54 protein-coding genes (2 of these 54 running past the window's edge) are annotated in these 56199 nt (G+C 73.2%); 27 read left to right on the plus strand and 27 right to left on the minus strand.

Features of this window, described 5'->3' with window-relative positions; all coding sequences use genetic code 11:
• Positions 1 to 75: the 3' end of a peptide ligase PGM1-related protein gene (locus tag IEZ06_RS02100; RefSeq protein WP_229797722.1), read on the plus strand. The gene continues 1302 nt to the left of window position 1, outside the view; 75 of the gene's 1377 nt are visible here — the last part of the coding sequence; the start codon falls outside the window, past its left edge; the stop codon is at positions 73 to 75.
• Here IEZ06_RS02100 and IEZ06_RS02105 read toward each other — a convergent pair.
• The gene (locus IEZ06_RS02105; protein WP_229797723.1) at positions 34 to 300 is read right to left on the minus strand and encodes an SCO4848 family membrane protein; all 267 of its coding nucleotides are present in this window, start codon (positions 298 to 300) and stop codon (positions 34 to 36) included. The two genes, IEZ06_RS02100 and IEZ06_RS02105, sit on opposite strands and share 42 nt — an antisense overlap.
• Before the next feature lie 109 nt (positions 301 to 409).
• On the opposite strand from IEZ06_RS02105, the gene IEZ06_RS02110 reads away from it, so the two are divergent.
• Positions 410 to 1681 carry a D-alanyl-D-alanine carboxypeptidase family protein gene (locus IEZ06_RS02110; protein ID WP_229797724.1) on the plus strand — a complete coding sequence of 424 codons (1272 nt, stop codon included), beginning with the start codon at positions 410 to 412 and terminating at the stop codon, positions 1679 to 1681.
• 236 nt (positions 1682 to 1917) lie between these two features.
• Here IEZ06_RS02110 and IEZ06_RS02115 read toward each other — a convergent pair whose 3' ends face one another.
• The 3 genes from IEZ06_RS02115 to IEZ06_RS02125 are packed head-to-tail and all read right to left on the minus strand — an operon-like array spanning position 1918 to position 5305.
• Positions 1918 to 2859, minus strand: coding sequence for a YihY/virulence factor BrkB family protein (locus IEZ06_RS02115; protein ID WP_189234949.1), 942 nt, complete (start codon positions 2857 to 2859; stop codon positions 1918 to 1920).
• A 35-nt stretch (positions 2860 to 2894) separates the two neighbouring features.
• Positions 2895 to 3899, minus strand: coding sequence for a tryptophan--tRNA ligase (gene trpS / locus IEZ06_RS02120; RefSeq protein WP_189234950.1), 1005 nt, complete (start codon positions 3897 to 3899; stop codon positions 2895 to 2897).
• A 14-nt stretch (positions 3900 to 3913) separates the two neighbouring features.
• Positions 3914 to 5305, minus strand: coding sequence for a hemolysin family protein (locus IEZ06_RS02125; protein ID WP_229797725.1), 1392 nt, complete (start codon positions 5303 to 5305; stop codon positions 3914 to 3916).
• A 122-nt stretch (positions 5306 to 5427) separates the two neighbouring features.
• On the opposite strand from IEZ06_RS02125, the gene galE reads away from it, so the two are divergent.
• On the plus strand, positions 5428 to 6387 hold the full coding sequence (gene galE / locus IEZ06_RS02130) for a UDP-glucose 4-epimerase GalE (RefSeq protein ID WP_189234952.1): 960 nt from the start codon (positions 5428 to 5430) through the stop codon (positions 6385 to 6387).
• Here the strand turns inward: galE and IEZ06_RS02135 are convergent.
• The 3 genes from IEZ06_RS02135 to IEZ06_RS02145 form a co-directional block, all read right to left on the minus strand.
• Positions 6356 to 6940 carry a DUF11 domain-containing protein gene (locus IEZ06_RS02135; protein ID WP_229797743.1) on the minus strand — a complete coding sequence of 195 codons (585 nt, stop codon included), beginning with the start codon at positions 6938 to 6940 and terminating at the stop codon, positions 6356 to 6358. The genes galE and IEZ06_RS02135 overlap by 32 nt on opposite strands.
• Positions 6941 to 7392: 452 nt before the next feature.
• On the minus strand, positions 7393 to 8370 hold the full coding sequence (locus IEZ06_RS02140; protein ID WP_189234954.1) for a malate dehydrogenase: 978 nt from the start codon (positions 8368 to 8370) through the stop codon (positions 7393 to 7395).
• 42 nt (positions 8371 to 8412) lie between these two features.
• Positions 8413 to 9870, minus strand: coding sequence for an MDR family MFS transporter (locus tag IEZ06_RS02145; RefSeq protein WP_189234955.1), 1458 nt, complete (start codon positions 9868 to 9870; stop codon positions 8413 to 8415).
• Between the two features lie 56 nt (positions 9871 to 9926).
• Here IEZ06_RS02145 and IEZ06_RS02150 point away from each other — a divergent pair, with 56 nt between their 5' ends.
• On the plus strand, positions 9927 to 10451 hold the full coding sequence (locus IEZ06_RS02150; protein WP_189234956.1) for a PadR family transcriptional regulator: 525 nt from the start codon (positions 9927 to 9929) through the stop codon (positions 10449 to 10451).
• Here IEZ06_RS02150 and IEZ06_RS02155 read toward each other — a convergent pair.
• Complete coding sequence (locus tag IEZ06_RS02155; RefSeq protein ID WP_189234957.1) at positions 10448 to 12775, minus strand: serine/threonine-protein kinase; 2328 nt, start codon at positions 12773 to 12775, stop codon at positions 10448 to 10450. The two genes, IEZ06_RS02150 and IEZ06_RS02155, sit on opposite strands and share 4 nt — an antisense overlap.
• Before the next feature lie 277 nt (positions 12776 to 13052).
• Between IEZ06_RS02155 and IEZ06_RS02160 the strand changes: the two genes are divergently transcribed.
• The gene (locus IEZ06_RS02160) at positions 13053 to 14660 is read left to right on the plus strand and encodes a hypothetical protein (RefSeq protein WP_189234958.1); all 1608 of its coding nucleotides are present in this window, start codon (positions 13053 to 13055) and stop codon (positions 14658 to 14660) included.
• 33 nt (positions 14661 to 14693) lie between these two features.
• Here IEZ06_RS02160 and IEZ06_RS02165 read toward each other — a convergent pair whose 3' ends face one another.
• The gene (locus tag IEZ06_RS02165; protein ID WP_189234959.1) at positions 14694 to 15242 is read right to left on the minus strand and encodes a hypothetical protein; all 549 of its coding nucleotides are present in this window, start codon (positions 15240 to 15242) and stop codon (positions 14694 to 14696) included.
• A 64-nt stretch (positions 15243 to 15306) separates the two neighbouring features.
• Between IEZ06_RS02165 and IEZ06_RS02170 the strand changes: the two genes are divergently transcribed.
• Both IEZ06_RS02170 and IEZ06_RS02175 read left to right on the plus strand, forming a co-directional pair.
• Positions 15307 to 17106 carry a hypothetical protein gene (locus IEZ06_RS02170; protein WP_189234960.1) on the plus strand — a complete coding sequence of 600 codons (1800 nt, stop codon included), beginning with the start codon at positions 15307 to 15309 and terminating at the stop codon, positions 17104 to 17106.
• Positions 17103 to 19067 carry a WD40 repeat domain-containing protein gene (locus IEZ06_RS02175; protein WP_189234961.1) on the plus strand — a complete coding sequence of 655 codons (1965 nt, stop codon included), beginning with the start codon at positions 17103 to 17105 and terminating at the stop codon, positions 19065 to 19067. The genes IEZ06_RS02170 and IEZ06_RS02175 overlap by 4 nt, the downstream gene beginning before the upstream one ends.
• 152 nt (positions 19068 to 19219) lie before the next feature.
• On the opposite strand, the gene IEZ06_RS02180 is transcribed toward IEZ06_RS02175, so the two are convergent.
• The 3 genes from IEZ06_RS02180 to IEZ06_RS02190 all read right to left on the minus strand — a co-directional run bounded on the left by IEZ06_RS02180 (position 19220) and on the right by IEZ06_RS02190 (position 21944).
• Positions 19220 to 20434, minus strand: a complete 1215-nt coding sequence (locus IEZ06_RS02180; protein ID WP_189234962.1) for an NADP-dependent isocitrate dehydrogenase — start codon at positions 20432 to 20434, stop codon at positions 19220 to 19222.
• 116 nt (positions 20435 to 20550) lie between these two features.
• Positions 20551 to 20826 (minus strand): DUF3017 domain-containing protein, encoded by a 276-nt coding sequence (locus tag IEZ06_RS02185; RefSeq protein WP_189234963.1) that lies wholly within the window; start codon positions 20824 to 20826, stop codon positions 20551 to 20553.
• Positions 20823 to 21944 (minus strand): citrate/2-methylcitrate synthase, encoded by a 1122-nt coding sequence (locus IEZ06_RS02190; RefSeq protein WP_189234964.1) that lies wholly within the window; start codon positions 21942 to 21944, stop codon positions 20823 to 20825. Before IEZ06_RS02190 ends, IEZ06_RS02185 begins: the two co-directional genes overlap by 4 nt.
• Before the next feature lie 181 nt (positions 21945 to 22125).
• Between IEZ06_RS02190 and IEZ06_RS02195 the strand changes: the two genes are divergently transcribed.
• Positions 22126 to 22779: an FHA domain-containing protein gene (locus IEZ06_RS02195; RefSeq protein WP_189234965.1), complete on the plus strand. Its 654-nt coding sequence runs from the start codon at positions 22126 to 22128 to the stop codon at positions 22777 to 22779.
• 114 nt (positions 22780 to 22893) lie between these two features.
• On the opposite strand, the gene IEZ06_RS02200 is transcribed toward IEZ06_RS02195, so the two are convergent.
• The 4 genes from IEZ06_RS02200 to purN form a co-directional block, all read right to left on the minus strand.
• Entirely contained in the window at positions 22894 to 23751 is an 858-nt protein-coding gene (locus tag IEZ06_RS02200) for a bifunctional methylenetetrahydrofolate dehydrogenase/methenyltetrahydrofolate cyclohydrolase (RefSeq protein WP_189234966.1), read from the minus strand.
• Positions 23752 to 23895: 144 nt separating this feature from the next.
• Complete coding sequence (locus IEZ06_RS02205) at positions 23896 to 24078, minus strand: hypothetical protein (protein WP_068896650.1); 183 nt, start codon at positions 24076 to 24078, stop codon at positions 23896 to 23898.
• Positions 24079 to 24619: 541 nt separating this feature from the next.
• Positions 24620 to 26164: a bifunctional phosphoribosylaminoimidazolecarboxamide formyltransferase/IMP cyclohydrolase gene (gene purH / locus IEZ06_RS02210; protein WP_189234967.1), complete on the minus strand. Its 1545-nt coding sequence runs from the start codon at positions 26162 to 26164 to the stop codon at positions 24620 to 24622.
• A 94-nt stretch (positions 26165 to 26258) separates the two neighbouring features.
• The gene (purN, locus tag IEZ06_RS02215; RefSeq protein WP_189234968.1) at positions 26259 to 26885 is read right to left on the minus strand and encodes a phosphoribosylglycinamide formyltransferase; all 627 of its coding nucleotides are present in this window, start codon (positions 26883 to 26885) and stop codon (positions 26259 to 26261) included.
• An 83-nt stretch (positions 26886 to 26968) separates the two neighbouring features.
• Between purN and IEZ06_RS02220 the strand changes: the two genes are divergently transcribed.
• Positions 26969 to 27379 carry a hypothetical protein gene (locus tag IEZ06_RS02220; protein WP_189234969.1) on the plus strand — a complete coding sequence of 137 codons (411 nt, stop codon included), beginning with the start codon at positions 26969 to 26971 and terminating at the stop codon, positions 27377 to 27379.
• A 13-nt stretch (positions 27380 to 27392) separates the two neighbouring features.
• Here the strand turns inward: IEZ06_RS02220 and IEZ06_RS02225 are convergent, their stop codons facing one another.
• The 4 genes from IEZ06_RS02225 to icmB form a co-directional block, all read right to left on the minus strand.
• Positions 27393 to 29051, minus strand: a complete 1659-nt coding sequence (locus IEZ06_RS02225; RefSeq protein WP_189234970.1) for a cell division protein PerM — start codon at positions 29049 to 29051, stop codon at positions 27393 to 27395.
• A gap of 275 nt (positions 29052 to 29326) precedes the next feature.
• Positions 29327 to 30202 carry a succinate--CoA ligase subunit alpha gene (gene sucD / locus IEZ06_RS02230; protein WP_189234971.1) on the minus strand — a complete coding sequence of 292 codons (876 nt, stop codon included), beginning with the start codon at positions 30200 to 30202 and terminating at the stop codon, positions 29327 to 29329.
• On the minus strand, positions 30202 to 31383 hold the full coding sequence (sucC, locus tag IEZ06_RS02235) for an ADP-forming succinate--CoA ligase subunit beta (protein ID WP_189234972.1): 1182 nt from the start codon (positions 31381 to 31383) through the stop codon (positions 30202 to 30204). Before sucC ends, sucD begins: the two co-directional genes overlap by 1 nt.
• Before the next feature lie 273 nt (positions 31384 to 31656).
• Positions 31657 to 32064 (minus strand): coenzyme B12-dependent isobutyryl CoA mutase small subunit, encoded by a 408-nt coding sequence (gene icmB / locus IEZ06_RS02240; protein WP_189234973.1) that lies wholly within the window; start codon positions 32062 to 32064, stop codon positions 31657 to 31659.
• A 222-nt stretch (positions 32065 to 32286) separates the two neighbouring features.
• Between icmB and IEZ06_RS02245 the strand changes: the two genes are divergently transcribed.
• The 3 genes from IEZ06_RS02245 (at position 32287) to IEZ06_RS02255 (ending at position 35646) form a co-directional block, all read left to right on the plus strand.
• Positions 32287 to 33141, plus strand: coding sequence for a hypothetical protein (locus tag IEZ06_RS02245; protein WP_189234974.1), 855 nt, complete (start codon positions 32287 to 32289; stop codon positions 33139 to 33141).
• Positions 33142 to 33606: 465 nt separating this feature from the next.
• The gene (locus IEZ06_RS02250; protein ID WP_189234975.1) at positions 33607 to 34626 is read left to right on the plus strand and encodes a hypothetical protein; all 1020 of its coding nucleotides are present in this window, start codon (positions 33607 to 33609) and stop codon (positions 34624 to 34626) included.
• Between the two features lie 141 nt (positions 34627 to 34767).
• Positions 34768 to 35646: a hypothetical protein gene (locus IEZ06_RS02255; RefSeq protein WP_189234976.1), complete on the plus strand. Its 879-nt coding sequence runs from the start codon at positions 34768 to 34770 to the stop codon at positions 35644 to 35646.
• A 115-nt stretch (positions 35647 to 35761) separates the two neighbouring features.
• Here IEZ06_RS02255 and pcrA read toward each other — a convergent pair whose 3' ends face one another.
• On the minus strand, positions 35762 to 38008 hold the full coding sequence (pcrA, locus tag IEZ06_RS02260; RefSeq protein ID WP_444980702.1) for a DNA helicase PcrA: 2247 nt from the start codon (positions 38006 to 38008) through the stop codon (positions 35762 to 35764).
• A gap of 227 nt (positions 38009 to 38235) precedes the next feature.
• Here pcrA and IEZ06_RS02265 point away from each other — a divergent pair, with 227 nt between their 5' ends.
• Both IEZ06_RS02265 and IEZ06_RS02270 read left to right on the plus strand, forming a co-directional pair.
• The gene (locus tag IEZ06_RS02265) at positions 38236 to 38955 is read left to right on the plus strand and encodes a PIG-L deacetylase family protein (protein WP_189234977.1); all 720 of its coding nucleotides are present in this window, start codon (positions 38236 to 38238) and stop codon (positions 38953 to 38955) included.
• 192 nt (positions 38956 to 39147) lie between these two features.
• Positions 39148 to 39891, plus strand: a complete 744-nt coding sequence (locus IEZ06_RS02270) for an ABC transporter permease (RefSeq protein WP_203871788.1) — start codon at positions 39148 to 39150, stop codon at positions 39889 to 39891.
• 181 nt (positions 39892 to 40072) lie between these two features.
• Here the strand turns inward: IEZ06_RS02270 and IEZ06_RS02275 are convergent, their stop codons facing one another.
• Positions 40073 to 40993 (minus strand): CPBP family intramembrane glutamic endopeptidase, encoded by a 921-nt coding sequence (locus IEZ06_RS02275; protein WP_229797726.1) that lies wholly within the window; start codon positions 40991 to 40993, stop codon positions 40073 to 40075.
• A 122-nt stretch (positions 40994 to 41115) separates the two neighbouring features.
• A complete protein-coding gene (locus IEZ06_RS02280; protein ID WP_189234980.1) occupies positions 41116 to 41376 on the minus strand; it encodes a WhiB family transcriptional regulator in 261 nt (86 codons plus the stop codon).
• A gap of 264 nt (positions 41377 to 41640) precedes the next feature.
• Between IEZ06_RS02280 and IEZ06_RS02285 the strand changes: the two genes are divergently transcribed.
• Positions 41641 to 42186, plus strand: a complete 546-nt coding sequence (locus tag IEZ06_RS02285; RefSeq protein WP_189234981.1) for a PAS domain-containing protein — start codon at positions 41641 to 41643, stop codon at positions 42184 to 42186.
• Positions 42183 to 43217, plus strand: a complete 1035-nt coding sequence (locus IEZ06_RS02290; RefSeq protein WP_189234982.1) for a methyl-accepting chemotaxis protein — start codon at positions 42183 to 42185, stop codon at positions 43215 to 43217. Before IEZ06_RS02285 ends, IEZ06_RS02290 begins: the two co-directional genes overlap by 4 nt.
• 63 nt (positions 43218 to 43280) lie before the next feature.
• On the opposite strand, the gene IEZ06_RS02295 is transcribed toward IEZ06_RS02290, so the two are convergent.
• Both IEZ06_RS02295 and IEZ06_RS02300 read right to left on the minus strand, forming a co-directional pair.
• On the minus strand, positions 43281 to 43919 hold the full coding sequence (locus tag IEZ06_RS02295; protein ID WP_068896635.1) for a response regulator: 639 nt from the start codon (positions 43917 to 43919) through the stop codon (positions 43281 to 43283).
• Between the two features lie 76 nt (positions 43920 to 43995).
• Positions 43996 to 45276 carry an ATP-binding protein gene (locus IEZ06_RS02300; protein WP_189234983.1) on the minus strand — a complete coding sequence of 427 codons (1281 nt, stop codon included), beginning with the start codon at positions 45274 to 45276 and terminating at the stop codon, positions 43996 to 43998.
• Between the two features lie 299 nt (positions 45277 to 45575).
• Here IEZ06_RS02300 and IEZ06_RS02305 point away from each other — a divergent pair, with 299 nt between their 5' ends.
• From IEZ06_RS02305 to IEZ06_RS02350, 10 genes are all read left to right on the plus strand, one after another.
• Positions 45576 to 47450, plus strand: a complete 1875-nt coding sequence (locus IEZ06_RS02305; RefSeq protein ID WP_189234984.1) for a PspC domain-containing protein — start codon at positions 45576 to 45578, stop codon at positions 47448 to 47450.
• Between the two features lie 73 nt (positions 47451 to 47523).
• Positions 47524 to 47676, plus strand: a complete 153-nt coding sequence (locus IEZ06_RS02310; RefSeq protein WP_189234985.1) for a hypothetical protein — start codon at positions 47524 to 47526, stop codon at positions 47674 to 47676.
• Between the two features lie 180 nt (positions 47677 to 47856).
• Positions 47857 to 48432 carry a CGNR zinc finger domain-containing protein gene (locus IEZ06_RS02315; RefSeq protein ID WP_189234986.1) on the plus strand — a complete coding sequence of 192 codons (576 nt, stop codon included), beginning with the start codon at positions 47857 to 47859 and terminating at the stop codon, positions 48430 to 48432.
• A 179-nt stretch (positions 48433 to 48611) separates the two neighbouring features.
• Complete coding sequence (locus IEZ06_RS02320) at positions 48612 to 48803, plus strand: type 1 glutamine amidotransferase family protein (RefSeq protein ID WP_189234987.1); 192 nt, start codon at positions 48612 to 48614, stop codon at positions 48801 to 48803.
• A 92-nt stretch (positions 48804 to 48895) separates the two neighbouring features.
• Positions 48896 to 49339, plus strand: a complete 444-nt coding sequence (locus IEZ06_RS02325; protein ID WP_189234988.1) for a VOC family protein — start codon at positions 48896 to 48898, stop codon at positions 49337 to 49339.
• A 34-nt stretch (positions 49340 to 49373) separates the two neighbouring features.
• On the plus strand, positions 49374 to 50297 hold the full coding sequence (locus IEZ06_RS02330) for a pyridoxamine 5'-phosphate oxidase family protein (protein ID WP_189234989.1): 924 nt from the start codon (positions 49374 to 49376) through the stop codon (positions 50295 to 50297).
• Positions 50298 to 50377: 80 nt separating this feature from the next.
• Positions 50378 to 50911, plus strand: a complete 534-nt coding sequence (locus tag IEZ06_RS02335; protein WP_189234990.1) for a (2Fe-2S)-binding protein — start codon at positions 50378 to 50380, stop codon at positions 50909 to 50911.
• Between the two features lie 35 nt (positions 50912 to 50946).
• A complete protein-coding gene (locus IEZ06_RS02340) occupies positions 50947 to 53346 on the plus strand; it encodes a xanthine dehydrogenase family protein molybdopterin-binding subunit (protein ID WP_373293782.1) in 2400 nt (799 codons plus the stop codon).
• A complete protein-coding gene (locus tag IEZ06_RS02345; protein ID WP_189234992.1) occupies positions 53343 to 54233 on the plus strand; it encodes an FAD binding domain-containing protein in 891 nt (296 codons plus the stop codon). The genes IEZ06_RS02340 and IEZ06_RS02345 overlap by 4 nt, the downstream gene beginning before the upstream one ends.
• A 147-nt stretch (positions 54234 to 54380) precedes the next feature.
• Positions 54381 to 55076 carry an SRPBCC family protein gene (locus tag IEZ06_RS02350; RefSeq protein ID WP_189234993.1) on the plus strand — a complete coding sequence of 232 codons (696 nt, stop codon included), beginning with the start codon at positions 54381 to 54383 and terminating at the stop codon, positions 55074 to 55076.
• Positions 55077 to 55116: 40 nt separating this feature from the next.
• On the opposite strand, the gene IEZ06_RS02355 is transcribed toward IEZ06_RS02350, so the two are convergent.
• Both IEZ06_RS02355 and IEZ06_RS02360 read right to left on the minus strand, forming a co-directional pair.
• Positions 55117 to 55395, minus strand: coding sequence for a ribbon-helix-helix protein, CopG family (locus tag IEZ06_RS02355; RefSeq protein WP_189234994.1), 279 nt, complete (start codon positions 55393 to 55395; stop codon positions 55117 to 55119).
• A gap of 11 nt (positions 55396 to 55406) precedes the next feature.
• The gene (locus IEZ06_RS02360) at positions 55407 to 55730 is read right to left on the minus strand and encodes a hypothetical protein (protein ID WP_203871787.1); all 324 of its coding nucleotides are present in this window, start codon (positions 55728 to 55730) and stop codon (positions 55407 to 55409) included.
• 111 nt (positions 55731 to 55841) lie between these two features.
• Between IEZ06_RS02360 and IEZ06_RS02365 the strand changes: the two genes are divergently transcribed.
• Positions 55842 to 56199 carry the start of a bifunctional glycosyltransferase/CDP-glycerol:glycerophosphate glycerophosphotransferase gene (locus IEZ06_RS02365; protein ID WP_203871786.1) on the plus strand. Its footprint extends 2420 nt past the window's final position, so the window shows 358 of its 2778 coding nt (coding positions 1-358); the start codon lies at positions 55842 to 55844; its stop codon lies off the right edge, out of view.

Raw genomic sequence — 56199 nt, forward strand, 5'->3', positions numbered from 1 at the left:
AGCATCGGCAACTCCGCGGAGGAGGCCGCCGAACTACACCGGCGGACCCTGCGGGCGCTTCACCCCGCCGCGTAGGCCCCGGAAACCCAGGAGGCCCAACAGGCCCCGCAGGCCGCCCAGCCCGCGCAGGCCGACGAACCCGAGCACGAGCCCGAGCGCGACGTTGACCGCGACCAGGACCCCGTGGACCACGTAGAACGCCGTGGGGTGGCCGTCCTGCAGGTTGAACCCAAGGTTGATCCACTCGACGATCATGAAAGCGGCAAGCGCGACCAGAAATCCGGCGATCTTTCGCGACATTTGCATTATGTCCGTATCCCGCAGCGTGGCCCGTCCCGAGGCCGGGGATGAGCCCCCGCATGCGAACGCAGGCGAATCACCACAAAGCTACCCTGAGATCACTATGGGGATGAAACACGTCGCACCCGCAGGGGTGCTGCTCGCGACGGTCACCTTCCTGGGCGCGCCCGCACAGGCCGTACAGGCCGCACCGCCCGCACAGGCCGTACAGGCCGCACCGCCCGCACAGGCCGTACAGGCCGCACCGCCCGCGCAGAGCGTACAGGCCGCACCGCCCGCGCAGGCCCGGACCGCGCAGGCCGCGCCGCCCGCGTACGGCGCGCCGGCCGGGGCATGGGACCCCAGCGGCCGTGAACCCGTCGGCGGCGCGCGCCTGGGCGAGCGGGGCATCGTCTTCCCCGCCGGGATGAAGGCCCCGCCCAAGACCTCGGCGAAGTCCTACGTGATCGCGGACGCCGACACCGGCGAGGTGCTCGCCGCCAAGAACGCGCACGGCCGCTACCTGCCGGCGAGCACGCTCAAGGCGCTGACCGCCCTGGCCCTCATCCCCAAGCTCGACAAGGCGAAGAAGGTCAGGCCGAGCAGGAACGCCGTCAACGTGGAGGGCAGCGCGGTCGGGCTGGTGCCCAAACCGCTCTACACCGTCGAGGACCTGTTCAAGGCCCTGCTGCTGGTCTCCGGCAACGACGCCGCGGTGGCGCTGGCCGAGGCCAACGGCGGCCTGGACAGGACGCTCGCCGACATGAACGCCGAGGCCCGGCGGCTGCAGGCGTTCGACACGGTGGCCAAGACGCCCAACGGGCTCGACAAGCCCGGCCAGAGCAGCTCCGCCTACGACCTGGCGCTGATCGCCCGCGCCGGCCTGGCCAACCCCGACTTCCGGCGGTACGTCAGCCTGAAGACGGACAGGTTCCCGGCGCCCAAGGGCTACTACGAGATCGGCAACCACAACAAGCTGCTCTGGCGCTACAAGGGCATGATCGGCGTCAAGAACGGCTGGACCTCCAAGGCCCTGGCCAGCTTCGTCGGCGCGGCCAAGCGGAACGGCCACACGGTCATCGTGACGATCATGCGGCACGACGGCTACATGTGGGAGGACATCGCCGACCTGCTCGACTGGGGCTTCGCCGCCCGCGGCAGGGCCGTCCCGGTCGGCCGCCTGGTCGAGCCCGTCCCCGAACCGGCTCCGCTGCCGACCGCCCAGGCCCAGGCCGCGAACCCGCCCGCCCAGGGCCCGGCCGCGGCGCAGAAACCCGCCGGGGCCGCCCGCCCCGCGGAGGAGGAGTCCGGTTCCGCACTCCCCTACGCGGCCGCGGCCGCCGTCGCGGCCCTGCTCGGCGGCGCCGCCTGGCTGGTGTACGGCCGCCGCCGCCGCTCGTAGCCTGTGGGGCTCGGGCTAAAGAACCGCGTCCATACGGCCCGCACGCCGTACGGCGCGGCACGAGGAGCGCGGCGCGGGCCGGTGGTCCAGGCGGCGTATGAAGCACCGAACCCCGCGCGCCCGCCAGGCCGGAGGCCTGACCCCACCAGACGGCCACTGCGACGGCCGCCTGGACCACCGGCCCGCAGAGCGCGACCATGCCCGAAACGAAAAACCCCACCCAAGCCCGAAGCCCTTCAGCCCTGGCTGAAAAGCCTGTCCCCGCCGGGCACGGGAGTCGGATCGGGCGGCGGGCCGAGGGAGGCGGTGGCCGTCCAGGCCGCGGTGTACATCACCACCCGGGCGGAGAAGTTGATCCAGATCAGCAGGCCGACCATCACCGCGAACACCCCGTAGACCGGGTTGTTCAGGGTGAACGAGAGCAGGAACGCCGCCAGCTGCTTGAGCAGGGCGAAGGCGACCGCCCCCAGCAGCGCGCCGCGCAGCACCACCCGGAAGGGCTGGGTGGAACGGCCCAGCCAGCCCAGAACGACGAGGAAGACCACGGTGTCGGCGGCCACGCCGACCGCGAGGCCCGCCAGCCAGACGGTGGCGGTCCCGGCGAACGACTCCGACAGGCCCAGCCACCCGGCCACCATCCCGCTGGCCTGCGTGGCGACGCCGCCGACCACGACCGAGAGGAGCATCGTGAAGCCGACCAGGACCAGGGCCGCCAGGTCGCGGAGCTTGCCGGGCAGGAAGCCGAGCGGCGGCTCGGTGGTCATGGAGATCTCGCGCAGCGCCCCGCGCAGGGCGTCGATCGCGCCCAGACCGGCGTAGAGCAGGCCGAGCAGGCCGATGATCCCGGCTCCGGTCCGGGCCTCGGCGATCTGGTCGATCGGGAGCTTGGCGGCCAGGCCGGGGAGGTACTCGTCGATGGCCTTGCGCAGGGTCTCCTCGGCGTTCGGCCGTTCCGACAGCAGGAAGCCCGCGACGGCGAAGGCCAGCGCGATGATCGGGAAGAAGGACAGGAAGGCGAAGTAGGTCACCGCGCCGGCCAGCCGGTCGCCCGACTGGACCTGGTAGCGCTGCACCGTCCGGATCAGGTGGTCCAGCCAGGGCCACCTGATCCGGTCGGTCTCGACCTCGCGCCCGCCCCACTCGCGCAGCGCGCCGATCCGCTCCTTCAGACCCGTCACGCCGTCTCCCCTACCCCGGCGGCGGAGGGAATCGCTCAGGGGGCGGGAAGGAACCCCGCCCGGTCGCGGACCTTCGCCATGGTCTCGGCGGCCACCGCCCGGGCCCGTGCGGCGCCGGCGGCGAGCATCTTGTCGAGCTCGTCCTCGTCGGCGAGCAGCTTCTCGGTGCGCTCGCGGATCGGCGTGAAGGTCTCCACGACGGCCTCGGCGACGTCCTTCTTGAAGGTGCCGTAGCCCTGCCCGGCGTAGCGGGCCTCCAGGTCGGGGATCGGCGTGGCGGTCAGCGCCGACAGGATGCGCAGCAGGTTGGCGATGCCGGGCTTGTTCTCCTCGTCGAAGGCGATCTCGGTGCCGGTGTCGGTGACGGCCCGCATGACCTTCTTGCGGAGCGGCCCCGGCTGCTCCAGCAGGTCCAGGATGCCCGCGGGAGAGGAGGACGACTTCGACATCTTGGCCGTCGGCTCCTGCAGATCGGTGATCTTCTCGACGCCCTTGACGATGTACGGCTCGGGCAGCGTGAAGGTCTCGCCGAAGCGGTGGTTGAAACGCTGCGCCAGGTCGCGGGTGAGCTCCAGGTGCTGCTTCTGGTCGGCCCCGACCGGGACCTTGTTCGCCCCGTAGAGCAGGATGTCGGCCGCCTGCAGGATCGGGTAGGTGAACAGGCCGACCCCGGCCGAGCTCTCGCCGTACTTGGCGGACTTGTCCTTGAACTGGGTCATCCGCCCGGCCTCGCCCATGCCGGTGAGGCACATCAGGACCCAGGCCAGCTCGGTGTGCTCGCGCACGTGGCTCTGGACGAAGACCGTGGACCGCTCGGGGTCCAGGCCGACGGCGAAGAGCTGGGCCGCGGCGATCCTGGAGCGCCGCCGCAGCGCCTCGGGCTGGTAGTCCACCGTGATCGCGTGCAGGTCGACGACGCAGTAGAAGGCGTCGTAGCCCTCCTGCAGCGCGACGTACTGCCGCACGGCACCCAGGTAGTTACCCAGGTGGAAGGAGTCGGCGGTGGGCTGGATTCCGGACAGGACACGGGGACTGGCCATAGTCGGTAATTCTGTCAGGCGCCGGGAGTGCTCGGGGACTCCGACGCGGAAGCCGTACCGGATTCCGCGGCCGCCGGTCCGGAATCCATGGAATCGGGAGGAAGATCCGGGCCGGGCGGGCCCTCCTCGGGGCGGCGTTCGATCCGCACCCGGGCCACCCTGCGCCCGTCCAGCTCCGTGACCGACAGCTCGAAGCCGGGGACCTCGACCCGCTCCCCCAGCGCGGGCAGGTGCCCGAGGGCCGCCATCACGAACCCGCCGAGGGTCTCGTAGGGCCCGTCGGGCAGCCGGATGCCGGCCTCGCCCGCCACCTCGTCGAGGTTCGCCAGCCCGTCGAGCTCGATCTGCCCGGCCGGCAGCACCGCCGGCTCCCCGGTGACGTCGTGCTCGTCGCGGATGTCGCCGATGAGCTCCTCGACCAGGTCCTCCAGCGTGACGATCCCCGCCGTGCCGCCGTACTCGTCCACCACGATCGCCAGGTGCTGCCCCTCGTCGCGCATCTCCGACAGCGTGTTCAGCACCCGTTTGCTGGCGGGCACCAGTTTGACCGGCCGGATCGGCACCAGCTCGCCGATCGGCTCGATCGACCCGGTCAGGACCGGGTCGAGCAGGTCCCTGATGTGCACGAACCCGATGACGTCGTCGTAGGAGTCCCGGTAGACGGGGAAGCGGGAGTGCGGCATGGCGGCGGCCAGGACGGCGGCCTCGGCGAGCCGGGTGTCGACGGACATGAACTCCACCTCCGTGCGGGGCAGCATCACCTCGCGGAGCTGCCGCTTGCCCGCCGCGAAGACCTCCGCGATCAGGCTGCGCTCGTCCTCGTCCAGCTCCTGGTGGCCGACCACCATGTCCCGCAGCTCCTCGGTGGACATCTCCTCCCGGTCCGCCTCGGGATCACCGCCGAGCAGCCTGACCACGCCGTCGGTGGACTTCGACAGCGCCCAGATGACCGGCCGCGACAGCGCGGCCACCCGGTCCAGGAACGGCGCCACCAGCAGGGAGAGCCCCTCGGCCCGCTGCCGGGCCAGCCTCTTGGGCGCCAGCTCGCCCAGTACCAGGGAGAAGTAGGAGATCACCAGGGTCACCAGCACCAGCGCGGCGGGTGCGGCGACGGCGGCCGGCGTGCCCCAGCCGGTCAGCACGGGCACCAGTTCCTTGGCCAGGGTGTCGGCGCCGAACGCCGCCGACAGCATGGTCGCCACGGTGACGCCGATCTGCACGGCCGACAGGAAGCGGTTGGGGTCACGGGCGAGCTCGGCGGCCCTGGCCCCCCTGCGCCCCTGCGCGCCGAGCCTGCGCACCTGGCTCTCCCGGAGGGAGACCATGGCCATCTCCGCGCCCGCGAAGAATCCGCCGATCAGGACGAAGAGCAGGACCAGCGCGATGTTGGCCAGGACACTGTTCACGAGACCGTCTCCGTCATGGCCGTCGCCCGTTCCGACTCTCGCCGATATTGGATGAGCCAGCATATGCTGACGGTAGGCTTACATAAATAAACATCTTCCAACACCATCAAACAGGAGGGCTCGTGAAACTGCTGGTCACCGGGGGAGCCGGCTACATCGGGAGCGTCGTGGCGGCCCAGCTCGCCGAGGCGGGCCACGAGGTCACCGTGCTCGACGACCTCTCCACCGGCCACGCCGACGCGGTGCCGTCCGGCGCGCGCTTCGTGCGGGGCTCCGTCACCGACGCCACCGCCGTGCTGGAGGGGATGGACGGCGTGCTGCACTTCGCCGCCAAGTCCCTGGTCGGCGAGTCCGTGGAGAACCCCGGGCTCTACTGGGCGCACAACCTGGGCGGCACCCTGGCCCTGCTGGACGCCATGCGCACCGCCGGCGTCGGCCGCATCGTGTTCTCCTCCACCGCCGCCACGTACGGCGAGCCGGAGCGCTCCCCCATCGCGGAGACCGACCCGACCCGCCCGACCAATCCCTACGGCGCCTCCAAGCTCGCGGTCGACACCGCGCTCACCGCCTTCGCCGGGATGTACGGCCTGGCCCCGGTCAGCCTGCGCTACTTCAACGTGGGCGGCGCGTACACCGCGGCCGACGGCCGGGTCTACCGCGAGCGCCACACCGTGGAGACCCACCTGATTCCCAATGTCCTCGCCGTGGCGCTGGGACAGCGCGAGTCGGTCAACGTGTTCGGCACGGACTACCCGACCCCCGACGGGACATGCGTGCGCGACTACATCCACGTGTCCGACCTGGCACGCGCCCACCTGCTCGCGCTGGACGCCTGTGCGCCGGGCGAGCACAAGGTCTACAACCTGGGCAGCGGCACCGGCTTCTCGGTCCAGGAGGTCGTGTCGGTCTGCCGCGAGGTGACCGGGCACCCGATCCCGGCGGTCGTGGGCGGACGCCGCGCCGGGGACCCGGCCGTGCTGGTGGCCTCCTCCGAGAAGATCCAGCGGGAGCTCGGCTGGAAGCCGGAGCACCCGGAGCTGCGGGACATCGTCACCGACGCCTGGGCGGCACTGCCCCGCTGAGCCCCTGCCGCCCGGTGTCCCGTCTCCTCACGGGGGTCACCGTACGGGCCGTGTTGTCGGTCGCGTCACCGTCCACGACCTGGGAGGAGAGCACGGCGGTGGCCCGCAGCGGGCCGCGCGCACCCGGCCGGACCGTCCCGATGATCGTCACCCTGCCGTCGCCTCCCGCCGGCACGTCCCGGCGGGAGGCGCAGACCACCTCGCCCGCCGCCCGGCCCGGGCGGCACTCCGCGACGTCGACGTAGCGGATCCGCACCGCCTTCGGCAGCCGGACGGTGAGCACGGGCAGCACCGCGTCACCCGGCCCCGAGTTGCGCACCCTCACCCGGTAGACCAGCCGCCGCCCCGGCCGCGCGCGCCGCGGCGACGCCTCCATCCGCACGGACAGGTCCGCCCCGCCCCAGGCGGCCCTGCCGTCCGCCGGAGCCGCCCCCGGTTTCGCGGCGCCCACCCGCGCCGTCCTCTTCTCCGCGGCCCCCGCCGTCGCCGCCTCCGGCGCTCCCGCGAGAACCAGACCCATCACTCCGGCGACGACCCGCGCCGCACCATGCACCTTCAACACCGCTCCCCCGACGATCAGTGATCATTGAACGCGTTGATCATGGTCGGCGGGCCGAACGACACGTCATGGCTCCACCATCACCGGGACATTTGACATCCTCCTCCGCCTGAAAGCGGAGGATTTCAATCTGATCCCCGAGGAGGGAACCATGTTGAGGTTCGCGGTTCACCGGCTGGGCAACCCCGAAGCCTCCCCGCGCAGCCACCCCATGCCCTGGGGCGGTCGTACTGGTGACGGCTTGGTTATCGCCGCCGAGCGAGACTTCACTAGAACGTGACGATCAAGGGTCCGGATTCCTCCCTGGCCTGAAGACCGGGGCTTCCTCCGGAGGATCTGGTGACACGAAAGAGCCCCGGACCGCGGAGGTTCGGGGCTCCTGCCGTACGCCCGTGTCCTCGCCTGGATCAGGCCGGGGCCCGGACGGCACGTGGACGGCGTCGCGGTCAGATCAGGCCGAGGGCGCGGACGGCGTCGCGCTCCTCCACCAGCTCGCGCACCGAGGCGTCGATGCGCTCGCGGGAGAAGGCGTCGATCTCCAGACCCTGGACGATCTCCCACCTGCCGCCGCGCGAGGCGACCGGGAAGGACGAGATGATGCCCTCGGGGACGCCGTAGGAGCCGTCGGACGGGATCGCCGCGGAGGTCCACTCGGTGCCGTTGACCCAGTCGAAGACGTGGTCGATCGCGGCGTTGGCGGCGGAGGCGGCCGAGGAAGCGCCCCGGGCCTCGATGATCGCGGCGCCGCGCTTGGCCACGGTCGGGATGAAGGTGTCGCGCAGCCAGGCCTCGTCCACCTGCTCTGCGGCGACCTTGCCGCCGACCTCGGCGTGGAACAGGTCGGGGTACTGGGTGGCGGAGTGGTTGCCCCAGATCGTCATCTTCTTGATCTCGGTGACCGGGACCTGGAGCTTGGCCGCGAGCTGGGAGAGCGCGCGGTTGTGGTCCAGCCGCGTCATCGCGGTGAAGCGCTCGGCCGGGACGTCCGGCGCGTGCTGCTGCGCGATCAGGGCGTTGGTGTTGGCCGGGTTGCCCACGACGAGGACGCGGATGTCGTCGGCCGCGTTGTCGTTGATGGCCTTGCCCTGCGGGCCGAAGATGCCGCCGTTGGCCTCCAGGAGGTCGCCGCGCTCCATGCCGGCCTTGCGCGGCATGGCGCCGACCAGCAGCGCGACGTTCGCCCCGGCGAAGGCGACGTTCGGGTCGTCGGTGATCTCGATGCCGCTCAGCAGCGGGAACGCGCAGTCGTCGAGCTCCATCGCGGTGCCCTCGGCGGCCTTCACCGCCTGCGGGACCTCCAGCAGGCTCAGCTTGACCGGGACGTCAGCGCCCAGCAACTGGCCCGACGCGATGCGGAAGAGCAACGCGTAGCCGATCTGACCGGCGGCGCCGGTGACGGTGACCTTTACGGGAGTCTGGGCCATGACCTTCCCCCACTCGAAGGATGAATTCTGACGCTGGGGATGTTACTCCGCGGGCCGGGGCGGCCCTCCGGCGAGTGCCCCGATTCGCCCGCCGGGCAGTGCCAGCAGCGCGGCCAGGGCGAGCACGGCCCCGCCCACCGCGAGCCAGGGGACGACGGCGGCCGTCGCGGCGGCGTGCGCCGCCTCCGGCCCGTGCGCCGCGGCCTCGTCCCGGACGACCGCGGTGTAGAGGCCGCCGGCCAGGGCCAGGGCGACGGAACCGCCGATCTGCCGGAAGAAGGTGAGGTTCGCACTCGCCGTACCGATGAGGCGCGGCGGGACCGCGAACTGGACCGCCACCGTGAGCCCGGACAGCATGGGTCCCATACCCAGGCCGAGCAGGGCCATCCAGCCGGCCAGGGCGAGGCCGGAGGTGGTGGTCGCCAGACCGGCGCAGAGCAGCCCGCCGACCGCGATCAGGAAGGGGCCGGCGACCAGCCAGGGCTTGTACCTGCCGGTCCTGGAGATGAGCGCGCCGGTGACCACGCTGCCCGCCACCATCCCGAGCATGAGCGGGTAGATCCGCAGGCCCGACTCGGTGGCGCTGAGCCCCAGCGCCTCCTGGAAGTAGCGGGGCAGGAAGACCACCCCGGCGTAGAGGCAGAAGGCGGTGAGGAACGAGGCGGCGTTGGCCAGGGCGTAGGTCCGGTCGCGGAACAGCTCCAGCGGGATGATCGGCTCCGCGGCGCGCCGCTCGACCAGGACGAACAGCACCAGCCCGGCGGCGGCCACCGCGATCGGCCAGAGCACCGGGGCGGCGGTCCACGACTGGTCGCCCCGGCCCTTCTCGGTGAGCCCGACGAGCAGCGCCCCGATCGCCCCGGTGAACACGGCGATGCCGAGGTAGTCGGGACGGGCGCCGCGGCCCTGTCCGGCCGTGTGCGGCAGCCGCGCCGCGACGATCGCGAGCACGGCCAGGCCGATCGGCAGGTTGACCAGGAACGCCCAGCGCCAGCCGGCCGTGTCGGTGAACACCCCGCCGAGGAACGGCCCGGCGATGTAGCTCAGCGCCATCACCCCGCCCAGCGCGCCCTGCACCCGGCCGCTCCGGCCGGGCGGGAACAGGTCGGCGACCAGGGCCAGCGAGAGCGGGAGCAGGGCGCCCGCGCCGAGCCCCTGCAGGCCCCGGAAGGCGATCAGCTGGGTCATGTCCTGGGCCGCGCCGCACAGCGCCGAACCGGCGAGGAACAGCCCCACGCCGATCATCAGGAGCGGCTTGCGGCCGTAGACGTCGGAGAGCCTGCCGTACAGGGGGACGGTGATCGTGGAGGTCAGCAGGTAGGCCGTGACCACCCAGGTGTAGAGGTCGGCTCCGCCCAGCTCCTGGACGATCCGGGGCAGCGCGGTGCCGACGATCGTCTGGTCCAGCATCGCCAGGAACATCCCGCCGAGAACGGCGAACAGCAGCAGCCCGTCGCCGGGGCGGGTCTCCGCGGGGGGAGTCGATATGTCAGTAGCCACATGTAGATATTGATATGTCAGTTATGACATGTCAATTCGCGGCTAGGATGGACGGCATGTCCCTGCGCATGGCGCTTCTCGGCCTGCTGACGGCGTCGGGCCCGGCGAGCGGCTACGACCTCACGAAACGCTTCGAGAGCTCGGTCAACCACGCCTGGCACGCCGGGCACAGCCAGATCTATCCGGAGCTCGCCAAGATGGCCGCCGACGGCCTGGTGACGGTCGGCGAGGAGGGGCCGCGCGGCCGGAAGACCTACACGGTCACCGAGGAGGGCTCCCGGCGGCTGCACGACTGGCTGGTGACGAAGGAGCACTTCCGCCCGGTCCGCGACGAGGGGGCGCTGCGCGCCTTCCTGCTGCCCATGCTGGAGCCGGAGGAGTCCGTGCCGCTGCTCCGCAGGGAGGCGGGGGTCTACGCCGCCAGGCTGGCCGAGCTGGAGGCGCTGGAGGCGTCCAAGCCGCGGGAGCGGGAGACCCGCTTCGGGAGATACGCCCTGGACCTGGGGATCCGCCAGATGCGGATGATGCGCGACTGGGCCGAGGAGACCGCCGACCGGATCGAGCGCGCCGCCCGGGGCTAGCCGCAGTCGGCCATGGCGGGCTGCGCGTCCTCCCGCGTGGTGAACCCGACGCCGGGGAAGTGCTCGTCGAGCATCTCCTTGATCCTGCCCTCGCGGTAGAGCCCGGCGATCACCGCCCGGACGGCCCGGCAGGCGCGCTCGTCGCCCTTCTTCAGCGCCACCGCGTAGCGCTCGTCGGTGAGCTTCAGGCCGAGCACCCTCTTGGGGGTCGCCTCCCGCGCGGGGTCGGCGTATCCGGCCAGCACCAGGTCGTCGCCCGGGACCGCGTCGACCTCGCCGGCCATCAGCTTGTCCATGCACTGGGCGTAGTTGCCGGCGGGGACCGGCCTGAGGCTGGGCACCGCGTCCCGCACCACGCCCACGGCGGAGCTCCCGGTCGGCGCGCACAGCCGCCGGTTCTCCAGCCCGGCCAGGGAGACGATCGGCGAGTCGTCCTTGACGAGCACGTCCACGTGGGCGAGGTAGTACGGCCCGGCGAACGTGACGTCGTCGTCCTCGTCGATCGGGTAGGTCGCGATGACCATGTCGACCTCTCCGCTCGCCAGCAGCCCCGGCCGGTCCTGCAGGCGGGTGGCCCGGAAGGTGACGCCGCCGGCGGGCACCCCCAGCTCCTCGGCGATCTCGGTGGCGAGGTCCACCTCGAAGCCGGTCCACCTCCCGCCGCTCTGCAGCGCGATGCCGGGCAGGAAGTCCCGCATCCCGACGGTGAGCCGCTTGGTCACGGCCGCCCGGTCCACGAGCGAGTCGCCCTTCGCCCCACCCTGCCCGCCGGTCGTCTCGGGTCCGGGTCCGGGTGCGGTCCCGGTGAGGAACGACGGGCGCCAGCCGGTGGCGTAGGCGGTCGCCGCGCCTCCGACCAGCAGCACGGCCACCACCAGGGCGATCCAGCGCGCCCGGCGCGGACGTCCGGGGGCGCTCGCGGTCCTCGGCTCCTCGAACGGGACGGGGCGGGTCGCCTCCCAGCTCGGCGGCCCGACGTCGGAGGGCGGCGGACGGTCGAACCGCCCGGGACCCGACGGACCGGACGGGTGGTACGGCACCGCCTGGCCGGGGGTGTACGACGCCGGCCGGTCGGAGGCGTACGGCACCGCCTGGTTGGGGGTGTACGGCGCCGGCCGGTCGGAGGCGTACGGAGCGGGCTGATCGGACGCGGACGGCGTGGTGTGGTCCTGCCGGACCGCCGGAGGCCGGACCGGCGGGTCCGGTGCGAAGCGCGGGTCACGGAACCCGGTCGAGGGGATCGCGGGCGGCTGCGGACGCGAACCGGGGACGCGCATGACGCTGGTGGCCTCGCCGGCCTCCCCGTCCTCGCCTCCGTCCCCGTCCGGGGTCCCGGAGGAGTCCTCCCCCGGACCGGTCCCCGCCGGCCCGGCCTCGGGGCGGGGCTCCGCATCCGGATCGGCCCCCGTACCGGGCCCCGTACCGGGCCCCTTGTCGGACCCCGCGGGGACCGGTGCCGCCGGGCTGGCGAGCTGCACGCCCCGGGTGAGCACCGCAGGGGAGGCGTCGCCCGTCTCGGGGTGGCCGAGCAGGCGCAGCAGGAGCCGGTCGGCCGACGGCCGGGCGGCGGGGTCCTTGGCCAGGGCCGCGCGGACCGTGCTCCGCAGCGGCTCCGGCATCATGCCGACATCGACCTCCTGGGTCAGGATGCGGCTCAGCACGATGGCGATGGAGTCACCGCCGAAGGTCATCTCACCGGTCGCCGCGTACGCGATGGTCGCCCCCCAGGCGAACACGTCGGTGTAGGGCCCGACGTCGTCCCCGGCGATCTGCTCCGGAGCCATGTAGGCGGGGGTGCCGACGGCCCGGCTGGTGATCGTCCCGGTGGAGTCGATGATGCGGGCGATGCCGAAGTCGACCACGCGGGGGCCGTCGGCGGCCATGAGCACGTTGTCGGGCTTGAGGTCCCGGTGCACGATCGAGGCGTGGTGGATCGCGGTGAGCGCGGTGGCCGTGCCGACCGCCAGCCGCTGCAGCGGGGCGCCGCTGAGCGGGCCGTCGGCCTCCACGACCTGCCGCAGCGACCTGCCCTCGATGTACTCGCTGGCGATGTAGGGGGTGTCGCCCTCCAGATCGACGGCGACGACGGCCGCCGTGCAGAACGAGGCGACCCGCTGCGCCGCCCGCGCCTCGCGCGCGAACCGCGACCTGGCGATCGCGTCACCGGAGAACTTCACGTGCAGCAGCTTGATCGCCACCCGTTCCCCGGCCGCGTCCGTCCCCAGGTAGACGACCCCCTGACCGCCCTCCCCGATCCGCCCGACGACGCGGAACGGGCCGAGCTGGCGCGGCTCCCCCGCTCCCAGTGGCTCGATCTGCGGCATCTTCTTCCCTACGGTCTCGCCCGGCTCCGATGGAAAAACTTTACGGCCCGGCGGAGGCCCGTCCCCCCGCGTTACCCCTAAGTGACCTCGCCGTGCCCGGTCCCGCCGCTCCGGCCCGGGGCCGTCTCCCCGGTCGGGCGGCGCCGACGGGGACGCACGGACGGGGACGCACCGGTACTCTTCGAACCGGCCGACTGTTGACAATCGTCCCGATTTGGCGCTCCGGCTACCTGGATCGCTACCGTTTGATCTCCCCAACCATGCGGAGTAAGGCCCAATGCGGCGATATATCGGTTTTCGCGACTTCGTCCAGCGCGATCAGCGTTCCCTCGTCGGCACCGGACTCCTGCTCACCGGCAGCCACGAGCAGGCCATCCGGCTGGCCCTGCGCGCCTACCGCACCGTGGGCCTGGCCTGGCCCCCCACGCCGTGGGAGAACCCCGCCACGCACGCCCACACGGCGCTCTACCGCGCCTTCCTCCGCAGGCCGACCGCCGCCGGTGCCACCGCCCTGGTACGGCTCCCGCCCCGCCGCCGCCTCATCGCCGTCGCCTGCCTCCACGACGGCAGGACGCCCGAGGAGATGGCCGACGTCCTCGGCCTGCCCGTGGAGACCGTGGAGTCGGAGCTCACCGAGGCGCTCGACACCCTCACCAAGGGGGACCGCAAGCGCCTGGTCAACCGGTTCGCCACGCAGGCGGGCGAGGCCTCCGTCCCCGACCTGTCCGACCGGTCGCTGGCGGACCTGCGCCGCCGCGGCAGGCGCAGGGCCCTGCTGACGGCCGCCGTCCTCACGCTGCTGGTCGGGTTCATCGTCACGCTGACCCCGCAGGGCCAGGTGTGGACCACCGCGCTGGCCGCGGGCGACCGCGACTCCGGCGCCTCCGCCGCGGTCCCGCAGGCCGCCAGGGCCTCCACCGGGCCGGGCGCCTCCGGATCGCCCTCCGCCGAGCCCTCCGCCGAGCCCTCCGCCGAGCCCTCCGCGGGAGGGTCCGCCCAGCCCGCCGTACCCGCCGCGTGGAAGGCGCCGCGCACGTCCTACGTGATCCGCTACGCGGTTCCCGGCGAGTGCCGGGGAGCCCGTCCCGCGACGCCGTACGCGGGAAAGGTCCTCTGCTCGGGCTGGACCCTGGCCATGGCCTCCGACCGCCCGTCGAAGGACCGGCCCGATCTCCCCAGGGCGACCTGCGAGCCGGGGGGCTGCAGGGCCACGCTCCACGTCCCCGACGCGGTCCAGGACCTGGGATACGGCAACGACCGCTCGCGGGAGCTCGGCCCGGCCGTCAGCCGGGACGGCCGCCGCCTCGCCTACCTCAGCGCGGCGGAGCTCCGGTACGTCGCCCACGACCTGCCGAGCGGGACGAAGCGCTACCTGTCCCCCGCGCTCACCCCGGCCGACCTCGAGCACACCTCCGTCGCCGTCTCCCCGGACGGCCGCCACTTCACCGTGCGCCTGGCCGACCGGCGGCTCCGGACCGACTTCGCCACCGGTTCGACCTCTCCCGTGCCCGCCGGGGAGACGACGCCCGCGGAGAGGTCCGCGGGCTGGCTCGACGAGGAGTATCCGGGCTGGACGGCCTCCCCCAGCGGGAAGTACGCCGCGGCCGCCGTCTCGGGAGAGCCGGGCAACGACAGCCTCCGCATCGTGGACGCCGCCTCCCGGCGGACCGTCAAGAGCCTGCCGCTGCCCGCCCTCGGCGAGCCCGTCTCGGCCGAGGCCGTGCACTGGCTGAGCGCCCGCGAGGTCGTCGTCGAGCTGACCGGCCGGACCAGCCGGGACATCCTGGGGTTCTACCGGATCGACGTGCGCAACGGCCGGATGCACCGCCTGGCCGGGCTCCCCGCCGACGACCGGATCGCCATCGGCGCGGCCGCGGAGCGGTGACACGCCGACGCGGAGCGGACGGGGACGGCGCCCTCAGCGTCCCGCCCTGGCCTCCGCGAACTCGCAGGCGGACGTGACCGGCCCTCTGATCCACGGCGACTCGCCCTCGGCGAAGGGCACGCCCACCTCCGCCGTCCCCCACCACCGATCCACCCGGACCCGTAGATCGATCGTCTCAGGGGCCGTCTCGCAGTCGGTGACGGCGTAGGCGGGCGTCAGCAGCAGCGCCTCCCCCGGTCCGATCACCTGGGGGAGGCGGACACCGGCGGAGCGCAGCGTCAGCCCCGGGCTCCGCCCCGATACGGCCGTGACCGTGACCGGCAGGTGGCCGTCGTTGACGACGACTCTCTCCTCCTTGACGAGCAGTTCGGATCGGCCGAGGTCGTTCCTCCACGTCTCCCCCTGATGGCCCTCCCAGCGAGCCGAGAGCCGGGGCACCAGCGCGCCCGAGTTCCAGGCGATCAGGCCCGCGACGACCAGGACCAGGCCCACACAGCCCGCGACCGCGAACCGGCGCCGGTCATGCGGGGTGAGCGCCCCCGCCTTCGAGTCCCACTGTGCCAGGACATGATTGGAAATCACCGCACTCCCCTTACCCGCCGGTAATTGATCATGTTAGATTTCCGGCTCGGACGGAAGGGGGACCGTGCTCTCAATCGCGCTCGTGCTCGCCCCGATCGCCCTGGCCGTCGTTCCACCGCTCATGGATCAGGTCGAGCCGAAGCAGATCGAGCGGTTCGCCCTCCGTCAGCGCCTCGTGCTCACCCCGTCCAACGGCGACCGCGTCCTGGCCTACATCCGCGTCACCCGCCGCTGGCGCTCGCTCGGCCTGGTCTTCGGACTGCTCGTCGTCCTCGCCGGGTTCACCGCCGAGTCGATCATGATCCGTCCGCTCCCGGTCTTCCTCGGCTGGTTCGCCGGCGTCCTGGTGGCGGAGGTACGGCTGGCACGGGCCAGGCCGTCCGGGCGCGGGGACCTCGGCCTGCGGCTCGTCCCTGCGGCGGTGGCCCTGCTGTGGACCGTGAGCGCGGTGACCGCGGGAGCGCTGGCCGTCCACGGGGCGGTCGCCCGGTCGCTGACACCCGGCACGTCCGTGACACCCGGCACGGGCGCCGCCGCCCTGCTGTGGATCACGGCCACGGCCGCCGTGGTGACGGCCGTACCGGTCCTGCTCCGGGGGTTGCGGACGCGGCCGCTGCCCGACGAACCGGCCGACCGGGTGGCGGCGGAGATCTCCGCCCGCTCCCGGTCCGCGCACGTACTGGCGGCCGGAGGGGCGGTCGCCGCCCTATGGTGCGGCTTCCGGAGCCTGCCGCCGGACCCGTCGAACACGCTCGCGGCGCCCCTCCTCCTGGTGAGCCTGGTGGTGCCGTTCGTCGCCCTGGCCATGGGCACCCATGCTTGGCGGCCCGTCCCGCGCGCGCACCGGGAACACCGGTGGGCGGCTCCCGCGACCGCCGTCGCGACGGTCACCGCGGCCGTCGTGCTGGGCGCCGTGCTCGCCTGGTCCGTCCCGGCGCCGCGCTCTCCCGACGCCGTCACCCGGCTCGCTCCCGAGGGCAGGGAGGAGACCTCGTCCCGGCCGATCGCCCACGCGGCGCTGCCGGAGTGCGGGACCCGGCTGACCTTCCGGAAGTGCGCGGTGTGGGAGCTGTTCGCCGTGGACGACGGCCCCGACGAGCCGCGCACCTCGATCATGGCCCCACAGGCCGCGACCTTCGCCGGGCGGCGGGGCCCGCTGCCGCGCCCCGCGCCGTTCGCGCTCAGCGGCGACGGCTTCCACGCCGTCTACCTGCACGCCCGGACCCGGCGGATGGTCCACCAGGACCTGCGCACCGGAGTCCGCCACGACCTCACCGGGCCGCTGGCCGACACGGAGCTCCCGGTGCCGGTGCTCTCGCACGACGGCCGCCACGCCGCCCTCACCGCCACCGGGCCGGGAACGGGCACGACCCGCCTGGTGGAGACCGACGGCGGGCGGGGCGTGGAGGTGCCCGGGATCGCGCGGGTGCTCGGCGTCGGCCCGCGGGGGTTCACAGCGGTCACCCTGCCCGAGGGCGACAAGGCCGAACTGGTCACAGTCGACCCGGACGGCACCGTGCGCACGCGGGTGCCCTTCGACCCGGCGCCGGCCGCCGGGCTCTTCCCCGACGGACGCCGCGTGCTGGTCCTCACCGAGAACGGCGAGGCTGCGACGGTGGACCCGGCCACCGGGAAGACCGTCCGCAAGATGAAGATCCGGGTCGAGCTCTCCGAGTTCGGCGACGCCCCGGAACTGCTGGGCTGGGACGCGCGCGGTCGCTTCCTGGTCAGACTGGACCTCGACGACGTCGACGACGAACTGCGCCTGGTCGACCCGGCCACCGGGAAGACCTCCGAGGCCCGGGGCATCGGCCCGGTCGAGAGCCACCGGAGCCCCGTCATCGGCAGAGTGGACCCCTGGTGACCGCGCCCCGGAGCCCGTGGCGCCGGTACCGGTGGGCGACCGCCGTTCTGGCCGTGCTCGGTCTGGTGCTCGGTCTGGTGCTCGGCCTGGGCCTGGCCTTCCTGCCGGACTCCGGGCCGACCGGCCCCCGCCCGCTGAGCGGCCCCTGGACGCCTCCGCCACTCCCGGTGACCGTCAGCCACGCCTGGTGGGACCGGTGCCTGTACGGTTCCGGCCCGGAGTACACCCTCCAGTGCTCCGGTTGGCAGCTGGCCGTACGGTCCGGGGAGCCCGTCGAGGGCGCGAGTCCGGTCGAGGGGAAGGCGGGGCTGCAGCGGATCGAGCTACCCGACGCCACCTCGTCCCTGTCCGGCGACGACGGGACGACCCGGATCCGGACTCCGCTCCAGGTGAGCTCCGACGGTCGCCGGGTCGCCTACCTCAGCGCGGCCGGACGGCGCTTCGTCGCCCCTGACCTCCCGAGCGGCCGGAGGATCGAGCTGGATCCAGGGCTGCAGGACGGCCTGTCCGCCAAGGAACGCCTCGACCTGCACGTCTCCGGGGACGGCCGGTTCTTCTCCGCGGCCCGCCTGGGCAGAAGGCCGAAGGTCTACCTCACCGACTTCGAGACGGGGCTCGTCAGACGATTGGAAGGCGTCTGCGAGATCCTCAGCCTGGGCCGGGATGCCCGCGAGATCGTCGCCGTCCCCTGCCGCGGCGGGGAGGGGAGCCCTGCCGAAGGGGAGGACAGGCCGTGGGCGGTGTTCGACCGGGACGGCACGCGCCTTCGCGATGTTCCCGGTGAGGCCCGCCGCACCGGCGTGCACTCCGACGTCACCCGGGGCCACGCCCTCGTCACGGCGGACGGCGAGCACGCCGTCGGCCTCTACTGGAAGGCGTTCCACGCCTACGGCACGGATTTCCCAGGTCTGGACGACGTCCTCGCCGTCAGGAGCCTGCGGTCGGGCCGGATCCTGCGGATCGTCCGGCTGCCCAGTCCCCCTGTCTCCTGGATTCATCAGGGCACGGCCGGTGACCGGGCGGTGCTGCAGGACGCCGAGAACGACGTCCACCTGGTGGATCCCGCCACCGGTGGGATCCACCGGGTACTGGACGCGCTTCCGGACTCTCCGATGGCGATCGTCTTCGGCGTCCCTGCGACGAGACCCGTGACTCCGCCTCCCACGCCGTCCGGCGGGCCGCCCGCGTCCTCCCCGCCGCCCGGCGTGCTCTCCGGGTGCACCGGTGACCCGTGCGAGCGCTGGCACCTGGCGACGGACGCCGTGCCGGTCCCGCCCTCACCAGAGGCCCTGCCCGTACCCGGCCTGTTCACGATCGGCCGCGACGGCCGCCACCTGGCCTACGGACGCAGGGAGGACCTGCGGCTGGTCGTGCACGACCTGAAGACCGGGAAAGCGATCCCCGCCTCTGACCCGCTCGACCCCGACACCGGCTTCGCGGACCGGCCCGGGCTCTTCTTCACCCCCGACGGCCGTCGTCTGGCCTTCCAACCGGTGGAGGGCCGGCCGGTTCAGATCACCGACACCCGGACGGGGCGGCGGTCGCGGCTCCGCGTCGGTCCCGGCGACCGCCTCATCGGCTGGACGTCGACGGGGCCGGTGGTCCACCGGGTCACGGCCGCCGAGGACGGGCCCTACGAGAGCGAGCTGCGCTTCCTCACCCCCGGCGGGAAGCGCCTGCGGACCGTCCCCACGGACGACTGGCCCGGCGGCCCGTCCGGCGGCGTCTCCCCCGACGGCCGCATGGTCACCGCTCCGAGCGGTGAGGAGGCGCCGCTGATCATCGACGTCGCGACCGGACGCCAGGCCCGACCCGGCCTCACCCCGTACGGCGGCTGGCGCCACTGGGTCTTCCAGGGCTGGGTCACCTCGGACGAGGTCCTGCTCAGGACCGAGGAGACCGCCACACGGGAGTACGGCGTGCTGACTCTCTCCACCGGCGAGCTGGAGATGCTCCGGTGAGCACGCCCCGGTCCGGCGAACGGACCGGACGGGGCGGAGGGGCCGGGAAAGCGGGAGAGGCCGGGAAAGCGGGAGGGGGCCGCCCGGTGGGCGGCCCCCTCCTGTGCTGCCGGGGGACGGTCAGGCCGTCCCTCCCCTGATCCGGAAGGCGGTCAGGCCATCTTCCGCTTCAGGTTCTCGTCCAGGGCCGCCAGGAAGTCCTGGGTGGTCAGCCACTGGGCGTCGCCGCCGACGAGCAGGGCGAGGTCCTTGGTCATCTGACCGCCCTCGACGGTCTCGATGCAGACCTGCTCCAGCTTCTCGGCGAAGTCGGTCACCGCGGGGGTGTTGTCGAGCTTGCCGCGGTGCGCCAGGCCCCGGGTCCACGCGAAGATCGAGGCGATCGGGTTGGTGGAGGTCGGGTTGCCCTTCTGGTGCTCACGGTAGTGACGGGTCACGGTGCCGTGGGCGGCCTCGGCCTCGACGGTGCGGCCGTCGGGCGACATCAGGACCGAGGTCATCAGGCCGAGCGAGCCGAAGCCCTGCGCGACGGTGTCGGACTGCACGTCGCCGTCGTAGTTCTTGCAGGCCCAGACGTAGCCGCCCTCCCACTTCATCGCCGCGGCGACCATGTCGTCGATCAGGCGGTGCTCGTAGGAGATGCCGGCGGCCTCGAAGTCCTTCTTGAACTCGGTCTCGAACACCTCGGCGAAGATGTCCTTGAAGCGCCCGTCGTAGGCCTTCATGATCGTGTTCTTCGTCGACAGGTAGACCGGGTAGTTGCGGGCCAGGCCGTACCGCATCGAGGCGCGGGCGAAGTCGCGGATCGACTCGTCCAGGTTGTACATCGCCATGGCGACGCCGCCGCCCGGGAAGTCGAAGACGTTGAGCTCGATCGGCTCCGAGCCGTCCTTCGGGGTGAAGGTCAGCGTCAGCGAGCCCTCGCCGGGGATCTTGACGTCGGTGGCGCGGTACTGGTCGCCGAAGGCGTGACGGCCGATGACGATCGGCTTGGTCCAGCCCGGCACCAGCCGCGGCACGTTGGACATGATGATCGGCTCACGGAAGACCACGCCGCCGAGGATGTTGCGGATGGTCCCGTTCGGGGACTTCCACATCTTCTTGAGGCCGAACTCCTCGACCCGCGCCTCGTCCGGGGTGATGGTGGCGCACTTGACGCCGACGCCGTACTGCTTGATGGCGTTGGCGGAGTCGATCGTCACCTGGTCGTCCGTGGCGTCGCGGTGCTCGATGCCGAGGTCGTAGTACTTCAGGTCGACGTCGAGGTAGGGGAGGATCAGCTGCTCCTTGATGAACTGCCAGATGATCCTCGTCATCTCGTCGCCGTCAAGCTCGACGACGGGGTTCTCTACCTTGATCTTGGGCATGCGTGTGGTTCCCCTTCTGAACTAACACGGGCCAGACAGTCCTTTTGAGGCTCACTGGCCGTTGAGGCTATCGGACGGGTGCGCGCGGCCTGAGGGCCACCCGGTCATCCGACGACTTATCGCGGCATGAGCCACGGATACTCCAGCAGCAACGACCCGGCCATCAGCGCGGCGCCGAGGACGGCGAGCGTGACGGCGTCGGTCGTCTTCTTCCGTACGGCCAGCCGTCCGCCTCCGGCCAGCCTCGTCGCGGCGCCCAGCATGATGACGGCGCCGAGCGCGAATCCCCCCCACTCGACGTCGACCAGGACGGCTGCGGCGACGGCGAGGACCGCACCCGCAAGCACCAGCGGGTACGGCCCCCAGCGGTCGTCTGTCGTTCTGGCGTTCACCGCTCGCCGATCGGCTTCCACTTCTGGTCCCGCTCGCCGATGTACTCGCTGTCCGGACGGATCAGCCGGTTGTCGGCGTGCTGCTCGATGACATGTGCGGTCCATCCTGACATGCGGCTGACCGAGAAGACCGGAGTGAACAGGTCGGTCGGGATGCCGAGGTAGTGGTAGACCGTCGCGGCGTAGAAGTCGACGTTCGGGTAGAGGCCCTTCGTCTCGAAGACGACCTCCTCCATCTCCTTGGACATCCGGTAGTACGTGTCGTCCCCGGAGGCCTCGGCGAGCTCCTGCGACATCTTGCGCAGGTGCGTGGCACGCGGGTCCTCGGTCTTGTAGACGCGGTGCCCGAAGCCCATGATCTTCTCGCCGGCCGCGAGCCTGTCGCGTACGGCCTGCGCCACGCCGCCCGGGTCCAGTGCCTCCAGGGTGCGCATGACCTGCTCGTTGGCGCCGCCGTGCAGCGGGCCCTTGAGCGTGCCGATGGCGGCGACGACGGCCGAGTGCATGTCCGACAGGGTCGCGGCGCAGACGCGGGCGGCGAACGTCGAGGCGTTCATCGTGTGGTCGGCGTGCAGGACGAGGCAGGCGTCGAAGATCTTCACGGCGCGGGCGTCGGCGGCGCGGCCGGTGATCTGCAGCAGGAAGTTCGCCGCGACGCTGAGCGCCGGGTCCGGCTCCGGGATCGACGCGCCGGTCCTGGCCGCGTGGTAGCGGGCCACCAGGAGCGGCTGCTGCGCGGTCAGCCGGGCGGCCTTGCGCCGGTTGGCCTCCGGGCTGTTGGAGTCCTTGTCCGGATCGTCCGCGCCGGCGAGCGAGACCAGCGTGCGCAGCGCCTCCATGGGCGCCTGCTTCGCCGCGACCTCCGCGACGTTGGCTTCGACGAGGGCGCCGAGCGCGCGCCCCTGGACCAGCTCCGCGCCGTAGGCGGCCAGCTGCTCCCGCGTGGGGAGCGTGCCGCACTGCAGCAGGTGGGCGGTCTCTTCGAAGGTGGTGCGGCCGGCCAGATCGTGGATGTCGTATCCGCGATAGAAGAGGCGACCGGCCTGACCGTCGATGTCGCTGAGCGCTGTGGACGCGGCTACGACATCGGCGAGGCCTTTGGTGGGCTTGTCCGCCATGAGTGTTTCCTCCGCTTATCTTCCTCGGGAGTCTACCCGTGAGCAGGGGAAACCTTTTCGAGAGGTCCAGACCAATTTCACGAAGGATTCTGCTTCTGGCAAAGGAGATTCCGCATCCCCTCGTTTGGGTAAGCCGGAGCTGTAGTAACAGTTACGGCGGGCTACCTGGGGAGGAACTGCCGTGGAGGGGCCGTTCATACGCGTCGAGGACACCGGTGAGGTGGTCCCGTTGCGCCCCGAGATCACGACGGTCGGGCGAGGCCGGGGAGTCGACATCCGGCTCACCGATCCGAGCGTGTCCCGGCTGCACGCGGAATTCGTCCGGCGCGGACCCTACCTGTACGTCGTCGACCTGGGCCTGTCCCGCAACGGCACGCGGGTGAACGGCAGGCCGATCGCCCGGAGGGTCCTCGACGACGGCGACGTCGTCTCCTTCGGCGCCGCGCGGGGCCGGATCGGCGGGGTCCCGCGCGAGGACTTCGTCCCCGAGGTCGAGCTCCGCCGCGCGGCGGCGCCGGAGCTGACCAGGCGGGAGGTGGACGTGCTGACGTCGCTGTGCCGGCCGGCGCTCTCGGACGAGGCGTTCGTCGCCCCGGCCACGGCACGGGAGATCGCGGACGATCTGGTGGTGACGGAGGCGGCGGTCAAGCAGCACCTCCTCCGCCTTTACCAGAAATTCCGGATTCCGGAGGGCACCAACCGGCGCACCAGGCTGGCCAACGAGGTCGTGGCCCTGGGGCTGGTCAGGCCCACCCCGGTGGTGCCGCCCCAGCGGGCGACCGGCGGCGCCGAGCCCTCACCGGCGGCGACCGCCGTGGGCCGCCGGGCGTCCTGACCGGTCCCGGTTCCGGGCCCTCGTCGCGGGCCCGTCCCGGGTGCTTCGGGTGTTCCCGGGCGTCCGGACGCCGTGGGTGCCCCCCGCTCTCGGAAGCCGTGGGCGTGGTGGGCGTCAGGCCGTCCCGGCCTGACGCTCGGCGGCCTCGACCACGTTGGCGAGCAGCAGGGCCCGGGTCATCGGGCCCACACCGCCGGGGTTGGGGGTCAGGAAGCCGGCGACGTCCGCCACGTCCGGGGCGACGTCACCGGCGATCTTCCCCTCGACCCGGGAGACACCGACGTCGAGCACGGCCGCACCGGGCTTGACCATGTCCGCGGTGATCAGGTGCGGCACGCCCGCGGCGGCGACGACGACGTCGGCGCGCCGGGTGTGGGCCGCCAGGTCCTGGGTGCCGGTGTGGCAGAGGGTGACGGTGGCGTTCTCCGAGCGGCGGGTCAGCAGCAGGCCGAGCGAGCGGCCCACCGTGATGCCGCGGCCGACCACGACGACCTCGGCGCCCTTGAGCGGCACGCCGTACTCCTGCAGGAGCAGGACGATGCCGTGCGGGGTGCAGGGCAGCGGCGCGTCGACCATGTGCACCAGGCGGCCCAGGTTGACCGGGTGGAGGCCGTCGGCGTCCTTGCCCGGGTCCATCCGCTCCAGGAGCGCCTGGGTGTCCAGGTGCCGGGGCAGCGGGAGCTGGACGATGTAGCCGGTGCACTCGGCCGAGGCGTTGAGGTCGTCGATGACCTCCTCGACCTCCGCCTGGGTGGCGTTGTCCGGCAGGTCCCTGCGGATGGAGGCGATGCCGACCTCGGCGCAGTCGCGGTGCTTGCCGGCGACGTAGATCTGGCTGCCGGGGTCGTCGCCGACCAGGACCGTGCCGAGCCCGGGGGTGATCCCCCGCTCCTTCAGCGCGGCCACCCGCTCCGCCAGACTTGCCTTGATCTTCGCCGCGGTGGCCTTGCCGTCCAGAATCTGCGCGCTCATGATGCCAACTTTCTCATGAGATCGTCCGCGTCCGGCCGTCGGCACCGCCTGCCGGACCGGCCGAGCCGGGGTCGCGGGCCGCCGGCGGAGCGCGCACGCGCCGTCCGCCGGAGCGGCCCCGCGGACCGCGCGCCGTACGGCGGGTCAGCCGCGCTCGGCCGCCTCGGCCTCGCGCCGCTCGATGATCCGGCGGGTGAAGGGGATGACCTCCACGGCCTTGGCGCCCAGGTAACCCGCACCGAGCGCGAGCGCCACCAGGAAGACGGGGCTCTGCCAGAAACCGGCGATCATCACCAGCGCGGGGAGCAGGAAGTCGAGCACGGCCATGCGAGGTCTCCAAGGGAAAGAGAAGGGATGACACAGGCTAAGCGCGCGCCAAACCTTTTCGAGCCGAAAAATTGTGTTCAACTCGCCACTCTTTTGTCTCCTGTCCCAGTGACCTGTCTCACACGGCCGGTCCGGGGCCCTGAGGTTCCGGCGAGGAGCGGCCGTGCGGCGCCGGCCGGGAGGCTTCGCGCGAGTGGCACCACCTGTATCGGCGGGCGGAGCCTCCGCCGTAGGGCTTTCCGGAACTTCTCCGCCCGATCCCCCGCCCGGTGACTCCGGTCGCCCCACGGGCTCGCCGCACGGGCTCGCCGCGCGCGTGCGCGGCCGTACGGGCTCCCCGCCCGGACACAGGTCCGCGCGGCCGCCCGGTCGGACTCAGGGCCCGCACGGGCGGCGGAGGACGACACGGACAGGGAACGGGAAGAGGACACGGCCGCCGCGGAACGCGACGGCCGTGCGGACGGGAGAGCCCCGGCGGGAGAGCCCCGAGGGCTCCCGCCGGGGCTCGCAGACGGGAGCCCGGAGGCCCCCGCCGGGACTCCTAGTGGAAGAAGTGGCGGGTGCCGGTGAAGTAGAGGGTGACCCCGGCGGCCTCGGCCGCGGCGATCACCTCGTCGTCCCGGATGGAGCCGCCGGGCTCCACGATCGCCTTCACACCCGCGTCGACGAGCACCTTGAGCCCGTCGGCGAAGGGGAAGAACGCGTCGGAGGCCGCCACCGACCCGGCGGCGCGGTCGCCGGCGCGGGAGACCGCCAGCTGGGCCGAGTCGACCCGGTTGACCTGGCCCATGCCGACGCCGACGCTCGCGCCGCCTGCGGCCAGCAGGATCGCGTTGGACTTCACCGAGCGGCACGCCTTCCAGGCGAAGGCCAGGTCCGCGAGGACCTCCGCCGACGCCGCGGGACCCGCCTTCAGCTCCCAGGCCTCGGCCGCGTCGCCGGGGGCGTCCACCCGGTCGGCGGTCTGCACCAGCAGGCCGCCGTCGATCCGGCGGAACTCGGCCGGGTTGGCCGGCCCCTGGGGGCAGGCCAGCAGGCGGAGGTTCTTCTTCTCGGTCAGTACGGCCAGCGCCTCGGCGGTGAACCCGGTGGCGACCACGACCTCGGTGAAGACCTCGGCGATCTGCCGGGCCAGCTCCTCGGTGACCTCGCCGTTGACCGCGATGACGCCGCCGTAGGCCGAGACCGGGTCGCAGGCGTTGGCCTTGCGGTGCGCCTCGGCGACGTCGGCGCCGACCGCGATGCCGCACGGGTTCTGGTGCTTGATGATCGCGACGGCGGGCTCGGCGAAGTCCCACGCCGCCCGCCAGGCCGCGTCGGCGTCGAGGTAGTTGTTGTAGGACATCTCCTTGCCGTGCAGCTGCTCGGCTCCGGCCAGCCCGCCGGTGCCCGCGGTGTAGAGCGCGGCGCGCTGGTGCGGGTTCTCCCCGTAGCGCAGGGCGGCCGACAGCTCCCAGGAGGCCCCCATGAAGGCGGGCCAGGTGCCCTCCTCCGCCGTGTAGACGTCGGCGAACCAGGAGGCCACCGCGGTGTCGTAGGAGGCGGTGTGCGCGTAGGCGGCGGCCGCCAGGCGGCGGCGCTCGGTGAGGGTGAAGCCCCCGGCGGCGACCGCGGCGAGCACGTCGCCGTAGGCGGCCGGGTCCACCACGACCGCGGCGGTGCCGTGGTTCTTGGCGGCGGCGCGGATCATCGCCGGGCCGCCGATGTCGATCTGCTCCACGCACTCGGCGTCGGAGGCGCCGGAGGCGACGGTCTGCTGGAACGGGTAGAGGTTGACGACGACCAGCTCGAACGGGTCGATCTCCAGCTCCTCCAGCTGCGCGACGTGGGCGGGGTTGCCGCCGTCGGCGAGCAGTCCCGCGTGCACGCGCGGGTGCAGGGTCTTGACGCGGCCGTCGAGGCACTCGGGGAATCCGGTCAGCGCCTCCACCGGGGTGACCGGGACGCCGAAGGAGGCGATCTTCGCGGCGGTGCCGCCGGTGGAGACGATCTCCACCCCTGCGGCGTCGAGCCCGCGTGCCAGCTCCTCCAGCCCGCTCTTGTCGTACACCGCGATCAACGCGCGCCGGATGGCGATGCGGGTCACTTCTCGGTCCTCCTGTTTGGTTCCGGTTCTCCGGGGGCGCCCGGCTCATCCGCCGGGTCGCCCGGCCGCCTGGTCGGCGGGGGTCGAGCGGGGGTCAGCGGGGGTCGGCGGGCCGCCCGAGGCGGACGGTCCGGCCGGTGACCGTCCAGCCCTCGCGGGCCATCCGGCCGACGGTGTCGACGAGCAGCCCTCGCTCGACGGTCTTGATGCGCTCGTGCAGGGTGTGCTCGTCGTCGCCGTCGTAGACGCGGACGGCCTCCTGGGCGATGATCGGGCCGGTGTCGACCCCGGCGTCGGCGAGCATCACGGTGCAGCCGGTGACCCGCACGCCGTACGCGAGGGCGTCGCGAACCCCGTGCGCGCCGGGGAAGGCCGGCAGCAGCGCGGGGTGGGTGTTGAGCACGGGGAAGGCGGTCAGCGTCGGCGCGCCGAGGATCTTCATGAACCCGGCGCAGACCACCAGGTCGGGCTTGTGCTCCGCGATCCTGGCCGCGAGCGCCCGGTCCCACGCCTCGCGGTCCGGGTGGTCCGCGACGCGCTCGACGAAGACCGGCACCCCGGCGCGCTCCGCGCGGGCCAGCCCTTCGATCCCGTCGCGGTCGGCGCCCACCGCCACGATCCGGGCGCCGTAACCCTCGTCTGCCACGGCGTCCAGCAGGGCCTGTAGGTTTGTTCCAGATCCGGACACGAGAACCACAAGCCGAGCGGCCTGGGATGACACCGACGCACTCCATTCGGACGGGGACTCACGCCGCTGCAAGGGTATAGGTCCGTCCGCTCGGGCGACGCAAGGAGGTTGGCACAGTGACGACACCCGTCCAGCTACGGCCGGCGGAGAGCGCGGGACGGCGGGCCCTGTGGCTCGCGTTCGCGTCTGCGGTGATGACCCTCATGCTCCCGATGGCGGGACTGGTCATGTCGATCTTCGCGCTCGTCGTCTCGGTCCGGGCGATCCCGGCGCTCAGGTCGGTCTCCAAGCCGATCGGCACGGCCGTCGCCGGCATCGCCATCGCGTCGGTGGCGCTCCTGTTCTCGATCATGGCGTCGGCGTTCCAGCTCTACCTGCGCGACGAGCTGTCCGCCTACGAGGAGTGCCGCCGGGGCGCGGGCACCGTCACCGCCCAGGACGAGTGCCTCAACCGGCTGGAGGACTCGATGAGGAAGAAGCTCCCCTTCGTCGAGCCCGGCCAGCTGCGCTTCCCGTTCGGCCCCTGACCCGGTCGCGGGCTCAGTCGCGGTCCCACGCGTAGGGGTCCACGTAGATCACGTGCCCGCCCTTGTCGTCGGTCTCGTCCACGATGTCGCGCCGGGGCGGCCGGGGCGGCTCCGGACGCCGGTTCCGCTGCGGCTTCTCCGAGGCGGCGGAGGCGTGCTCGTCCTCCCAGTCGTCCCGGATGACCGGGATCGGCTGGGTGTCGCACTCGGTGGCGTCCAGCCAGTGACCCGGGAGCGCGCGGTGCTCGTCCGCGTCGGCGGCCCTGGCCCGGCCGGTCACCGACCCCGCGGCCATGGCCAGTTTCGCGCCCGCCTTGCGGACGGGCGCCGCCGCCGAGGCGGCCTTCGCCGCCGCCCTGGTGACGGCGGTGTTGTGGCCCCGGAAGATCAGCCACCAGTTGGCCAGTCCCGCCGAGATGCCCGCGGCGACCCCCGTCTCCAGCGTCACCGAGAGCATGACCTCCCAGGCCGCGGGACCCATCTCGACGAGCCTGCCGCCGCCGAGCGCACCGCCGGACAGCGCCGCCAGCGCACCGGCCGCGCAGCCGGTGGCGATGCCGCAGGCGAAGCCCCACAACGGCGCGCCCTCGTAGGTGGGAGAGGGCGCGATCCTGACGAGCACGACGCCCGCCACCGCCCCGGCGACGAACGGGATCGCGATCACCGACATGAGCCAGGCCGGGGTCGGACCCGCCTCGGGCAGCGCCCCCAGGATCGGCAGGCTGGGCACGGTGCCCAGCTGCACCCCGGTCGGGGCGATCAGCGTGCCGGTCCCGACCGAGAAGCCGGGCCCGGCGATGTAGGCCATCCCCCAGACGAACGCGTTGAGCAGGTAGAGCCCCTGGACCAGCACGAGCAGCAGGCCGCCGACGACCCCGGGGGCCAGCACGTCCGTCAGGTGCCGGACCTCGTCGAACCCCGCCACGACGGCGCCGAGCACCAGCAGGGCGCCCGCCAGCAGCATGATCCCCAGGGCGGCGGCGGTGCCGCCCGCGACCGAGCGCAGCCGCTCGGGCAGCAGGCGCGGCATCACCCGCCACGGCCCGATCGCCCTGACGGTCGCCAGCGCACCCGCGACGAAGGCCAGGATCAGGTGGCTGACCAGCGCCTCCCCCAGGAACGGCTGGGTGATCGCGTTGCGGGCGACGAGCGCGACCACCCCCGCCAGCAGCGCGTACGGCGCCGCCAGCGAGACGCCCGCCTGCGCGATCAGGACCAGCTGGGCCCGCCGCCGGGCGTTGGCCTGCTCCTTGGGGCTGTTCCTGGGCAGCCGGGCGGGCAGCCGCAGCCGCAGGTCCGCGTCGCGGGCCATCCAGATCCCGGCGCGGTAGAGCAGGAAGGCGGGCAGGGCCACCAGCCCGAGGGGGATCAGCCCGACCGACCCGCCGGGAATCGCGAACCCCGCGTGGTGCGCGGCCAGCCAGAGCTGCGCCGCGGTGCGGAAGACCTCGGGCAGGCCGCCGTCGAGCGTGCCCCGGGGAGCGGCGATCCAGCCGATCAGGGTGAGCGTGGTGAGCACCGCCAGGCCGACGCCGAGCGTCCAGGCGGCGGCGAGCATTCCTGAGACGGGGAGCGGCCTGCGGACGTCGTCGTCACCCGTGGCGCCGGGCAGGGGGATGCGACTGAGGACGGTTCGGGGAGCCGTCCGGAAATGGTCGAGAAGGGCCGTCACAGTACCCGATGGTCTCACCGATCTTCCGGCAGGCGGGCGCTCATCGGTCCGCGTGTCGCACGCCGTACGGGAGGAATGCCGCGAGTCGTACGGATTTCCGGGGACGTGGGCCGGAAGGGGTCTCCCGGGGGTGCGCCGGGGGTGCGCCGGGGGTGCGCCGGGGCGGGACGCGGGAGAGGCGCCCGGCGGAATCGCACCGGGCGCCTCTCTCGAACCGCTGGGACCGCCGGACGGCCGGACGGACCGCGCCGTCCGGCGCGGTCCGGCACGGACGGTCAGCGGGAGCGCATGACCTCGCGCATGAGGCGGGCGGTCTCGCTGGGGGTCTTGCCGACCCGCACGCCGACCTTCTCCAGCGCCTCCTTCTTGGCCTGCGCGGTCCCGGCCGAGCCCGACACGATCGCGCCCGCGTGGCCCATGGTCTTGCCCTCCGGCGCGGTGAACCCCGCCACGTAGGCCACGACCGGCTTGGTCACGTGCTGCTCGATGTAGGCCGCGGCCCGCTCCTCGGCGTCTCCGCCGATCTCGCCGATCATCACGATCGCGTCCGTGCCCGGGTCGGCCTGGAAGGCCTCCAGCGCGTCGATGTGCGTCGTGCCGATCACCGGGTCGCCGCCGATGCCCACCGCGGTGGAGAACCCGAAGTCGCGCAGCTCGTACATCAGCTGGTAGGTCAGCGTGCCCGACTTCGACACCAGCCCGATCCGGCCCGCGGTGGTGATGTCGGCCGGGATGATGCCGGCGTTGGAGGCGCCCGGCGAGGCGATGCCCGGGCAGTTCGGGCCGATGATCCGGGTCTTGTTGCCCTTGGCCACCGCGTACGCCCAGAACTCGGTGGTGTCGTGCACCGGCACGCCCTCGGTGATCACCACGCAGAGCGGGATGCCGGCGTCGACGGCCTCCTTGACGGCGTCCTTGGTGAAGGCCGGCGGCACGAACACCACCGACACGTCCGCACCGGTCTCGGCCATGGCCTCGGCCACGGTGCCGAACACCGGCAGGCCCTCGTGCACGGTGCCGGCCTTGCGGGCGTTGACGCCGCCCACCACCCGGGCGCCGGCGGCGAGCATGCGGCGGGTGTGCTTGGTGCCCTCCCCGCCGGTCATGCCCTGAACGATGATCTTGCTGTTCTCGGTCAGCCAGATAGCCATTACGCACCTACCGCAGCGAGCTCGGCGGCGCGCTTGGCCGCCTCGTCCATCGTGTCGACCAGCTCGACGCCGGGAAGCTTGGCGTCGGCCAGGATCTGCCGCCCGAGCAGGGCGTTGTTGCCGTCCAGGCGGACGACCAGGGGGCGGGTGACGGCTTCGCCGCGGCTCTCCAGCAGCTGGAAGGCGGCCACGATGCCGTTGGCGACCGCGTCGCAGGCGGTGATGCCGCCGAACACGTTCACGAAGATCGACTTCACCGAGGGGTCGGAGATGATGATCTCCAGGCCGGCCGCCATCACCTCGGCCGAGGCGCCGCCGCCGATGTCGAGGAAGTTGGCGGGCTTGGGCTGCCCGGGGAACGCCTCGCCCGCGTAGGCGACGACGTCCAGGGTGCTCATGACCAGGCCCGCGCCGTTGCCGATGATGCCGACGCTGCCGTCGAGCTTGACGTAGTTGAGGTCCTTGGCCTTGGCCGCGGCCTCCAGCGGGTCCTCGGCGGCCTTGTCGGCGTAGGCCTCGTGCTCGGGCTGGCGGAAGGCGGCGTTGTCGTCGAGGGTGACCTTGCCGTCCAGGGCCTTCACCTGGCCGTCGGCGGACAGGATCATCGGGTTCACCTCGACCAGGGAGGCGTCCTCGTCGACGAAGGCGGCCCAGAGCTTCTCGATGAGCTCGGCGGCGCCGTCGAGCGCCTTCTCCGGCAGTCCGCCGGCCACGGCGATCTCGCGGGCCCTGGCCCGGTCGATGCCGGTGAGCGGGGAGACCGGGACCTTCGCGACCTTCTCGGGGGTGCTGTGCGCGACCTCTTCGATGTCCATTCCGCCGGCGGCGGAGCAGATGGCGAGGAAGGTGCGGTTCGCACGGTCGAGCAGGAAGGAGAAGTAGTACTCCTCCGCGATCGCGCTGGCCTCCTCGATCAGGACCTTGTGGACCGTGTGGCCCTTGATGTCCATCCCGAGGATGTCGGTGGCCTTCCGCTCGGCGTCGGCGGCGTCGTCGGCGACCTTCACGCCGCCCGCCTTGCCTCGGCCACCGGTCTTGACCTGGGCCTTGACGACGACACGGCCGGTCAGCTCCTCCGCTGCCGCGCGTGCCTCCTCCACGGTGTGCGCGACGATGCCGCGCGGCACGGGGATGCCGTACTCCGCGAAGAGCTCCTTCGCCTGATGTTCGAACAGGTCCACGAGGGTCCGTCCTTGCTTGTCCGGCTGGTGTACAGATGTCGGCGGTCCGGCTCCACGACAGTGAGGGGAGCCTCGCGATTTTTGCGCCAATGAAGCCTAGCCTCCCCAGCGCCCCGGCGAGGTCACCGGGGCCGTGCTGCGGCTCACATCGTGGCGGCGGCGGCCCGCACACGACCGGCGGCCCACCCGCGGTCGTCGGTCCGGGCACGGTCCGGCGGCCCGCGGACGGCGGCTCACAGGTGACCTGCGGCCCGCGGACGGCGGGGAGGCGGGTCAGACCCGGGCGGGAACGGTGCCCCTCACCCATTCGACGATCTCCTCCGTGGTCGCCCCCGGCGTGAAGATCCGGGCGACGCCCATCCGCTCCAGCTCGGGCATGTCGTCCTCCGGGATGATCCCGCCGCCGAACACCACGATGTCGCCCGCGTCGTTCTCCCTGAGCAGCTCGATCACCTTGGCGAAGAGGGTCATGTGGGCCCCCGACAGGATCGACAGGCCGACCGCTGCGGCGTCCTCCTGCACGGCGGTGCGCACGATCTGCTCGGGCGTCTGGTGCAGACCGGTGTAGACGACCTCCATCCCGGCGTCCCGCAACGCCCTGGCCACGATCTTCACACCCCGGTCGTGGCCGTCCAGCCCCGGCTTGGCGATGACGACGCGGATCCTCGGCTCGGCATCCATGACAGACCTCCTCGTCTGCGTCCCGCCCACTCGTGGGCGGCGGCTGTCCGCAGCGTAACCGGCCCGGCGGGGCCGGGCTCCCCGAGCCCGGGGCCTTGCGGGGTGCGGCGCCCCGCAAGGACCGGGCCCCGCGACCGCCGGGACGTGGAACCCGGATTCACAGATGATCGTTACCTGAAAGAATGCTCCCCCCTCATATCTACATAAAGGACAACTGATCCCATGAGGCGATCGATCGCCCTGACGGCCGCGGTGCTGGCCGCACCGGCACTGGCCACCGCCACCTCCGCCGCCGCGCACGCCGCCCCCGCCGCCACCACCACCTCCGCCACCGCCCCCGCACCGGCGGACGCGCTCAAGCGGCAGTTCCAGACCGGCCGCGGCGTCCGGGTCACCCAGACCGCGCGCATGTTCTCCGGTGAGACGACCCTGTTGAAGGCCGAGCTCAAGGGCAGGCTGCAGTTCGGCCCCACCGGCCCGGCCGCCTACGACCTCGCCGTGCGGATGACCTCCGGGAAGGAGTCCGGCAACGGCTCCTACCGCATGATCAGCATCAAGGACCGCCTCTACGCCTCGGGCGGCGTCTACAACGGCCTGCTCCCCGAGGGCAAGAAGTGGGTGGGCGGCAAGAGCGGCCCCCTCTTCCTCCAGCACCCCGACGTGCTGGAGCCGACCGTGCTGGCCGCCTTGGTGAAGGACCCCTCCGGCAGGCACTCCCGCGACGGCCTCCGGCACCAGGGCACCCTGACCTACGCGGAGCTGTACAAGCTCTCCCCGGGCTTCCGCGCCGCCCTCCGCACCAAGCCGACGGGCGAGTCCGCCAAGGCCGAGCTCTCCTGGCGGCTCTGGCTCGACGGCAAGGGCCTGCCCCGGCGCGCGTCGGTCTCCGAGACCCTCGCCATCGGCAAGTCGTCGCTGACCACGACGTCCGACACCCGTTTCAGCGGCTGGGGCTCGAAGGTCACCATCACCGCCCCGCCCGCCGACCAGGTCATCGACGAGAAGGACCTGCCCTCCGACGCGCCCGACCCCAAGGAACTCGTCAACACCCTGGGCTCGCACCGCGACGGCAGCTGACCGGAACCGGGCGGACGAGCCCCGCCCGGGCCCGGCGCCACCACCGGGACCGGGCCGGCCGGGCCCGCGTACGGCATGCCGTACGCGGGCCCGGTCCGGGAAACGGCCGAAAACGGCGTCCACCGTCACCGGCCGTTTCCCGCAATGGGCACCCCACCCCGCGAGGCGGCCTTTCCATGACCGGTCCATCCGTCGCCGCGTCTCGCACCCTCATGCAATCAGTGAACGGTCCTCCCTCGCGCGAATATCGCGCGGAACATCGATATCCCGTAGGCATGTGTCACCTCCGTCCTCCTCCCGGAGAAGGCGCCGGTCCCCCGTGGGCGCTCCGGTCCCCGGGACGTTCCCACCGGAACGGCTCATCCCCGCGCAAAGCCGGAAGGCGGAGTTGTCAGCCCACGGCATAGCCGCGCGGGCGCGGGTGGCCTAGCTTGGCGGATCCTGGCTTCCGGTGAGGGGGATCCGATGAGACGGTGGGCCGTTCCGCTCGTCGCGGTGGCGCTGGCCGCCGCGCTGCCGCAGCCGGGTACGGCGCAGGCCGGGACCCTGCGGGCCGATGCCGCGGCCGGGGCGGTCCCCGCCTCCGGAGCCGGGGGAGCCTTGACGGCACAGGCCACGCAGACGGCACGGACGACGCAGGCGGCACGGACGACGGAGACGGCACGGACGACGGAGACGCGGCAGGCCGCATGGACGGCGCAGGGGGCGCCGTCGCCCGTGACGGCGTTGAGACGGCACTTCGCCGAGCACACGGGGCTGCGGATCTCCGACGTCGGACGGGTCTACCGGGACGGCAAGGCGGTCGTCACCATCTGGCGCAGGGGCAGGGTGGAGTTCGACGCCTCCGGGGTGTACGCCACGGACACGACGGGGCGCACGGAGGCGGGACGCGGGGCGATCCGGGAGTTCGAGGGCCTGATCGGGCGGCGGCTCGGCTCGACCCGGGTGATCTGCTTCCCGGACGAGGCCTACCTGTCCGGGCCCGGTTACGAGACCTGGCTGCCCGAGGGCAAGAGCTGGCTCGGGCTGATCGGCCCGGCGAACATCAAGCAGACCGCGGCGCTGCCGCAGATCGTGAACGTCTTCGAACCGGCCACTCTGGGCGCCCTGCTCTCCCACAGCTCGGTGAAGCGGAAGCTGCCTTCCGGCACGTACCGCCAGGGCACCGTGACGCTGCGCACGCTCTACCGTGTCTCCCCCTCCTTCCGCGACCGGCTCGCCGGGCCGCCGAAGGGCCGGAGCGCGAAGATCACGGTCGGCTTCCGGCTCTGGCTGGACCGGTCGAACCTGGCCCGCCGCCTGACGACCACCTGGAGGCAGCCCGTCCCCGGGACGCCGGAGCGGCCCACCGTCACGGTCGCGGACACCCGCTACACCGGCTGGGGCTCGGACGTGACACTGGCGCCCCCGCCTCCGGAGGACACCGCCGACGCGGGCCGGGTCGGCGGCGATTTCTCCCCGCCTCCGGCGCTGCCGGTCGGTTGACCGCCCCGCGGCGTTCTGCACGGAATATCCACTATCAATTAGTCATATGCCACATTTAACGAGACTTTATTGTGATCTGGCTTCGGAAGGATGTCCGGGTCCCTCCCGAACGGGGTGGAGGGAATACACGGGAGAATCCACTTGAAGCGTTTCATCGCCGGTCTGGCCTGTGCCGCAGCAGCAGGTCTGGCCGTCCCCACGCTCGCCTCGGCCGCCCACGCGCAGGCGCCCGCCGATCCCCTCGCCGCGCTGCAGAGCAAGCTCGGCGCCGGACGCGGGGTGAGCTTCTCCGACAAGACGAAGCTGGTCACGGACGACTTCCGCCAGGTCTTCTCCACCCGGACGGGCGTCCTGCAGTTCGGCCGTTCCGGGGTCGCCGCGTCCGACCACACCACCAAGCTGCGCATCAAGGCCAGCGACCTCGAGGAGTTCGGGGCCATCGCCGAGGAATCGGGCGACGAGGACAGCGCGGGCTTCTCCAAGATGCTCGCCGGGCTCGCCAAGCCCGAGCGGACCATCCAGGTGAAGAACGTCTCCTACCTCTCCGGCGGCGTCTTCGGCGAGTTCCTGCCCTCCGGCAAGACCTGGCTCCGTTTCCCCGGCCCCATCAACGGCGTCTACGGCTCGATGAGCCAGCTGGTGAACCCGGCCGAGCCGGCGACACTCAAGGCCCTGCTCGCGCACGCCGTCAAGCAGACCGGGGGCTACACCGGGAAGATCACCTTCGGCGAGCTCTACAAGGTCTCGCCGTGGTTCCGCGCCTCGATGATGGACAAGCCCTCCGCCAAGGCGGCCAAGACCGTGGTGACCTGGAGGATGGCCTTCGGCGCCGACCGGCTCCCCACCCGGCTGACGACCACCTACGCGTCCGGGAAGGACACCTCCGTCACGGTCGAGACCGACTACAGCGGCTGGGGCGCCAAGGTCTCGGTGAAGGCCCCGCCGGCCGACGAGGTCGCCGAGGTCAAGGACCTCGAAGAGGGTGCGAGCGAGACCGCGATCCCGCTGGTCACCAAGTGATCGCAGACGTCTCGCGGCCGGTCCCCTCCGGCCGGTGACCGAACGCCCGGCGGAGCATCCGCCGGGCGTTCGCGCCTCCTGGAGCTTCTCCGGCCTTCTGGAGCTTCTCCGGCCTCTAGAGCTTCTCCAGCGGCGCGTAGGCCAGCACCAGGGTCTTGGCCCCGCCGCTGCCGAAGTCCACCTTCGCCTTGTCGCCGTCGACCGAGACGACCGTGCCCAGGCCGTACTGGTCGTGGGTGACGCGGTCCCCCGGAGCGAGGTCGGGGATCTTCCGGCCGCCGGGCTTGCGGGCGGGGGCCGTGCGGGAGGGCTCGCGGCGGGTCGCGGCGGTCCAGGCGTTCTTCTTCGGGTCGGTGCGCCAGTCGACCAGCTCGGAGGGGATCTCGGAGACGAAGCGGGAGGCCGGGTTGAACGACGGGGAGCCCCACGAGCTGCGGACCGCCGCCCGCGAGACGTACAGGCGCTGCTCCGCGCGGGTGATGCCGACGTAGGCCAGGCGGCGCTCCTCCTCCAGTTCCTTCGGCTCGCCGAGGGAGCGCATGTGCGGGAAGACGCCGTCCTCCATGCCGGTGAGGAAGACCACCGGGAACTCCAGGCCCTTGGCCGTGTGCAGGGTCATCAGCGTGACCACGCCCTGCCCGCCGTCCTCCGCCGGGATCTGGTCGGCGTCGGCCACCAGCGAGACCTGCTCCAGGAACTCCACGAGCGTGCCCTCGGGGCTGGCCTCCTCGAACTCCGAGGCCACCGAGACCAGCTCGTCCAGGTTCTCCAGGCGGCTCTCGTCCTGGGGGTCGTCGGAGTTCTCCAGCTCCGCCCGGTAGCCGGTGGTCACCAGCACCTCCTGGGCCAGCGCCGACGGCGGCATGCCCTCGGCCTTGACCGCCAGGTCGTCCAGGAGCGCGACGAAGTCCCTGATCGCCTTGAGCGAGCGGGTGGCCATGCCCGGCGCCTCGTCCGCCCGGCGCAGCGCGTCGGCGAACGGGATGCGCTCGCGCGCCGCGAACGCCTCCACCATCGCCTCGGCCCGGTCCCCGATGCCGCGCTTGGGCACGTTGAGGATGCGGCGCAGCGAGACCACGTCACCGGGGTTGGCCAGGACCCGCAGGTAGGCCAGCAGGTCGCGGACCTCCTTGCGCTCGTAGAAGCGCACCCCGCCCACCACCTTGTACGGCAGGCCGGTCCGGATGAACGTCTCCTCGAAGACGCGGGAGGCGGCGTTGGTCCGGTAGAACACGGCCACCTGACCGGGGAGCACGCCCTCGGTGTCGGTGAGCCGGTCGACCTCCTGCGCGACGAACATGGCCTCGTCGTGCTCGTCGTCGGCCACATATCCGACGATCTTCGGTCCGGCGCCCTGGTCGGACCAGAGGTTCTTCGGCTTGCGGCTCTCGTTGCGCGAGATCACCGCGTTGGCCGCGGACAGGATCGTCTGGGTGGAGCGGTAGTTCTGCTCCAGCAGGATCGTCTTCGCGTCCGGGTAGTCGCGCTCGAACTCCAGGATGTTGCGGATCGTCGCGCCGCGGAAGGCGTAGATCGACTGGTCGGCGTCACCCACCACGCACAGCTCGGCCGGGGCGATGCCGGACGTGCCCTCCCGGACCAGGTCGCCGTTGGCGGTGCGCAGCTCGGGACGGCCGACCAGCTCCCTGATCAGGGTGTACTGGGCGTGGTTGGTGTCCTGGTATTCGTCGACCATGACGTGCCGCCAGCGGCGGCGGTAGTGCTCGGCCACGTCGGGGAAGATCTGCAGCAGCGTGACCGTCAGCATGATCAGGTCGTCGAAGTCCATCGCGCCGGCCTCGGTCAGCCGCTGCTGGTAGAGCTTGTAGGCCTCGGCGAGCGTGCGCTCCATGTGCGTGGCCGCCTGGGCCGCCGCCGTCTCGTAGTCGACCAGCTCGTTCTTGAAGTTGCTGACCTGCGCGGAGAAGGAGCGCGGCGGGTAGCGCTTGGGATCGAGGTCCATCTCCCGGCAGACCATGGCCATGAGCCGCTGGGCGTCGGCCTGGTCGTAGATGGAGAACCCGGAGGGGAAGCCCAGCCGCCTGGCCTCGCGCCGCAGGATCCGCACGCACGCGCTGTGGAAGGTCATCACCCACATCACCGCGGAGCGGGGCCCGACCAGCCGGTCGACCCGCTCCTTCATCTCCTTGGCGGCCTTGTTCGTGAAGGTGATCGCCAGGATCTCCTGCGGATGCACGCCCCGCTCGGCCAGCAGGTAGGCGACGCGGTGGGTCAGCACCCGCGTCTTGCCCGAACCGGCGCCCGCCACGATGAGCAGCGGGCTGCCGTGGTGCACGACGGCCTCGCGCTGCTGGGGGTTGAGCCCGTCGAGCAGCGGGTGGGTCAGGGAATCGGCTGGGATCGGCACCTCCCTAGGTTAAGGCGGCTCACCGACAACCGGGTCCACGCCCGGATGATGAACGCCGGGGGACGGGCGGTCGTCACGGCCGGATGAGGAACGCCGGGGGGCGCGCGGGCGGTTGTCACGGTCGGATGAGGAATGCCGGGGGGCGCGCGGGCGGTTGTCACGGTCGGACGGGACGCCGATCACGGCGCCGGCCGGAGGAACGGAAGGCAGGAAGGGCCCATATGCTCCCCGAGAACGAGATCAGCCGGGTGCTCGCGGTGACCGCGCACCCGGACGACGTCGACTTCGCCGCCGCGGCGACCATCGCGCGGTTCACCGACCGGGGTGTCGAGGTGGTCTACTGCGTGGTCACCGACGGCGACGCGGGCGGTTCCGACCGCGAGCTGGACAACGGCGGCATGGCCGAGCTCCGCCGGGCCGAGCAGCGCGCCGCCGCGGAGATCGTGGGCGTGCGGGACGTGCGGTTCCTCGGCTACCGCGACGGGACCGTGGAGCAGAGCCTGGACCTGCGGCGCGACATCGCCCGGGTCGTCCGCCAGGTCCGCCCCGACCTGGTGATCACCCACACCCCCGAGCGCAACTACTCCTTCATCGCCCCCAGCCACCCCGACCACCGGGCCGTCGGCGGGGCCGCCCTGGACGCCGTCTACCCCGACGCCCGCAACCCCTACGCCTTCCCCGAACTGCTGCAGGACGAGGGCCTCGCGGCCTGGACGGTGCGCGAGGTCTGGCTGAACGGGCACGAGACGCCGGACCACTACGTGGACGTCACCGAGACCTTCGAGCGCAAGCTCGCGGCGCTGCGCGCGCACAAGAGCCAGACCGGCCACGTCCAGGGCCTGGAGGACGCACTCAGGGAGCGTTTCGCCCTCATGGCGCAGCACGCCGGGTTCGGTGCCGACCGCTACGCCGAGCCCTTCAAGCGGGTCGTCACCACCTGACGGCGCCCCGCCCTCCCCGCCCCGCGGCCCCTGCAGTTCGATCTCGCAGGCGATCGAGGCGGGCGGTCCGCCCTCCCCGCCCCGCGGCCCCCGCCCTTCCAGGCCCCCGTCCGACCCCGGCCCCGCGGCCCCCGCCCGCCCACGCCCCTGTCCGCCCGGCCCGGCCGCCGCCGGTAGGACATGCTCTTGCCCGTGAGCACCATCGCCCTGTCCCCGGCCACCGCCGCCGTCGTCGTCACCCTCGCCCTCGCGGGCGCCGCCGTCGCCCTGCTCGGCCGCCTCGGACACGGCCGGGCCGTGCTCACCGCGTGCCTGCGCGCCGCCGTGCAGCTCGGCGCGGTCTCGCTGGTCATCGTGTGGGCCGCCGGGCGACCGGCGGCGGCGGGCGCCTTCGTCCTGGTCATGTACGGCGTGGCGAGCCTGACGGCGGGACGCCGGATCACCTCCGGGGCGGCCGCCTGGTGGGCGGCCGTGCCCGTCGGGGCGGGGACCCTGCCGGTCTTCCTGCTGCTGGCCGGCACCGGGACGGTCCCGCCCGAGGGCATCGCGCTGATCCCGGTCGCGGGCATCCTGCTGGGCGGCTGCCTGACGGCCACGGCGCTGGCCGGCAGGCGCGCGGCCGACGAGCTGGCCCAGCGGCGCGGCGAGGTCGAGGCGGCGCTCTCGCTGGGCTTCTCCGGCCGCGACGCGGCCCTGGAGATCTGCCGCCCGGCGGCGGCCCAAGCGCTGGTGCCCGCGCTGGACCAGACCAGGACCGTGGGCCTGGTCACCCTGCCGGGGGCGTTCGTCGGCATGCTGCTCGGCGGGGCCGATCCGCTGCACGCCGGCGTGGTCCAGCTCGTCGTCCTGGTCGCACTGCTGGCCGCCGAAGCGGTGGCCGTGCTGGTCAGCGTCGAACTGGTGGCCCGGGGGCGCTTCTCCCCCGCCGCGCGGTAGTGCCTCCCCGGGGAGGCGGTTCCGGGCTCGCACGCGGACGGTTCCGGGCTCGCACGCGGACGGTTCCGGGCTCGCACGCGGACGGTTCCGGGCTCGCACGCGGACGGTTCCGGGCTCGCACGCGGACGGTTCCGGGCTCGTACACGGACGATGACGTGCGGCTCGCCGACCAGATGACACCTCACCGGGGAGGCGGCTCTTCGGGGGCGATCCGGGCGAACAGGTAGCCCAGCGAGTTGGTGGCGACGTGGAGCAGCGCGGGGGCCGCCAGACCGCCCCGCCGGCGCAACCCGCAGAAGAGCGCCCCCGCGATCCCGGTGGAGACCACCGAACCGGCCACCACCCGGGCCGTGTCCGCCGCGGACGGCGCTGCCCGCGGCCCCGGAACGGACGGCGCCGCCGGGGCGTCGGGGGTCTCCGGCGGACGGGCGGCGCCGACGGAGGCGGAGGCGGAGGCGGAGGCGGAATCAGGGTCAGCGGCCCCCGGTGCGGCCCCACCGGGCGCCTCGCCCGCGGCCAGGGCGCTCAGCGCGGGGTTGGCCGCGGCCATGTCGATCGCCGGGAGCACGTGCCAGAGCCCGAACAGGGCCGAGGAGACGGCGACGGCCGCGGGCGTCCCGTGGGAGCGGGCGAGCAGGCCGTACAGGACGCCGCGGAAGCCGACCTCCTCCAGCAGGACCGTGCCGACCGGGACCTGGAGCAGGGCCTCCTCCAGCGCGCGGGCGCGGGACAGGGACAGGGCCCGCTCGTCGCGGAAGAACCGGCGGGTGGCGGGGATCGCGATGCCCGCGCCGTAGGCCGCGGCGACGGCGGCGGCGAGCGCGCCACCGATCCGCAGGCCGCGGCGGCCCTCGGTGAAGCCCAGTTCGGTCCAGGAGAGGCCGGACCGGCGGGCCAGGGCCAGCAGCGCACCGGTGGCCGCGGCCGAGGTCAGCGGCGCCAGGCGTGGCGCCACGCGGTTGTTGAGCACGTTGGCCGCCGCCAGCACGGCCACCGCCCCGGCCAGCGCCGCCGCCCCCTCCCGGCCCCCTCCGGCGGCGACCGCCGCCGCGGGCCCCCCGCTCCCTCCGGCCGCGGGCACCGCCGCAGGTCCCCCGTTCACCGCACGCATCCCGTCCCCCTCGCTCCGGGTCCGACCCTACGCGCCGACCGGCCGGCCCGCGGCGCGCCGCCGTTCCCCGCCCGAGGCCCCGGACTCCGGCTCATCCACCGCTCGCCGGCCGGTCAGCCCGCGGCGCGCCGCCACCCCGGCGGAAACCGCAGCCCGCGCCGCTCGCGCACGGTGAGCCCGCCCCAGATCCCCTCAGGTTCCCCCGCCCGTACGGCGTAGGCCCGGCAGTCGGCCAGCACCGGGCATCCGGCGCAGACCGCCTTGGCCCGTTCCTCCTGCTCGGGCGAGGGCGCCACCGGGAAGAACAGCTCGGGATCGCTCCCCCGGCAGGCACCCCGTACGGCCCAGCCGATCTCGCGGACCGTCCTGCGCATCGCTCACCCCCTGGTGGTCACCGGCCCTCAGACTAGGTCGCCGCCGGGAGTGCGGCATCAGCCTTCCGGCGGATTCGCGGGTGACCGCCACGGCGTACCCGCGGCTCCCGGCGGCGGCCGGGAGTGTGACGTGCCTCACCCGGACGGCGCTCAGCTCGCCGGGCGACCGGCCGATCCTCAGGGGGCAGGCCTCCGGAGCATCTAACGGGGGCGGGCTTCCGACGACGGCCGGGAGCGGGTTCCCAGACACACGGAGACAGCGCGATGCGAGCCAGCGGGCTCCGGCCGACCGGGGTGGAGCGCACGTTCGACCCCGGCGAGATCATCGTCACCAAGACCGACCTCCAGGGGCGCATCACCTACGCCAACGACGTCTTCCTCCGGGTGTCCGCCTATCCCGAGGACGAGATGCTGGGCCGCCCGCACAACATGATCCGCCACCCGGACATGCCCCGCTGCGTCTTCGCCCTGCTCTGGGAGACCCTCAAGCAGGGGCGGGAGATCTTCGCCTACATCGTGAACCTCGCCGGCGACGGCGCCCACTACTGGGTGTTCGCGCACGTCACCCCGAGCACGGGTGCCCGCGGGCAGGTCGTGGGCTACCACTCCAACCGGAGGGTCCCCTCCAGGAACGCCCTGCGGCGGGTCGAGCCGCTGTACGCGTCGCTGGTCGCCGAGGAGCGGCGCCACGCACGTCCCGCCGAAGCCGTCGCCGCGGGCACGGCGCTGCTGGAGCGGACTCTCGAGGAGCAGAACATGTCGTACGAGGAGTTCGTGTGGTCGCTGGCCGGGCAGGAGGCGGCGCGATGATCGCCCTGCCGGGCCGGGAGAAGCGGAACGCCGCCGCCGAACGGCCGGACTCCGCGGTCGTCGGCGAGGCCGTGGCCGAGATGCTGCGGGTGTGCAGGCTGGGCGCGGCCGGCGACTTCGAGGCCCGGGTCCGCCACGTCCCCGGCAGCGAGGAGCACCCGGAGCTGGTCGAGCTCAGGCACGAGCTCAACCGCATGATCGACCGCATGGACGCCTTCGTCAGGGAGGCCGCGGCGTCCCTGCAGGCCGCCAGCGAGGGCCGCTTCCACCGGCAGTTCCTGCTGGAGGGCATGCCCGGCTCGTTCCGTACCAGCGCCGAGGCCATCAACCGCGCCCGCACGACCATGGCCGAGTCCGCGGCCCGCGCCGCCGCGGCCGGGCAGGCCCGGCTGCGGCTCGCCGACGAGTTCGAGTCGACGGTCATGTCGGTGGCCGAGCAGGTCGCCGCCGCCTCCACCGAGCTGAGCACCTCCGCGGCCAGCCTGGCGACCTCGGCCTCGGCCTCGGTGCGCGAGGCGGAGGCCGCCAAGGAGGCGGTCGGCCTGATGGAGGACTCCTCCAAGGAGATCCAGCAGGTCGTCACCCTGATCTCCCAGGTCGCCGGGCAGACGCGGCTGCTCTCGCTCAACGCCACCATCGAGGCCGCCCGCGCCGGGGAGGCCGGCCGGGGCTTCGCGGTCGTCGCCTCGGAGGTCAAGCAGCTCGCCACCCAGACCGCCGACGCGACCGGGCAGATCGCCCACCAGGTGGCCTCGGCCCAGTCCGCGGCCAGGGAGGGCATCGACGTCATCGAGACCATCGGCCGGACCGTCCGCGACATGGACGCCCTCGCCCACGCCATCGCCGCCGCCGTCGACGGTGGCAGCGGCGGCGGGGCGGGGCAACGCGACGGGATCGGGCGAGGCGACGGACCCCGGCAGCGTCGCGGAGCAGGGGAAGGCCACGCGGCCGACGCCAGGGGCCTGGCGCGTACGGCCGAGCTGCTCCGCTCCGAGGTCTCGCACTTCCTCGCCGTCATGCGGGAGGGCTGACCGGCCCGGACGGCCCGGGCTCCCACCCGGACCGCACCGTCCGGGCCGGTCCCCGCGGACCCGTCAGACCAGCCTGCGGGCGGTGGCCCAGCGGGAGAGCTCGTGGCGGTTGGAGAGCTGGAGCTTGCGCAGGACGGAGGAGACGTGGGTCTCCACGGTCTTGACCGAGATGAACAGCTCCTTGGCGATCTCCTTGTAGGCGTAGCCCCGGGCGATCAGCCGCAGGACCTCCCGCTCCCGCTGGGTCAGCGAGTCCAGCTCGGGGTCGATCGCCGGGGCCTCGGAGGAGGCGAAGGCGTCCAGCACGAACCCGGCCAGCCGCGGGGAGAAGACCGCGTCCCCGTCCGCCACCCGGCGGATCGCGTCGGTGAGCTCCCGGCCGCTGATGGTCTTGGTGACGTAGCCCCGGGCGCCGCCGCGGATCACGCCGATGACGTCCTCGGCGGCGTCGGACACCGACAGCGCGAGGAAGCGGACCTGCGAGCCGGAGCCCAGGACGCGGCGGAGCACCTCCTGCCCGCCGCCGCCGGGCATGTGCACGTCGAGCAGGACCACGTCGGGCTGGAGCTCGGCGATCGTCCGCACCGCCGACTCCACGTCCTCGGCCTCCCCGATCACCTCCACCGCGTCCCCCAGCTCGGCGCGGACGCCGGACCGGAACAACCGGTGGTCGTCGACGATCAGAACCTTGATGGCGCCCATGTGCTCCCTCACCGCTCCTCGCTCGCTCCGCCCGGCCCCGGCTCCGGGACCTCCGGGGTTCCCGGCCGCGTGCGGCTCACGAGCCCTCGATCTTCATCGTCAGCATGACTTCCGTACCCTCGCCCGGTTCGGTCCGCACGCGGGCGCTGCCCCCGTTGCGCTCCATCCTGCCGATGATCGACTGGCGGATGCCCAGCCGGTCCTCGGGCACCTCGCTCATGTCGAACCCGACGCCCCGGTCCCGGACGAACACCGTGACCTCCCCCGGCTCCACCTCCGCGTAGACGGAGACGACCGGAGACCCGGAGTATTTCGCGGCGTTGACCATCGCCTGCCGGGCCGCCTGCACCATCGACGACAATTCCGGCGTCAGCGGGCAGTCTCCCACGCAGACGACCTCGATCGGCACCCCGTGGGAGTCCTCCTCCTCGGCCGCGACCCGCCGCACCGCCGCTGCCACCGACGCGTCGGCGTCCTGCTGGGGCTGGTAGAGCCAGTTGCGCAGCTCGCGCTCCTGGGAGCGGGCCAGCCGCGCCACCTCGCGGGAGTCGTGCGCGTTGCGCTGGATCAGCGTCAGCGTGTGCAGCACGGAGTCGTGCACGTGCGCGGCGAACTCCGCCCGCTCCTCCTGCCGGATGCGCTCACGGCGCTCCCGCTGCAGTTCCTTCCACAGGCCCGCCAGCCAGGGGGCCGCGATGAGCGCGACCCCGCCCACGACCACGAGCGTGAACACGATGCCGGGACGGGCCTTGCCCAGCTCGTTGTTGGCGGCGAGGAACCCGATCGCGCCGATGACGACGAGCACCAGGCCCGCGAACGTGCGCACCCGGTTCTTGCGCGCCTGCCCGACGGTGGAGTCCATCCAGCGCTGCCGCCGGTCCGGGTCGGCCTGCTGCCACAGGATCAGCGAGCCGATGCCGCCGGCCGCGATCGGCCACGCGCCGATCCCGCCCTTCGAGGCGCCGGTGAGCCAGCCCAGCGCCAGCAGCGCCAGGCCGATCGCGCCGTAGGCGGTGACCTGGCTCCAGTCCCGCGCGGGCTCCCTGCCCTCGTACGGCACGCGCGAGGTGAACATCCACAGCGCCGCGTACGCCACGGCGCCGATCCCGTCCAGCACGGTGAGCAGCACGAAGGCCAGCCGCAGCACGACCGGGTCGAGCCCGAGCTGGGCGGCGGCCCCCTGGGCCACCCCGGCCACCAGGCGCCCGTCCACCGGCCGCACGAGCCGGGGGAAGCCGGGCCCCTCCGGCCCCTCGGCGGCCGCGGGCACCGTGCCCTGAGCCGCGCCCGGGGCGTCCTGGACCTGCGGGGATGTCGTGTCCGCGGCGGGTCCGCGCGTCGTCTGTCGGTCAGCCATCGGATTCCCGGCGCCCGCCGCCGGTCGTCCGGCCGGCGGCGGGCGCCGTCGCTCCTCTCGAGTAGAGCTCCCGCCGTTCCACCGGCCGGGGTCCGGCCGTCACCGGCCTCGGCCGGGGAGGCGAGAGGCCGCCCCCCGGAGGGAGCGGAAGAACCACATCGCCAGCATCGTCACATGCCCGCGGTGCCCGGCGCATCGGGCGTCCCCCTGACCCGCCCCTGAGAAAGGGCGCGCCCCTCGGGGACGACTCAGGGGTGTCCCGGATGCGGCCGGGCCCGCGCAGGGGCCACGATGAGAACATGAACGACACCGGCAGCCCCCAGGGCCCGGCGAGCACCCCGCCCGACTCGCCGTCCGCCACCGTCACCGCCACCGGCGTGGGCGAGAGCGAGGGTGCGGACGGGCGGCGGCGGCTCCGGCGCGACGACGAGGGCCGCATGCTGACCGGCGTCTGCTCGGGCCTGGGACACCACTCCGGAGTGGACCCGGTGCTGTTCCGGGTCGGCTTCGCCATGCTGGTGTTCGCCTCGGGCGCCGGGATCATGCTCTACATCGCGGCCTTCCTGCTGATGCGGGAGCCGAACGGCGGTCCGGGCCACCTGGAGCAGTGGACCCGGCGCGACTTCGACGGCGAGACCGTCCTGGCCCTGCTGGCCGCGGTCTTCGCCTTCGGTCTGATCATCAACGTGAGCTCCGGCGGCATCGGCACTCCCAGCGTGGTGGCGGGCACCCTGTTCGCGGTCGCGCTCCTCGCGGCCCACTCGCGCGGGGTCGACCTGCTGGCCCTGACCCGGTCCGTGCCCGAGCGGCTCCGCGGCAGCCGCCGGGTCGCGCCCCACACCGGGGAGCCGTCCGTCTTCCCGTCCGCCGGGCTCCCGTCCTCCCCGCCGGGAGCCGGTGATCCGCACGCGGGGGTCCGGCCGCCCGCGGGCGCGCAGCCGTACGCAGCCGAGCCGTACCCGGGGAACCGGCCGCCCCACCGGGAGTCGTACGCGCAGGCGCCGGACGCCCCGTCGCGGCCGGCGGAGCGGAACAGCGCCGTCGAGGAGGCGATCGCGGCGGCGAAGGCCCGGATGGCCGCGGCGCAGGCCCGCGCGGAGACCGGCCGGGCCTCCGCGGCGGAGACCTCCGCGGAGACCGGTCAGGCCTCCGCGGAGGAGACCGGCACGCCCGGGACCGCTCCTGCCGGAGCACACCCGGCGGGAACCGCCGTCACGGCCCGCTTCCCCCTCCCACCGCACGACGCACCGCCGCACGACGCACCGGGCCCCCGGCCGCACGAGGCCCCGGCACCGGCCTTCCCCACGCACGACACGCCGCGGGACGTCCCGCGCACGGACACTCCGCGCACGGACGTCCCGACGCACGGCGTCCCGGCGCCGGGCCTGCCGACGGGCCCGCGCCGCACGGCCGTTCCCTCGTTCGACTCCTCCGGCGCGCCCTTCGCCCCGCACGGGCCCTACCGGCCGCTGGACCCCCGCAGGCGGCCGTCGCCGTACGGCGCCGCCCCCTTCGACCTCGCCGGGTACGGCCCGCCGCCGCGACCGGCGCCCCGGCCGAAGCCGCCGAGGGCTTTCGTCGGGGTCATCACGATGTTCCTGGCCGTGATCGTTGGAGGCATCATCATGGCGGTCCAGTCCGCTACCGGCTCGGTCAACATGACCTCCGTCGGCGCCGCCGCACTCGTCACCATCGGCGCCGGGCTCATCGTCGCCGCCTGGTTCGGACGGGGCGCCGCCCTGGTCGCGGCGGGCACCGTCGTCGCGCTCTCCCTGGTGGTGGGATCGGCGGTGAGCGACGTCCCGAAGAAGTTCGGCACCTACGACTGGGTCCCGGCATCTGTCTCGCAGCTCTCCCGCACCTACGAGGTGGGCGTCGGGGAGGGCCGGCTGGATCTCGGCGACCTGACCTTCCCGCCGGGTTCGCGGACCGTCGTCGAGGCCACGGTGTCGGTCGGCGAGATCACCGTGATCCTCCCCCCGACGGTCAGGGCCGAGGTGGACGGATACTCCAAGCTCGGCGACGTCAAGATCGACCATGTGGTGCAGGGCGGCGCCGACATCCGCCACGAGAGGGTGCTGGAACCCGAGGTGCCCCCGGAGGGCGAGGTGGCGACCATCGTGCTGAACGTCAGGGCGGGCGTCGGAGACGTGGAGGTGCGCCGTGCGGCCTGAGACGCGATCCGGGCTCAGGCCCGCGACGGGATCCGGGGCGGACCGCCCCGGCCGGTGGCACCGGACCGACTGGATGGCCCTGCTCAGCGGCCTGCTCTTCCTGACCGTCGGCATCCTCTACCTCAGCGTGCCGAGCCTGCACCCGGGCGTCATGCTCCCGGTCGTCCTGGGCGGCCTGGCCTGCGCGGGGTTCGTCGCCGTGATCGCCCGTGCGGTCCGGCGGTGACCGCGCCGGGGTCCGTACCGTCCGGCGGTGACCGCACGGAAGTCCGGGCCGCCCGGCGGTGACGGCGCGGTCCGGCGGTGACCGCACCTGAGTCCGTACCGTCCGGCCGTGGCCGTGCCGGAACGACGGTGACCGTGCCGGAACGGCGGCCCTAACGGCTCCGGGCGTTAAAGTCGGGGCATGTTGGCTCTGGAGTTCGTCAGCACCGTCCGCGCGACCAGGAGCGGCCTGGTGGACGCGCTCTCGGACCTGCCGGGGATGACCGGGTGGGGCCGCGCGCACGCCGCGGAGCTGGGGCTCGGCCCGGACTTCACCGCCACCGAGGAGCTCCGGCGCGAGGTGGTCGGGCTCCGGCAGGCCGCACGCGCCCTGTTCGCCAGGGCCGTGGCGCCCGGCCCGCCGAGCGGCGCCGACGCCGACCGCCTGCCGGACTTCGCCGCCTCGCTCGGCCTGGTCAACGCCGCGGCGCTGGCCGTGCCGCTGGCGCCCCGGATGGAGTGGCCCGAGGACGGCTCCCCGTTCGCGGTGAACGTCCCGGCGGGCGGGGCGGACGAGTCCTCCCGCATCCGCGCCGTCCTCGCCTCGGCGGTGATCTCCCTGCTGGCCGGGCCGGAGCGCGAGCGGCTCCGGACCTGCCCGGCCCCGCGCTGCGTGCTGTACTTCCTCAAGGACCACGGCCGCCAGGAGTGGTGCTCGGTCGGCTGCGGCAACCGCGCCCGCGCCGCCCGCCACTACCGGCAGCACAGGACCGGCTGACCGCCGCGCGGACCTCGCCGGCCGGGTCCCGAACACGGTCCGCCAATACCTCCGGATGACCGGGAGGTCCTCCGCGTAGGCGACCACCGGGACCCCCGGCCGGCCGGAGCGCCTCCGGGACCCCCGGCCGGCCGGAGCGCCTCCGGGACCCGCGCGGCGGCGCGGGCGGCCACGGGACCATGTGGGACCTCCCCGGCGACGAGGACGTCACCCTGGTGGCCCAGGCGGTCTACGAGCGCGGCGCCCTGCACTCGGCGGCTCCGGACTTCACCGAGCACGCGGTCCGCGACGGCCGGCTGGTGACCGGCCAGAACCCGGCGAGCGCCGCCCGCGTCGCGGAGGAGGTCGTCGCGGCCCTCACCGGGAGGTGACGCACCCGTTGCTTTCTAACGTCTGCATCCGTTAGTTTGTCCTCGAACATCTAACGGATTCATCCATTAGAAGACATGATGGGAGAAGCACGATGACCCTCCGCACCGGCCACATCGGCCTCAACGTCTCCGACCTCGACACCTCCCGGGACTTCTACCGGAAGGTCTTCGGCTTCGAGGTCGTCGGCGAGTCGCGCGAAGACGGCCGCCGCTACGCCTTCCTCGGCCGCGACGGCACGCTGGTGCTCACCCTCTGGCAGCAGAGCGGGGGCCGCTTCGCCACCGGCCTGCCGGGCCTGCACCACCTGTCCTTCGAGGTGCCCGACATCGAGGCGGTACGGCGGGCCGAGGCCGTCGTCCGCGAGCTCGGAGCCGTCCTCCACCACGACGGCGTCGTCCCGCACGGCGAGGGCGCGTCCTCCGGTGGCGTGTTCTTCGAGGACCCCGACGGGATCCGGCTGGAGATCTACGCCCCCGACGGCGCCGGCGACCTGCCCGCTCCCACGCCCGGGGCCCCCACCTGCGGTTTCTTCTAGCACGGCATGCCGGTCGCGGACGGAGGAGGAGACGATGAGGCACGAGGGTGAGGCCGCGGTGCAGCGCCGGTCCGGGGTGCGCCGCGCGGACTGGGGGTCGGCCCGCGCCCGGCCGGAGATCCCCGCCGTGGCGGGCGACTTCCTGCGTGCGCAGCGCATGATCGTCATCGGCGCCGCCGACGCCTCCGGCCGGGTCTGGGCGAGCGCGCTGACCGGGCCTGCCGGGTTCGCCCGGCCCGCCGGTGAGCGGACCGTCGTGGTCGGCGCGCTGCCCGGCCGGCACGACCCGCTGGCCGCCCTGTTCCGCGACGGCGCCGGCGCCGGCGGCGGGCACGAGATCGGGATGCTCGCCATCGAGCCGGCGACCCGGCGGCGGATGCGGGTCAACGGCCGGGCCCGCCGGGACGGCGACCGGCTGACGGTCCGCACCGACCAGGTGTACGCCAACTGTCCCAAGTACATCCAGACGCGGGAGATCACCGGAGCGGCCGCGGGCCCGCCCGGTGAGGCCGGCGGCGCGTCCGCCGCGGAGACGCTCACCCCCCGCCAGCAGGCGTGGATCGGGCGGGCCGACACGTTCTTCGCGGCCACCCGGGTGGCGGGGCTGGGCGCCGACGTGTCCCACCGCGGCGGCGGCCCGGGGTTCGTCCGGGTCCTCGGCGACCGGAGGCTGGTCTGGCCGGAGTACGCGGGGAACCTGATGTACATGACGCTCGGCAACCTGGAGCTGGACGAACGCTGCGGGCTGCTCTTCCTCGACTGGGAGAGCGGGGACGCACTGCACCTGACCGGCCGGGCGCGCGTCGAGGAGGACCCGGGCGGCGTCCCCGGCGCGGAGCGGCTCGTCACGTTCGACGTGGACGAAGCCGTCCAGGTCGGCGGGGCGGTCCCGTTCCGCTGGACGTTCGGGGAGTACTCCCGCCACAACCCGCCCGTGATCCCGGGAACAGACGGTTGACCCGGGACGGCAGAGGCGTACGTTCGTGGTGGATCCGGCTCCCACTTCTCCTGCCCCCCGCGGGTGGACCTGGAGGACGTATGTCCAGAATCACCGTCACCGTCGACGGAGTCGCCTACGAGGAGGAGGTCGAGCCGCGCCTCCTCCTCGTCCATTTCCTGCGGGACCGGCTCGGCCGGACCGGCACCCCCATCGGCTGCGACACGGGCAACTGCGGCTCCTGCACCGTGATGCTCGACGGCAGGAGCGCCAAGAGCTGCTCCGTGCTCGCCGTACAGGCCGACGGGAGCGACGTGGTCACCGTCGAGGGCCTCGCCTCCGGCGGCGAGCTGCACCCGATGCAGCGGGCCTTCCACGAGGAGCACGCCCTGCAGTGCGGATACTGCACCCCAGGGATGATCATGGCCGCGATCGACCTGCTCCAGGACGACCCGGACCCGTCCGAGGAGGCCGTCCGCCAAGGCCTGGAGGGCAACCTGTGCCGGTGCACGGGCTACTGCACCATCGTCCGCGCGGTACGGCGCGGCGCCCGCGCGATGTCCGGCGAACCGCCCGGTGAGGCAGCCGGTGAGGCAGCCGGCGAGCCGGTCGGCGAAGGGGTGGCGGCGCCGTGACCGAGCAGCTCGACGCGGGCCTCGTAGCCCGCCGGATCGCCGAGAGCGACCAGGTCGGCGGGCCCGGGGACCCCGCCGAAGGCCGCGAGGTCGGCCGCGCCCGCAGGCGCCGGGAGGACGCCCGGCTGATCACCGGGCGCACCCGCTGGACCGACAACATCCAGCTCCCCGGCATGCTGCACGTGGCGTTCCTGCGCAGCCCGATGGCGCACGCGCGCCTCACCCGGGTGGACGTCTCCGCCGCGCTCGCCGTGCCCGGCGTGGTCGCCGCCTTCTCCGGCCGCGACTTCGACGGCGAGCAGAGCAGCCTGCCGTGCGCCTGGCCGGTCAGCGAGGACGTCGTCATCCCCGACCACCCGCCCATGGCGGTCGACCGGGTCCGCTACGTGGGCGAGGCCGTGGCCTGCGTGGTCGCCACCGACCGCTACAGGGCCGCCGACGCCCTGGAGGCGATCGAGGCCGACTACGAGCCGCTGGAGGCGGTGCTCGACATGACCGAGGCGCTCGCCGACGGCGCCCCGGCCGTGCACGAGGCCGGAAACCAGGCCTTCACCTGGAAGTTCTCCGGCGGCGACGCCGACGCGGCGTTCCGCGACGCCCCCGTGGTGATCGACCGGACCTACGTCCAGCAGCGGCTCATCCCCACCGCGATGGAACCCCGCGCGGTGGTGGCCGCCCCCGAGGGCGAGGGCTTCACGCTCTACTCGGCGACCCAGATCCCGCACATCCTGCGTGTCATGCTCGCGCTGACCACCGGGATCCCCGAGCACCTGCTGCGCGTGGTCGCCCCGGACGTGGGCGGCGGCTTCGGCTCCAAACTCCAGGTCACCGCCGAGGAGGTGCTGGGCCTGCTGCTCGCCCGCAGGCTCGGCAGGCCCGTCAAGTGGACCGAGTCCCGCTCCGAGGGCAACCTGACCGTGCACCACGGCCGCGACCAGATCCAGCGGATCTCGGTGGCCGCCGAGCGGGACGGGCGCATCCGGGGCGTGCGGGTGGACCTGCTGGCCGACATGGGCGCCTACCTGATGCTGGTCACACCGGGCGTGCCGCTGCTCGGCGCGTTCATGTACAACGGCATCTACAAGATGGACGCCTACGACTTCACCTGCACGGGCGTCTTCACCACCAAGATGCCGACCGACGCCTACCGGGGCGCGGGCCGCCCCGAGGCGACGTTCGCGATCGAGCGCGCCGTCGACGAGCTCGCCGCCGAGCTGGGCCTGGACCCGGTCGAGGTACGGCGCCGCAACTGGATCTCCCGTGAGGAGTTCCCGTACACCACCGTCGCCGGGCTCACCTACGACTCCGGCGACTACGAGGCCGCCACCGAGCGGGCACTGGCCCTGTTCGGCTACGACAAGCTCCGCGCCGAGCAGGCCGACCGGCGCGAGCGGCGCGACCCGGTCCAGCTCGGCATCGGCGTCTCGACGTACACCGAGATGTGCGGCCTGGCGCCGTCCCGGGTGCTCGGCTCGCTGAGCTACGGGGCCGGCGGCTGGGAGCACGCCACGGTCCGGCTGCTGCCCACCGGCAAGGTCGAGGTCGTCACCGGCACCTCCCCGCACGGGCAGGGGCACGAGACGTCGTGGAGCCAGATCGCGGCCGACGCGCTGGGCGTGCCGTTCGAGGACGTCTCCGTCCTGCACGGCGACACCGCGGTCTCGCCCCGGGGCATGGACACCTACGGCTCGCGCTCGCTGGTCGTCGGCGGCGTCGCCGTGCTGGCGGCCTGCGAGAAGGTCAAGGAGAAGGCGAAACGGCTCGCCGCGCACCTGCTGGAGGCGGCCGACGACGACATCGAGTTCGCGGACGGCACCTTCCGGGTGCGCGGCACCGGCCTCGGAGGGGCGGGCCGGACCGTCCAGGAGCTCGCGCTGGCCGCCTTCGCCGCGCACGACCTCCCGGACGGCTTCGAGCCCCGGCTGGACGCCGACGCCACCTTCGACCCGGAGAACTTCTCCTTCCCGCACGGCACCCACCTGTGCGCGGTGGAGGTCGACACCGAGACGGGGACCGTCGCGATCCGCTCCTACGTGGCCGTGGACGACGTGGGCCGCGTGGTGAACCCGCTGATCGTCGAGGGGCAGGTGCACGGCGGCATCGCGCAGGGCATCGGCCAGGCCCTCTTCGAGGAGGCCGTCTACGACCCGGAGGGCAACCTGCTCACCACCACGATGGCCGACTACCTGATCCCGTCCGCGGCGGACCTGCCGGACTTCGTCACCGACCGGACCGAGACCCCGGCGACCAGCAACCCGCTCGGGGTGAAGGGGGTCGGCGAGGCGGGGACGATCGCCTCCACCCCCGCCGTGGTCAACGCGGTCGTCGACGCGCTCCGGCCGTACGGCGTGCACGACGTCCCGATGCCCTGCACCCCCGAGCGGGTCTGGCGCGTCCTGGCCCGCTCCCGCACGAACGACGGAGGTGCGCGGTGATCCCCGCCCCGTTCGACTACGTCCGGCCCTCGTCCCTGGACGAGGCCTGCCGGATCCTCGGCGAGGCCGAATCGGCCGACGGCGACGTCAAGGCGCTGGCCGGGGGCCAGTCCCTGCTGCCGCTGCTGCGCCTGCGGCTCGCCTACCCGTCCGTGCTGGTGGACCTCGGACGCCTGGACGGGCTGCGCGGCGTGCGGGACCGGGGCGACCATGTCTTCATCGGCGCGCTCACCACCCACGACGAGGTGCTGCGCTCCCCCGTGGTCCGCGAGCACGCCCCCCTGGTGGCGCTGGCCACCGCCACGGTCGCCGACCCCGCCGTACGGCACCGCGGCACCTTCGGCGGCTCCCTGGCCCACGCCGACCCGGCCGGGGACCTGCCCGCCGTCGCGCTCGCCCTGGACTGCGGGCTCGTCACCGCCTCCGGCGCGGGCGGGCGGGAGATCCCGGCGGCCGGGTTCTTCACCGGCTACCTGGAGACGGCGCTGGAACCGGGCGAGGTGCTGACCGGCGTCAAGGTGCCCAAGCTCGGTGACGGCTGGGGCTTCCACTACGAGAAGTTCCACCGGACCGCGCAGGCTTGGGCGGTGGTCGGCGTGGCCGCCGCCGTACGGCTCGAGGCGGGGACCATCGCGCAGGCCCGGATCGGGCTGACCAACATGGGCCCGGCCCCGGTGCGGGCGCGGACCGTGGAGACGGCGCTGCGCGGCGTGGCCCCGCCGGCCGCGGGCGCCGGTGCGGGCGACGGCCGCGACCCGGTCAGGGACGCCTGCGCCTGGGCGGACGAGGGCACGGCGCCCCCGGCGGACCTGCACGCCAAGCCCGACTACCGCCGCCACCTGGCCCGGGTGCTGACCCACCGGGCCGTGCGGGCCGCGCTCTCCTGAGCCGTGCCCCGCCGGCCGCGCGCTCCTGCTCCGCGGCCGGCGGGACGTCCGCTCTGGCGGAGTCCCCGCCCGTAGTCGTACTGTCACAGATATTGCAGGTGCCGCGGGCGCGGTCCCGCCCGGCCGACTCACGACAGGAGCGGATCGATGGCGATGCGGTTCGAGCACGAGTTCACGGTTCCGGTGCCGGTCGAGCAGGCGTGGGCGGTGCTGCTCGACGTCGAGAGGGTGGCCCCCTGCCTGCCGGGGGCCGTGCTCGACACCGTGGAGGGCGACTCCTTCACCGGCCGGCTGAAGGTGAGGGTCGGCCCGATCACCGTCACCTACCGGGGTTCGGCCGCCTTCGAGGACGTCGACAAGGACGCGCACACCGCCGTCCTCAGGGCCTCCGGCAAGGAGGCCCGGGGTTCCGGCACGGCCGCCGCCACGGTCACCGCCCGGCTCCTCCCGGAGGACGGCGGGACCCGGGTCTCGGTCGAGACGTCCTTCAACGTGACCGGCCGCCCCGCCCAGTTCGGCCGGGGCGTGATGGCCGAGGTCGGCGCGAAGCTCATCGACCGGTTCGCCGCCGGCCTCTCCGATCTGCTGAGCGAGCCCGCCCCCGGGGAGACGGCCGCTCCAGGCGAAACCCCGGCCGTCCCCGCGGTGAAGGAGGCCCGGCAGCAGGACGTCCACCCGGCCGGGACCGCCCGCACCTCCCGCACGCCCGACGAGGAGGCCCTCGACCTCCTGGAGGTCGCCGGTGTCCCCCTCCTGCGCCGCGCCGCCCCCGCGGCCGCCGCCCTGGCGGGCCTCGTCCTCCTCATCTGGCTGATCCGTCGAATCCTGCGAGGCCATCAATGATCATCCGGCTGCCTCGCCGAAGCTGACGGGCGGCGTGTCGTCAGGCGACATCCAGCCACGCCTGAAGGGCCCGGCGAATCACCTCGCTGGCGCTTGTATGATCATTCCTGGCCCGTCTGAGCAACGCCGCCCTGAGTTCCGGATCCAGGCGGACCGGAACCACCTCGGCGGCGGCCGAGCCCATGGGGCGTCGTCCTCCTCGGCGACGGAGTGCCGTGACGTCGTAGCCTTCCTCGGCCTCAGTTACTAGGCGATCAATCAGGTCATCCGTGACGGGCACCCCACCCGAGGTGGAGGCGTCCCTTTCCCTCTCGCTCATCAATTACCTCCTCACGGCAACATTTCCCGGTATTTCGGCCTCATTCGCATCGCGTGGATGATCAACTCCCGGCCGTCGTCCAGCAGCAGCACGACTATTTCCAGCAGGTTGCCCGCCAGGTCCGGTCCGAGACGCAACTCACGGAGGGGTCCTTGCTCGTCGTCTTCCGACAGAGGGTAGGCAACGAGGAAACGCGAAGCGGCATGGACGATGTCCTCATCCGCCACCCCATGCTTCGTGCCGATCCGTGAACTTCCACCGACCAAACGTAATACGAAATTGGCTCTCCTGGCAACGACGCGACTCCAGTCCGAAGCACCCAGGACGGGGATCACCTCCTTCCCCCGCCGAGGTTCCCCCGCTCCCAGGACGAGCACTGGTAAAGACCGTGGCATCAGTCAACAAAACGGACAAGTCCGCATTTAATTATGGGAATACCTCAAACCGTGATCAATGAGCCGGACTGCAGTGTGGTCGTCATCGCCTACAACGACGCCGCCCGGCTGCCCCGGGCCGTGCGGTCCGTGCTCCGCCAGTCGTTGCGCGCCGTCGAGGCGGTCGTGGTGGACGACGCGAGCGACGACGGCACCGAGCAGGTGGTGCGGGCCCTGATGGAGGAGGACCCCCGGGTCCGCTACGTGCGCAGGGAGCGCAACAGCGGAGGGTGCGGGGCGCCGCGCAACGACGGGGTGGCCGCCGCCCGCGCGCCGTACGTCATGTTCCTCGACAGCGACGACCGGCTCCCCTGGCACGCCTGCAAGAGCCTGCTGGAGGAGATCGAGCGGACCGGCGCCGACTTCGTCA

Origin of the sequence: Planomonospora antibiotica (assembly GCF_014647955.1) — a bacterium.
In the GTDB taxonomy this organism is placed as follows: Bacteria; Actinomycetota; Actinomycetes; order Streptosporangiales; family Streptosporangiaceae; genus Planomonospora; species Planomonospora parontospora.

Excerpts from the sequence above, each read along its gene's own strand:
- IEZ06_RS02305 (WP_189234984.1), top strand. The coding sequence starts at position 45,576 with ATGAACGACACCGGCAGCCCCCAGGGCCCGGCGAGCACCCCGCCCGAC.
- trpS (WP_189234950.1), bottom strand. The coding sequence starts at position 3,899 with ATGGCCAGTCCCCGTGTCCTGTCCGGAATCCAGCCCACCGCCGACTCC.
- IEZ06_RS02355 (WP_189234994.1), bottom strand. The coding sequence starts at position 55,395 with ATGAGCGAGAGGGAAAGGGACGCCTCCACCTCGGGTGGGGTGCCCGTC.
- IEZ06_RS02310 (WP_189234985.1), top strand. The coding sequence starts at position 47,524 with ATGGCCCTGCTCAGCGGCCTGCTCTTCCTGACCGTCGGCATCCTCTAC.
- sucD (WP_189234971.1), bottom strand. The coding sequence starts at position 30,202 with ATGGCTATCTGGCTGACCGAGAACAGCAAGATCATCGTTCAGGGCATG.
- IEZ06_RS02315 (WP_189234986.1), top strand. The coding sequence starts at position 47,857 with ATGTTGGCTCTGGAGTTCGTCAGCACCGTCCGCGCGACCAGGAGCGGC.
- IEZ06_RS02110 (WP_229797724.1), top strand. The coding sequence starts at position 410 with ATGAAACACGTCGCACCCGCAGGGGTGCTGCTCGCGACGGTCACCTTC.
- IEZ06_RS02150 (WP_189234956.1), top strand. The coding sequence starts at position 9,927 with ATGTCCCTGCGCATGGCGCTTCTCGGCCTGCTGACGGCGTCGGGCCCG.
- icmB (WP_189234973.1), bottom strand. The coding sequence starts at position 32,064 with ATGGATGCCGAGCCGAGGATCCGCGTCGTCATCGCCAAGCCGGGGCTG.
- IEZ06_RS02105 (WP_229797723.1), bottom strand. The coding sequence starts at position 300 with ATGTCGCGAAAGATCGCCGGATTTCTGGTCGCGCTTGCCGCTTTCATG.
- IEZ06_RS02155 (WP_189234957.1), bottom strand. The coding sequence starts at position 12,775 with ATGCCGCAGATCGAGCCACTGGGAGCGGGGGAGCCGCGCCAGCTCGGC.
- IEZ06_RS02205 (WP_068896650.1), bottom strand. The coding sequence starts at position 24,078 with ATGGCCGTGCTCGACTTCCTGCTCCCCGCGCTGGTGATGATCGCCGGT.
- IEZ06_RS02320 (WP_189234987.1), top strand. The coding sequence starts at position 48,612 with ATGTGGGACCTCCCCGGCGACGAGGACGTCACCCTGGTGGCCCAGGCG.
- IEZ06_RS02160 (WP_189234958.1), top strand. The coding sequence starts at position 13,053 with ATGCGGCGATATATCGGTTTTCGCGACTTCGTCCAGCGCGATCAGCGT.
- IEZ06_RS02245 (WP_189234974.1), top strand. The coding sequence starts at position 32,287 with ATGAGGCGATCGATCGCCCTGACGGCCGCGGTGCTGGCCGCACCGGCA.
- IEZ06_RS02325 (WP_189234988.1), top strand. The coding sequence starts at position 48,896 with ATGACCCTCCGCACCGGCCACATCGGCCTCAACGTCTCCGACCTCGAC.
- IEZ06_RS02300 (WP_189234983.1), bottom strand. The coding sequence starts at position 45,276 with ATGGCTGACCGACAGACGACGCGCGGACCCGCCGCGGACACGACATCC.
- IEZ06_RS02200 (WP_189234966.1), bottom strand. The coding sequence starts at position 23,751 with ATGAGCGCGCAGATTCTGGACGGCAAGGCCACCGCGGCGAAGATCAAG.
- IEZ06_RS02295 (WP_068896635.1), bottom strand. The coding sequence starts at position 43,919 with ATGGGCGCCATCAAGGTTCTGATCGTCGACGACCACCGGTTGTTCCGG.
- IEZ06_RS02140 (WP_189234954.1), bottom strand. The coding sequence starts at position 8,370 with ATGGCCCAGACTCCCGTAAAGGTCACCGTCACCGGCGCCGCCGGTCAG.
- IEZ06_RS02285 (WP_189234981.1), top strand. The coding sequence starts at position 41,641 with ATGCGAGCCAGCGGGCTCCGGCCGACCGGGGTGGAGCGCACGTTCGAC.
- IEZ06_RS02280 (WP_189234980.1), bottom strand. The coding sequence starts at position 41,376 with ATGCGCAGGACGGTCCGCGAGATCGGCTGGGCCGTACGGGGTGCCTGC.
- IEZ06_RS02190 (WP_189234964.1), bottom strand. The coding sequence starts at position 21,944 with ATGGCGGACAAGCCCACCAAAGGCCTCGCCGATGTCGTAGCCGCGTCC.
- IEZ06_RS02335 (WP_189234990.1), top strand. The coding sequence starts at position 50,378 with ATGTCCAGAATCACCGTCACCGTCGACGGAGTCGCCTACGAGGAGGAG.
- IEZ06_RS02180 (WP_189234962.1), bottom strand. The coding sequence starts at position 20,434 with ATGCCCAAGATCAAGGTAGAGAACCCCGTCGTCGAGCTTGACGGCGAC.
- IEZ06_RS02350 (WP_189234993.1), top strand. The coding sequence starts at position 54,381 with ATGGCGATGCGGTTCGAGCACGAGTTCACGGTTCCGGTGCCGGTCGAG.
- IEZ06_RS02265 (WP_189234977.1), top strand. The coding sequence starts at position 38,236 with ATGCTCCCCGAGAACGAGATCAGCCGGGTGCTCGCGGTGACCGCGCAC.
- IEZ06_RS02330 (WP_189234989.1), top strand. The coding sequence starts at position 49,374 with ATGAGGCACGAGGGTGAGGCCGCGGTGCAGCGCCGGTCCGGGGTGCGC.
- IEZ06_RS02250 (WP_189234975.1), top strand. The coding sequence starts at position 33,607 with ATGAGACGGTGGGCCGTTCCGCTCGTCGCGGTGGCGCTGGCCGCCGCG.
- IEZ06_RS02290 (WP_189234982.1), top strand. The coding sequence starts at position 42,183 with ATGATCGCCCTGCCGGGCCGGGAGAAGCGGAACGCCGCCGCCGAACGG.